The organism is Paraburkholderia antibiotica (assembly GCF_012927125.1).
GTDB classification, from domain to species: domain Bacteria; phylum Pseudomonadota; class Gammaproteobacteria; order Burkholderiales; family Burkholderiaceae; genus Paraburkholderia; species Paraburkholderia antibiotica.
Genome location: NZ_JABBFZ010000009.1, coordinates 172,379 through 228,511, shown reverse-complemented (window position 1 = coordinate 228,511; position 56,133 = coordinate 172,379). Strand labels below are relative to the sequence as shown.

Sequence of the window (56,133 nt, the reverse complement as noted above, 5' to 3'; positions counted from 1 at the left end):
CGATGGCGATTACCGCCGCGCGCCGCTTGCCGCGTCGCGTGTTTCCGTATCTGGTGCTGGTCGCGACGTTCGCCGCCGCCGCGGTGTTTCGTGTGTCGCTGGTGTGGACCGTGCTGATCGCGGGCGCGCTGAGCGTCGGTTACGAGTACGTGCGCGAGGGGCGGCAGTCGTGATTACGCGCGATCGTATTCTTGGCGCCTCGCGCACCGGGCGTTCTTAGTTCAACCTTATTCGAATTCCAGAAGCTTTCGCCGTGTCCAGAACTCTCATCGCGTTGTTTTCTGTTTTCGCGCCGTTGTCGATCGTCACCGTCGGCGGCGGCCAGGGGATCATCGCCGAAGTGCAGCGGCAGGTCGTCGACGTGCATCACTGGATGACCCATGCGCAGTTTCTCAGCGACTTCGCGATTGCGCGGCTCGCGCCCGGTCCGGGCTCGCTGCTCGCGACGCTGATCGGCTATCAGGTCGGCGGCATCGGCGGCGCGCTGGTTGCGACCCTGGCATTGTTCGGGCCGACCGCGTTCCTGATGTACGGCGTCGTGCACGTGTGGAACCGCCATGAAGGCGCGCGCTGGCTGAACGCGCTGCAAGCGGGTTTGCGGCCCGTCGCGGCGGGGCTGATTCTCGCCGCCGTGTACGTGCTGCTCAAAGAGCTGGAGGGCGGATGGGTCGCGTGGCTGACCGCCGCGGTTGCGACCGTGCTGGTGATGAAGACGCGCATCAATGCGTTGGTGTTGATCGCGGGCGGCGCGATCGTGTTCGTGCTGATGCATGGGGTGGGGCTCGTGTAGGGCGGGGCGAGATCTTCTCGCCCCGTGTTGGCCTAGCCGATCCAGGCTGATGGGCGTCGTGTCGAAGACGGCGCGCGAGTGGCCTAGAACCGGTAGTTGAGCAGCAGTTCCAGACGCCGGTCGTTGCCAAGCAGATACTGCGTTTCGTTGTAGTAGGCGCTCTGCACGTAGTGCCGGTTGAGGACGTTGTAGGCGCGCGCGGTGAGCGTGGTGTCCTTGCGCGGCTTCCATGCGAGCGCGAGATCGAGGGTCGTGTAGGCGGGCATGTCGAGCCGGTTGGCCGTGTCCGCGAAACGCTTGCCCACATATTTCAGACCGGCAATCCCCGTCCACGACGGCGCGAAGTGCCAGCTCACCCACAGATTCGCGAGCCGCTGCGGCACCGAGGTGGGTACATTGCCCGCGCGCGAAACCATGCCGTTGCCGCTGTTCTCGACGAAGTCGTCGTATCGGGCTCGCAGGATCGAGACGTTGGCATCCACCCGCCAGTCCCGCGCGATGTCCGCGCCGATCGTCGCTTCGAGCCCACGCGACGATTGCTGGCCGACCTGGATCGATTGATTGGGGTTGAGCGGGTCGGCGCTCACGAGATTGTTCTTGACGATCCGATACGCGGCCAGCGTCCAGTCCGCCTTGCCGTCGAGAAACGATTGCTTGATACCGATCTCGATCTGCTTGCCCGTCGCGAGCGTGAACTTCGCCTTCGACGCGTTGAGCATCAGCAACGAACTCACGGGATCGGCCGCGACCGCATACTGCGCGTAGACGGCCAGATCCGGCTTGATGTCGTAGACGGTGCCGAGACGCCAGCCGGTGTTGGCGAACACCCGATTGAACGCGGCGCCGGTGACGAGGTCGTCGCGGTTCACGCTCGCGTGGTCGTAGCGAACGCCGCCCACGATCGACCAGCGCGGCGTGATCGCGAGGCGATCCTCGACGAAGAGCGCGTACTGGTTCGCCTGCGAGCGATACTTCGGATAGGTGCCTGCTACGTTGATGAACCCGCCCGGATCGAACTCATACGGATCGACATACGACGTGCCGGCATACGGCGAATTATTGTCGTGCTGGAAGGTCGTGTGATTGAGTTCGAAGCCGGCCGAAAAGGTATTGCGCATGCCCAGCAGGATCGAATCGAGCGTCGCCGCGGTCACGTTACCGTACTGCTCCTGATCGTGAAGTATCTCGGTGTAGCCGCTGCGTTCGATCAACCCCGACGACGGAATGTACGTGTAGTACTCGGCATTTTTCCAATGCCGATCGCTTTTCATCCGGTAGAACGTGCTGGTCACGTTGAGGTTGTCGCTTGCCTGCCAGTTGGCGGATACCGTGGCCCAGCTGTCGCGGTACGAAATCAGACTGTCGCCGACGTTGTAGTTCTTCGAATAGAAATCCGGCGTCATCAACGGAATGCCGAAATAGCGCATCGGATGCTGATAGCCTTGGGCGTAGGTGGCCGTTACGTAGAGATCCGAATTAACGTCGTAGCGCAGCGCGCCGGAGACGGACAGGTCGCGCGAATTGCCTGCGTCGACCCAGTTCGCGGAGCGGTTGCCGCTGATGTCGAAGCGATACGACAGGCGCTCGTTGATCGCGCCGCCGCTGCCGAACGCGGCTCGTGCGGTACGCTCCGTGCCGATCCCGAGTCGCAGTTCGTTTTCGATCGGCGTGCGGGTCGGCTTCTTCGGCACGATGTTGACCACGCCGCCGATCGCGCCTTCTCCATAGATCACCGACGCCGGCCCGCGCAGCACGTCGATATGGTCGATGGCCCACGTGTCGAACGGATAGGTAACGCCGATCGCGCCATACGGACGCACGCCGTCGAAGAGTTGCGTCACGGACGAACTGCCGATAAAGCCGCGCGCTGCGAGTGTGGAGCCGCCGTTGCCCGGCGTGGGCGCTGCGCTGATCCCGGTTGCGCGACTGATCGCATCGACGACGCTGGTGTCGCCACGCTTGACGAGGGTCGCGCGGTCGATCCGCTCGACGCTGGCCGGCGTTTCGAGCGAAGTGAGCCCGAGGCGCGAACCGATGTCCAGCGGTCGGGTGAGTTCGTTGGCTCTTTGCGCGTTGACCTGTACCGTGGGGAGGTCGGTGGCGGAGAGGTCGTGTTGAGTTTGCTGCGCGTGCGCGGCCGTTTGAAAAGTGCCGAGCGCGGCAGCGGCATAAAGGGTGAATCGACGGATCATGGTTGAGCGTGTGCAGAGGCGGGCTTCTGGCCGCGCATCGTGTTGTGGATGTGCCAGAACGCCGGCGTCGTTCGAACGGAACGCCGGTTCGTTTCAGCCGTTGCTGTCGATGGCGCGCGTCGCGAAGCGAGCGAAAACGCGGGGCGAACGAAGACAAGCGTCGCTCGTGCGGGAGCGAAACTCTGGACTGCGATCGACGGCAGGCAATCAGGGGAACGGGATGAACGGTCGCGACGCGCAAGCGTGCGTTACCGGTGCAACCCGATTCGATTCAGGCGAACCGGGGCGGACCACGAGGACTATGTGAAGTCCGGAAGAACTGCTGAAGGAAGCCGAAGCTTTGCCGCCGATAACGCGCGACAACCCGTGTAGAGAAGTGGCAAAAGAAGAGGAGGACGGCAAACGCGATCAACGCCTTCATGAAGGCCGCGCTGAATGGACAGATTTCGTTCGACGTGACGCCGCCGGAGCGTTCCGGATTGGTGCCGGTGGAGGCGGTGTGCATTTCACCGCTTAAGGCCGAGGCGCTTTCAGACGTGTCGGCAACTTCGCCGTCGATCGAGAAACCCGGTGTACTCGTGCCGATTAACGACGGAATGACGAGTGGGCCATGGCCGCTGCAGATCACCAGAGGGCCGCCCATACGCTTCCCTTCCGTGCTCATATCGAGCATCAGTCCGGTAGGTAGGAGCAGGCGCAGTGCGAGAACCAGCAGGATCAGATGTGAGATCCTGCGGCCAATCGCGTGCTGCGTCCGAGGGCGGCGAAGTACGTTCATGTGCCCGGCATTTTAACCGGGTTTACAATTATTTCATTAATGAAATGTGGTCGGTATTGCACGCGATCGGGAAACGAACGGCAAGCAGTGCCAACTTCCGTTCGGTGCATTTTTGTTTAATGGAGCGTGACGGCGATTTGCCGCAGCTACGGATCTTCGTCACTCTCCATTGCCGAAAGACGGATCACGACACCGGTACATTTGAAATGAACCGATCCAGCCGTTTTCACATTTCAACGGGGTTCGAGTACATCGGAACGCGTGCGCAGCGCGGAATCTCCGCCAGCTGCACGCCGTTTTCCTTTAGCTTCGGTAGATACGAAAGGGATGCATTCTGTTCTGCGTACGCAGTTGTTCGTTCGCCGCATCGATTCGATGCGGCGGCAGAGCTTGAGCGCAGTTCAAGTGGCATTTGATGAGCAGTGCTGTTGCCTGGATTATTGCTTAGCCCGCTTCCCGCAATCTCGATTGCAGCAATGCATATTTCTCCGGCGACGTATCCGCCAATGCCGCGTCGCGAGTCGACGGCGTATCGTCGAACGGGATTGGCTCGGCGAATTGGCTGATCGTCAGATCCCATCTTCTGCCGTCGATCAGGTTGTAGAAATGCGTGCCGCCCGAGGTGCGCGTCGTCAGAATCTCACCGTCGAAATAGTCCTGCACGATCAGCGACGTAATGCTGCAATGATTCTGCGCACGATTCGACGACGACCATGCGCCGGTGGGACTGGCCGTATCGCCGGACCATACGTGCGAAAGCGCGCGGTATAGATCGAGTGGCGTTGCAAAGATCGTCGAAACAACGGGCTTCTGTGCTTTTTCAGAGACTTCCTGTGTCATGGCGGTAATCCTTCGTTCCAAGGAAAATAAAGCGATTAAAGCGAATCGGGTCCGGAAAAACAAAAAGCCCCGTCGTTGCCGGCGGGGCTTTCTGGCGCATGCTGCTATCGATGACGTCTAGCGTATGCGTATGCCAATCCCCACAGGCAGTCCCACGCGGGTATGCGCATGATGGTGCATCGCAATCGTGTGGGACGTGAGGGTGTGCATTGTGGCCGAGTGTGCCTTCAAACGCGTAACGCGTCAACGGTTCATCAATAGCGACATGCGGTTCATCGCGACGATGCTGCTTACAATTTCGCTGCGGTCAGAATCGCGAGACTCGGGCAGTAGTGCGTCGCGCTCAGATAGGCGGCCTGCTGCGCACGCACGCCGGCGCTGCTCGAAGTCGGCGGATCGATAAAGACCTGCGCATTGTTCGAACCTGCCGGCGCGGTCAACGTCATCGTGACTTTCCACCAGTTACCCGACTTCACCGCGCTGACCGAGGTGGCCTGGCCATTGCCCCAGGTACCGCGCACGACCGCACCCGTGTTGGTGTTCAGCACCCAGCCGAATTCGGTATTGCTCGGGTCGTCGGTCTGGATCGAGCCGCCCGGGAATACCGTCGCGTTGGTGGTGGCCAGCACGTAGTCGGTGAACGTGTACGACTGACCGCCTTGCACGCGAATCACTTCGTGAATGTTCGACACCGCGGAGCCGTTGGTGCTCGTGACCGTGGCCGCGCCATGTTCGACGCCGGAAATGTCGGTGGCGGTTACCGCGGTGCCGCCGTTCGACTGCAACCATGCATCCGGCGACGACAGACTCAGCGGCGAGTCGATCAGGTTGTTCGCGTAGCAGGCCGATGCTGCTTCGTTGGCCGGCGGCCCGTAGAAGCTGGCGATGCTCGCCTGGATCGCGTTGTCGGTCGTGTCGGACGTGGCCTTGGTGACGATCGCGCCTTCGAAGAACTGGATCGGCGCGGCGCTGGCGTCGCCGCCTTCACCGAGCGACAGACCGCCCTGCCATTGGCCATTGAATGCGTGGCCGGCGTCGTTGAAGAAGTTCAGCGCTTCCGGCGGTGCCTGGTTATAGAGCGAAGTCAGCACGCCTTGCGAAGCCGAACCGCCCTTGACCACGAAGATGTTCTCCTGGCCGACCGGCGAGTACTTCGACAATACCGTGACGAACTTTTCCTTCGCCGGTTGCTGCGGACCGTACAGATACACGCCCGCTTCCGCGTCGACGCCCGGCCAATTGGTATCTGAAGCGGCGCAGATCGGATCTTTGACTTTCGGATTCTGGCTCGAATTGCCGTCGCAATAGCCGAACACCGCTGCATTGCCATTCGAGAACGCGAGTCCGAACATCTCGCCTTCCACTTCTCCGTGCGCATAGGTTCCCGGATCGGCGCTGCTTTCCATGTTGCCGTACGTGCCGCAGCAGGTCGACGATTGGCTGTAGTGCGCGCCGGCCACCATGTATGCGGCGATTTCGGTGTCGCCGATCGACTGGTTGACCGTGCCGAAGCGCTTGCGATACGCCTGTCCGGCGAGCGTGCCGAGCGCCGGGATCTGTACGCCGTTGGTCGTCACGTACGACAGTTGGGCCGCCGTGCTGCCCACCGCGGGCAGGTCGTTGCCGATCGTCAGTTGCTGCGTCGGCGCCTGCGCGGTCAAAGCGGTCGGCGGCTGCAGCAGTTGCACGGTCAGTGTGCCGGACGTGCCGGGCAGCGTGATCGTCGCGAAGCCGTTGAGCACCGGCACGGTGGTCGTCTTCGACGAGCCCGAGCTACCGTTCGGTACCGTCAGCGACTCCGAGCCGTCCGCATTGAGCGTGAGCGTTGCCGCGACGTTGCCGAATGCGCCACCCTTGAGCGGCGCAACCAGGTCGATCTGATCGTAGATGTACGTGACGGAGCAGGTCGTGTTGTTGCAGAACGCATTCATGCTGTCGACGTTGGTCGAGCCGACCAGCGAGCGATTGCCGCCCTTCAACGTGCTATTCGTGTACGGGTAGACGTCCAGCGTCTTCTGATCGGACTTGCGCTGGATCTGGAATAGCGGACCGCTGTAGTGCTTCGTCAGCAGACGGGTCACGCTGTGCGCGGCCGAGCAGGGCGTGTTGGCGGTTGCGGCGGCGTCGCAGGGTAGTGCTGCCGTGTTCTTGTCCGCCGCATTGTTTTCCGCCGACGCATTCGCATTCGACGCGCTACTGGCCGACGACGAATTCGAGCTCGCGGTATTCGCCACTGGCGATGCCGACACGCCGCTGTTGTCGCCATTGCAGGCGGCGAGTCCCACGGACATCGCCAGCCAGACAGCTATCAAGCCAATTCTTCCGGACATCGTGACCTCCTCCTATGAAACCTCTGATCGGGTTGGAATGCTTAGTTATGCAGATCGAGATGCAGAATCGTTGCGGTCGAACAGGTGTCTGCTGGCGCGCTCGCTTGCGGATGACGGGTTGGCGACGCGACCGGCTGCACGGCTGCCAAACGTTTGGCAAGTAATAATATTAATCAATAATATTGACTTTGACGGCTTGGGGTAATCCCGCAGTGCTGCCCAAGCGAATTGAAAGAATCAAGCCGCAAGCGCTCGCCAGATGATACGCATAAGCGCATCGCCCGTGAGATTTATTACTAATGGCGGGATTTATTAACGGGTGCCGTGATCGAGTACGGCCGAAGGGAAGGGCGCGAGATTGAGCAGGCGCGTGTGGGTTCGTCGACCACCGCTGCGTGACTCAATTACCGGTGAGAAGCTTGTCCTCGATTTCGTACCGCTCATGGCTCACTGAAATCCGATTTACGCCGGCATTCTTCTGGGTCAGCGTATTGCCCGACGTCGGCCGATCGCTTGCCGTAGCGGCTGTGCCGATCACCCGGCCATTAGCGCTAAAGAATATCGCGCGCGTCTCGTCGTCAGGCCAGTAGACGACCACCGTCGTCGAACGATCGTCATGATGCACGATACCGAACTTGCACATCGTCCGGGTTCGGGTGGGACCGTCGCCGCGCTCGCAGGGCAGCGTGCCGGTCGTCGCGAAAGGCGACGCCTTGGTAGGCGTGTGATGCTTCCGATCGTTCTGATGGCTAGCTGGAGTACTTTCGGTCGCAATCGAAATCAGCGTGACGCCATCCGTCTCACCCACTACGCGCGCGTGTCGCCGCTGAAGGATCTGATGCGCGGCCGCGCTATTGCCGGGACCCGGACAACCGACCAGCATTGCGGTATGGTCGAGATAGTTCGCGGTGGCGGCCGACTCGCCGAGCCGTCGACAGACATCGCCCGAATGAGGATATCCGTCGCCGAGTACCACGAACGACGACGGCCATGCAAACGGATCGGCCGGGCTCGCGGCTCGAGCCGGAGAGCTCGCGGAACCCCACGTGACAGCGACTGCGGCAAGCGTTGCAAATAACGTCGAAGAAACGGCTCGGCTCGTCTGTCTCATCGAAGCTCTCCTCGTTGTACCTAGCTCCGCCCCACACCCGACGCCAACGCCGCCTGCGAGCGCTCCAGCCACTCGCGATTATGTTCGCGGGCATGACGCGGCCAATGTTTGGCATCCTGAACGATTTCCGCATATAGGCTGCCGGCGCGCTGGTGGTCGGCGCTGTCTGGTTGCGTGGCGAGCCAGTCGGCGAACAGGCAGCGCGGCGCGACGTCGCCCGCGCAGGTCAGCGCCTGCTCGAAGGCCGCGCGCGTTCCCGGCGCATTCAACGCGGCAAGCGTGCGCGCGTACAGCAGCGCGGGCTCGCCCTGATTGCGCGCCTGCGGATTGACGGAGAACAGATTCGACAACGTGGCGTCGGCAGACGGGTAGTCGCCGAGCGCGAACTGCGAGCGCGCGAGGCCGAGCAGCAGAGCCGGGTCGGTTGCGAACGGGCCATTGGCCGCCGCCTGGAAATGTTCGAGCGCTTCGCGTGGATTGCCGGCAGCGAGCAATGCATCGCCGAGACGCATCCGGTGCTGCACGGTGGGCGCGCGATCGAAATCGGCGCGGGCTTCGCGCAGCGCGCGATTCGGATCGACGAATTGGCTAATGGCCTGAGTGGCGACGCGTGCGCCGTGCGAATGGCGCAGGCTGGGCAGATAGATCGCAAATAGATAGACAACGCTGCCGAGCAGCGGAAACACAAACAGAATGAACAGCCAATACATGCCCTGATTAGTGCGCACCGCGTGGATTGCGAAATAGATTGCGACAAGGACGTGCAGACCAATTCCAAAATAGGACATATCGATTCAACCTTCGAGCTTGAGGACACGCATGCCGGATTAACGGCTGCGCCAGATTCGGAGCCAGTGTATTACAGCGTGCGCTATGTCTGCTCTCGACGGCTAATGCCACCTAATGCAATGCATCGACTCGCAAGTACGCGAATAGCAGCGAGAGCGCGACGACGATGACGCCGGTCGCCACTACGAGTCGATTGGCCAGTAGTCGACGCATCGCAAGTCTCCTGAAGTAAATGAACTCAGACGAAGCTGTAGCGTTCGGAATGGTAGCGGATACGTGGCACTTTCAGGTCGGCGAGCGCGGTTTCGATCGCATCCATCATCGGGTCCGGTCCGCAAATGAAGTATTCGTGACGCGCGTATTCGGGCGGCAGATGACGCCGGAAAATGTCCGCATCGATGCGTCCGCTCTCGCCGGTCCAGCCCGGTGGCGGATCGGACAACACATAGACGATTTTGAGCGGCAAGCGCGTTTGCAGGACTTCGAGTTCCTCGCGAAACGTCAGCGAATCCCAGCTTTTTCCGCCGTACAGCAGCACCAGCGGGCGCTGATCGCCGCGATCGGCGAGCGTGCGGATCATGCTCATCATCGGCGTAATACCGATGCCGCCGGCGATCAGCACATGCATATCGGTCGGGTGGCCGATCGTGAACGCGCCGTACGGGCCGTCGAGATAAACACGCTGGCCGGCCTCGATCGTTTTGACCTTGCTGGTGAAGTCGCCGAGGTTACGGATCGTCATTTCGACGCGGCCATTCGCCGCATCCGCGCTCGACGAAAACGAGAACGGATGTCCGGTGATCCTGAACGGACTGCCCCACACGGTGAGCCAACCGAACTGGCCGGGCGTGAAGCGAAAACCCGCATGGCCATCGGGCTGCATCACGAGAGTCGTGGTATCGCCGCGTTCGGCGCGTACTTCGGCAATCCGGTATGGACGTCGGAGCATGAACAGTGGCTTGAACAGACGCACATAAAGCAGCAGCGCGATCCAGAACAGCGTCATGCAGATCCACAGCGTGCGCTTGAGCGGATCGGTCAGATAGAAGCCCCAGCCGATCATATGCAGCACGCCGCCGAAGATCGCGGCCAGAGCAAGCCCGATATGCGATAGGTGCCAGAGCTCGTACGGGATCTTCAGCTGCTTGCGCCATAGCGCGGTAATCACCAGCACGATCAGCGAGCCGATCGACAGGAATGCGAACCACGCGCCCCACGGCACGTCGAGCAGCGAGTCGGGCATCGCGACCTTATCGGAGCGGATCGCGAACAGAATCAGCGGATGCACGATGACGAGGCTCACCGCGAGCAGCGAGATACGTCGATGGAAGTGGTAGATCACGTCCTCGCCCCACGGCTCGGTGACGTGGCGGAACCGGGCGGTAAGGCCAAATTGCAGGCCCATCATCGCGAGGCCGGAATAGCCCAGCGCGACCGAGAACTCGGTGCCGAAATTGCGCGCTGGAGGCAACGTACCGGTGAGCAGCGCGAACAGCGGCGCGAGAATGAACAGCAGATAGATCGCGGACCAGATGGCCTTGCGCGCCAGATCGTGAGGCTGCATCGATGCTTCTCCGTATCGGATTGTGGAGCCGACAGGCGGGCGGACTACGGCTGCGTGGAACCGTCAGCGGTGGTTCGGCTCACGCGCGGATATCTACACGCAGGTGGTGAGCAGCAGCGCGGGGCCGAACGTGAGGACGGTCGCGACCAGGGCCGCGATCAGGGTCCAGACGACGACGGTGTGCATGAACGAACTGATGCGCTCGGGTCCGGGGTCGCGCGTGGCCGCACGATGGCGCCACAGCCAGCCGATCGCGAGCAGATGCAGCAGCAGGATAATCGCCAGACTCGCGCGCAGCGGTCCGCTCGGCCACGCGAACGCGCAGCCGATCGCGTGCAGCGCGTAGAGCACCACGAACGCGACGCACCAGATCGTGAAGCCGACGGCGAGCCACCACAACCGTCGCGGCGAAAGCGGCCGGGCGTTCATGGCCTTGCTCCGAGCATCGCGACGAGGCCGGGCAGTGCGAGCACGAGGCCGAGCGCGATGATGCCGGTCGCCAGCGTGTAGTCGGCCCACAGACGCGTGAGGCGCAGGTCGGTCAGGCGTCGCGCGGAAATGAAGCCGGCGTTCAGACGCAGCACGTTGCTGATGACGAACAGTAGCCCGGCGCCCGCATGAATCGCGATGTAGGTCAGCAACGCGGCGGCGGTCGCGCCGAGCGCGTGCTCGCGCGGATTCGGCGTGACGCCGGCGATCAACATCACGGCGGCAGCGAGTGCGGCGATCAGTGCGAGCGCGGTGAGCCCGAGCGTGCCATACGGTTTGCGTTCGGTCGCCGCGGCTCGCAGTGACGCGCGCGTGCTTACCGCAGCCACCGCCAGCGCGATCACGGCGACGAGCGCGAGCAGCTTGCTCGGCTGCGGCGTCGTTGCGGCCGGCCAGTTCGGCGCGGCGATCCACAGATAGAAGGTGCCGAAGATCAGCGACGTGAACAGCGTGCCGTTCGCGACCAGCGCGCAGATCAACGATAGCCACGACGGCGAGCCGGCCACTTCGGTATGCGGCGGCACGCTGACTCCGCGGCCGACCGGCAGCGCGCCGTAGTCGCGCGAGAGTCCCGCATTCTGTCCCGCATAAATGAACAGGGCGAACGTCACGGCCGCAAACCCGGCCGATAGCAGATAGAACTTGAACAGCATCGACAGCACCGCCGCGCAGGTCACGATAGCGGTGACGAGCGGCAGATAGGTGGGCTTGGGCAGTACGATCAGCTGATCCGGCTCGCCGGAGGTCATATGCACGCCGAGCGCTTCCTGCCAGCCGTTGCGGGTGAAGCCGAGGTAGCCTTCCCCGCGTGCGAGTTGCGGAGCAAGCTGGCCGGGCGAGATTGCTTCGGTATCCGTATCGATGCGCGGAATCGACGCGAACGCGTAGGGCATCGGCGGAATCGGCATGGCCCATTCGAGCGTGGTGGAGTCCCACGGATTGCGCCGCACGCGCTGACCGAAACGCACCTGCACGATGATGTCGATCACGACCAGCGCGAAGCCAATCGTCATCACGAAACTGCCGACGGACGACAACAGATTGAGCCAGTTCCAGCCTTCGTCGCCGCTATACGTGAACACCCGGCGCGGCATGCCGAGCAGGCCGGTCAGGTGCATCATGAAGAACGTCATGTTGAAGCCGATGAATATCAGCCAGAACGCCGGCACCGACAACTTGTGCACGGCGCTGCGCCCGGTCAGCAACGGTAGCCAGTAATAGAACGCCGCGAGCATCGGAAACGCGAGCGCGCCGGCTACCACGTAGTGCAGGTGCGCGACGACGAAGTAGGTGTCGTGCGCTTGCCAGTCGAATGGCATCATCGCCAGCATCACGCCGGTCAGGCCGCCGCAGGTGAATACGAAGAAGAAGCCGAAGATGTACAGCATCGGCACGTCCCAGCGCGGCCGGCCGTGCGAGAGCGTGGCCAGCCATGCGAAGAACTGGATCGCGGTGGGTACCGAGACGATCGCCGATGCGGTTGAGAAGAACGCGAGTGCGAGGTGCGGAATGCCCGCCGTGAACATGTGATGCACCCAGATGCCGAAGCTCAGGAACGCGAGCGCGATGATTGCAACGACGATCGCGCGATAGCCGATCAGGCGACGGCGCGCGAACACCGGAATCATCGTGGACAGCACGCCGGCCATCGGCAGGAAGATGATGTACACGTCCGGGTGGCCGAACAGCCAGAACAGGTGTTGCCATAGCAATGGGTCGCCGCCGCGCGTCGGATCGAAGAACGGCAGGTTGAACGCGCGCTCTACTTCGAGCAGGATCGAGCCGAGAATCAGCGGCGGGAACGCGACGATCATCATCATCGCGGTCACGAGGATGTACCACGCGAAGATCGGCATGCGGTCGAGCGACATGCCCGGCGCACGCATCTTCAGGATCGACACGACGATTTCCATCGCGAGCGACAGCGCCGAAATCTCGACGAAGGTGATGCCGAGCAGCCACACGTCGGCGTTCAGCCCCGGCGAGTAGACGTTCGAACTCAGCGGCGTGTACATGAACCAGCCGCCGTCGGGCGCGCTGCGCAGAATCAGCGACACGGTCAGAATCGTGCCGCCGAACAGATAGCACCAGTAGCCGTATGCGGTGAGACGCGGAAATGCGAAGTCGCGGGTGCCGAGAATTTTCGGCGTGAGATAGACCGCGAAACTTTCGACCATCGGGATCGCGAACAGAAACAGCATCATCGATCCATGCATCGTGAAGACCTGGTTGTAGGTCTCGACGTCCATGAAGGCGGCGTGCGGCGTGGCGAGTTGCACGCGGGTGAGCATGCCGAGAATCCCGGCGATCGCGAAGAACACGAACGACGTGATCATCATCCGCATGCCGAGTACCGTGTGATTGACCGACGCGAGTTTTTGCACGCCGGGCCCGGTAGCCCAGATCGCGGCGAGCTGACGATGCAGCCGCAGTGCATTGAGGCCCTGCGATTGCGGCTCGACGGGCACACTCATTTGTTCACCTCCCCGGTGGCGGCGGCGTTTCTGACGGCGGCGTCAAAGTCTTCCGGACGATCGACGATCACCGTGAAGCGCATCTGCGCGTGACCGATGCCGCAAAACTCGTTGCATTGTCCGAAGTACTGACCCGGCTGATTGGCCTGAATGCGCAGCAGGGTATGATGGCCGGGCACCGCATCGATCTTGCCTGCGAAGCGCGGAATCCAGAATGCGTGCACGACGTCCTTGCTGGTGACCACGACGTCGACCGGCATGCCCGCCGGTAGATGCAGCACGTTCCCGGTTTCGACGCCGCCCTGGTCCGGGTAGCGGAAAGTCCAGTGCCATTGCTGCGCGATCGCTTCGACACGCGCTGGCGCATGCGCGCGCAGCGGCATCAGTAACTCGCCCGCATACAGTGCGTAACAGATTAGCGGGATCAGGATCACGGCGGGCAGGACGAGGCCGCCGAGCACGATCCAGCGCGCGGGAGAAACGCGCGAGCCCCAACCGGGACGAAACACCGTCAGCAGGAACAGCACGAGCACCAGCGCGAACAGGATCGCGGAGCCGGCCAGCATGACCCACCAGAGCCCGGCAATCGACGCCGCCGCGGGGCCCGACGGCTCGAGCGTCGACAGCGGCCCCGCGCAACCGGACAACGCCGCGAGCGATCCCGCTTGGAGCGCCACGCGCCAGCCACTATGATATTTGGCAGGCCTACACACTCGACGCGGAGGCAATCGATCATGGCAAAGCAGGGTAACTCCGAGACCGGTTCGACGGAGAAAAGCGAAGTGTTGCTGGAGCTGTTGCGGCTCGACAAGGGCTCGGCGGTCGCGCTGGTCGGCCACCCGATTCACGTGATGATGGTGCATTTCCCGATCGCGTTCGTGGTCGCCACGCTCGGCGTCGACGTGCTCTATTGGTGGACGGGCGATCCGTTCTGGGTGCGTGTCGGCGTATGGGCCGCCGGTTTCGCGTTCTGGAGCGGAGTCGGCGCGAGCGTGGTCGGCACCGCCGAATTGCTGCTGGTGCGTGGGATTCGGCTGAAGGAAGCCAGCTGGTCGCATGCGGTCGCGGCGATGACGCTCGTCGCGCTCGCGGGCGCGAACTGGGGCGTGCGAATTCTGTACCCCGAACAGATTTTGCCGCACGGGCTCGTGCTGTCGCTGCTCGCCTCGGTGATGACGGGCTTCGCCGGCTGGCATGGGGGCAAGCTCGTGTTCGATCATGGCGTGGGGATTCTGGTTTCGCCGAAGGAGTGATGCAGCCAGCGGCCGAGTCCGCCGGGTTCGAACAGATGCGGCGCGAACAGGTTCGAATCGATATGCGGCTTGGCCAGCACAATCCAGATGATCGCGACTATCACGACCAGATAGGCCATCGTCAACGCGATCGCCGAGCCGCGGTTGAAGCGGCCGCCGGGCAGATACAGATCGTGCAGCACGAGGCCGGCGAGCACATGGAGCATCGCCATGATGCCGACGAACACCATCTTCGCGGTGAACCATTCGACGAACGTCGCTTGCAGGAAGATCAGCACGGTGCCGCTGGCGATCGCGACGAACGCCGCCGGAGAAGTCAGCTCCACGAACACGAGTCGCGTGATGCGATGCAGCCGGTCGAGTTCGCTGCCGGCCGTGAGTCCGCGACGCTGCCAGAACAGATACGGCAATACGAGCAGGCCGCCCGACCAGATCGCAATCGCGGCTAGATGGATGAATTTCAGCAGTGTCGTCACAGCGCGGGCTCTCTGACGCGCAGGCTCGACCAGACCAGCGAGAGTCCGGCGGCGAGATAAGGGATCATTGCGAGTACCCACATCAACAGGCCGGCGAGCTGCTGGTCGGCGAGCGGCGTGAGCCCCCACGCGGCGGTGGTCGCGAAATGCGCCACATAGAGCGGCACCGGCGCGAATACGATCAACGCGCCGAGCAGACCCATATGGCCGATCGTCGCGACGAGCGCGATGAGCGCGGGTCCGGTCGGCAGCACCGGCGAGAAGATGTTGCGCCACATCAGCCATGCGCTGCCCAGCAATGACAGTTGCATCAACCAGTAGCCGGGCACGCTCGACAGTCCCCATGCATACGGCCCCGGCGCGTGCCAGAGCCAGATGATGACCGCGTGCGCGGCGACCACCGGGACCAGTGGCGGATAGGGCAGACGCGGCAGAGGAAGCGCGAGTGCGAGAAGCGGCGCGACCGCCGCGATCAGAATGATGTGATGAGTGACGCGCGCGGAAAACAGCGCCGACGACAGCGCGCACAGCGGCGACACGAACACGATCGCCATCAGCGCGAGGGCCGCCCAGCCGGCTCTCGGGTTGGCGGCGCGGCCGCTCGCCAGCACGAAGGCGAAGGCCGCCAGCGCCGCGAGCAACCACGGGTCCATGTTCCAGCGTAACCACACGCTGTCCGGGACAGCAGCGGGACCGCAATAGGCGACGGCAAAAGATGGCATGGCGCGATATCTTTAGCTTTACCCAGGCTTTCTTCAGGACTGGCGATAAAGACGCGGGAAGGGGCGCCTGGGAAATTGTCGGGATGGCTTACGATTTAATCGAACGCTCACGTACTGTAGCGCAAATAAACTACCTGGGAACAGCTATCTGGGTTGAATGGCCGTCGATTTGAAAAATGAAGAGAGAATTATCGCGGGCGATCTTCAATCTTGAAAGCCTGATCGAGCTGATTTGAGCGCATAAGTAGGATGATGCGGCGCAATACTTAGAATTAATCGGCCCGGAGTAAGATGGACAAATTCCCTGACGGAGGTCCTCGATGTTTCACGATCCAATTCAGATTCCGGCAATGATCGAGTTGACGTTGCTGGCGATCGTGCTGATCGTCGTCTGCATCGTCCGGGTGCGCCGGCAAAGGGAGCGGGCGCGCAACCGGGCCAATCTCAATGGTGGGAACGGCAAGGGGAAATAACAGGTGGATGCAGTGCCGGTTTTTTTAGGCGCTCCTTTCACCGCTTCGCCATTGCGTCCATAAAGTCACTTACGTCGCTTAAAGAGGCGGGCGCGCGAGTTCCAGCCACTTTTGCACGGTGGGCCGCTGCCATTGGTGAGCGGCATAGTCTTTCAGCCTTTGCGGCACGGCATCGCCATTCAGCACGAGGCGATTCAACATCAATGCCAGATCGGTATCGGCAATGCACCATGCGCCGAAAAGATTCGGCGAATCGGCGGACAACAATGCGTCGGCGGCGGCGAAGAGTTTTTGCGCGGCGGCCTGGGCGGTGGCGGACAGCGGCGCGTGGCGCGAGCCGTAAAACACGACTTCGGTGGAGCGCTCCTGGCGGATCGGCAGCAGGTCGCTGCGCAGCCACGCCTGGATCTGGCGCGCTCGCGCGCGAAGGCGCCGGTCTCGCGGATAGACCGGGGTGTCGGGAAACGTCTCGTCGAGGTACTCGGTAATCGCCGACGACTCGGATAACGCGAAGTCGTCATGGATCAGCGTCGGTACGCGACGGGTCAGCGAGGTGGCCGCGTAGTCGGGGGCATGGTTCGCATTGTTTGCGAGGTCGACGGTCGACAGATCGAAGGGCAACTGCTTTTCGTGCAGCGTGACGAATACCGACATCGCGTACGGGCTCGCGAATTGGGCGTCGGTGTAGAGGTGGAGAGACGGACAGGGCAAAAGAGGCTCCTTGGGTGGTGAGATTGGTCGATTGTGCCGTCTGGCTGGCAACCCGGGCGGAAGGCAATCGGATTGATTCCAGGAGCACGCGGTCGAATGGCGAACCCGTCAGCTGACTGAAGGCGTGCGATAGCGATACCCATCGCCCGGTATCCCCTCCGGCGACTCCACCGAACCTCGCCAGAAAAATCGCGTAGGGGCTTCAAAAAAATAATTTAGCTGCTAGAATAGCGCCCCTCTGCCCCAGTGGCGAAATTGGCGCCCCCTATCTTGAGGGCGTACGCATTGACCTCCGGTGCGTATCAAAAGCCAATTTTCGTGGGCGGCGGAGCTTGATCCGCAGGCTTTAAATGAAGCGCGGGTCGCAAATCGAATTGCATCGAAGTGCAGTGCCGACGTGGTGAAATTGGTAGACACGCTATCTTGAGGGGGTAGTGGCGAAAGCTGTGCGAGTTCGAGTCTCGCCGTCGGCACCAGGATGTTCTGGAAGTACACCTCCCCTCGAAAGACCTGAACGATAGGCGGACGCCATCCGCCAGGTTCATTGCGTTCCCTCTCGCGGATATCCACATTCCGCATCTTCAAGATTTTCCGCAAAGTACCCGTCTGTCATCCACGGCTCGTTCCGGCGGGTGATGCTCGACACGCCCTCTCTGTCTGTTCCGTTTGCATGTCCGGCGTGGCATGCCCAGCCAGCCAGTCATTCTGCATCCGCCAACAGGTCGGATTCGCAGCGCGCTCCAGGCCGTCACCGACAACGGCTTACGACCCGCTTTCAAGCAACCGCTTGCCCGGTGCGTCGGTTTCGGTATAATGGAGCCAAGTTCGAGATATCGAATTTACGAAGTCATGCATCCAGAGTCGGATTATCCGACGCCAACCTGCCCTCCCGGGCAAGGTGGAAGCCTTAAGGCGATGCGGCCGATTGTCGGCAACGAAACGGGAGCGGCCTCGCCGGCACCGGTTCGATAAACACTGATCCGGAGCCCACTATGCGCGAAGCTGCCTCTGCTTTCTCCCCCTCCGTCTGTCAAGACTGGTCGAACTTCCTTCCTGGTTTCACGCTGACGCACACGGTGCATCTCGTATCGGGCGTCAATCTCGGGATCGTTTCGTCCGCGGCGACCGTACTCGAACGCGAAGCCGTCGTCGTGGACCGCTGGCTCGTCACCCGTCACGGCGACGTGCTCGAACAGAAAATCGTTCTCGGCGAAATGACCGAGGAGCAGGCGATTTGCCTACGCGAACAACTCGCCGCGCTCGACGGCGTATTGCGCACGAGGATCGAGCATCATTTCGTTCGCGCCGCGACTCGGCAATCTGTTTCGCGCGCACGAGCCGCGTGAAGCTCCGCAATGCCGGCGCCAGGATTCAGAGCATTCAGAACTCGTTGCGATAGGCAAAGAGTCCAGGAAGTCCGCCGCTCATGACAAAGAGAATCTTCTGTCCGGCGGCATATTTTCCGGCAGTCACGTTTTCCACGAGACCTGCAAACGCCTTGCCGCTGTACACCGGATCGAGCAGCAGGCCTTCCGTCGATGCCATCAGACGCACTGCCGAGCGCATGGTGTCGGTCGGGATTCCATAGCCGGGTCCAAGCTGCGCTTCGTCGATTGAGATCGCGTCTTCCTGCACGCGAAGCGCGGGATTGATCAGCTGGAGCGTCTGGTTCGCTTTGTCGAGCGTGGTGGCGTGCGCGTGAGCGCGATTGCCGTACACGGTGAAGGCGGCGACGCGCTCCGCGTCGAGACCCAGCGCGACAAAACCCGCGACCAGTCCCGCATGCATACCGCCGCTGCCGTTCGGCACCACGATGCGATCGAAAGAAAGAGCCAACGCATGCGATTGCGCGACGATTTCCGCCGCACAGTCCGCGTAACCGAGGCACCCAACCGGACTCGAACCGCCGAGCGGACACACATACACATTGCGACCCTGCGCGCGCAATTCGTTCGCCCGTTCTTCGGCGAATTGCAGCGCGTTAGCGGAACCCGGCAGATCGTGCACGCGTGCGCCGAATAGCGCATCGAGCAGTACATTGCCGTTTTCCATATAGTCGTGATCGGAGCGCGGCACGGTGCGCGTCAGCACCAGTTCGCATTGGAGTCCGACACGGGCCGCTGCGGCGGCGGTGAGCCGCGCGTGATTCGATTGCCGGGCGCCGACCGTGATGATGGTGTCCGCGCCGCGCGCGAGTGCTTCGCCGATCAGGAATTCGAGCTTGCGCAATTTGTTGCCGCCGCCGCCGAGTCCGGTCAGATCTTCCCGTTTGACGTAGATGTCCGCGCCGGCCAATCGTGCGCTCAGACGCGGCAGGTGCTGAATCGGCGTCGGGCCTTCGAGAAGGGCGTGGCGTGGGAACTTCGAAAGATCGAGATGGGGGTGGGGAGCGACGTTCATGAGCGTGTGCGGACGATGAAGGTAGAGGGCGCCGATATGAAGTACTCAATATGCCAATGTTCGGATCGCGGCCAATAGTTTATCGATCTCCGCGTCGGTAGTCAGATAGCTCACCGACGCTCGCGCGATTTGCGTGAGCCCTCTGCTCGTCATATCGAATGGCGTGTAGGGGACGCCATTGCTGCCGATCGTAATACCTTGCGCTGCCAGCGTGCGTCGCACGGAAAGCGCGTCCAGTCCGGCGACGTTGAACGACACCAGGCCGGAGCGCTCAGTGCCTTGATCGAGCACGGACACACCCGGAAGCTCGGCCAGTTGCGCGCGCAAATTGCAAGCGATCTGGTCGATTCGCGCGCGAATGTTGTCGATATCGATTTCAAGCGCCTCGTGTAGCGCATTGGCCAATCCGCACCGCAGCGCCATCGACGCCTCCGACGATTCGAAACGCGCGGCGTCGTCACGCAGCACAGGTTCGCCTTTGGCATCGAGCGGAGCGGAATACGTGTCGACGAACGCCGGCATCAGTTGCGGGAGAAAGTCGCGTCTCACGTACAGCAAGCCCGTGCCCCTCGGCCCGCGCAGTGCCTTGCGACCCGCGCCGGCTAGCACGTCGCAGCCGAGTTCGGCGACGTCGACCGGAAGTTGCCCGACGGCCTGCGCGGCGTCGATGAAGTACGGGATGCGGTGGCGGCGCGCGATCTGGCCGATCGCCGCGGCGGGATTGATCAGTCCGCCATTGGCTGGCAGCCACGTAAGCGCAATCAGGCGCACGCGCTCGTCGAGCATCGCTTCGAGTGCATCAGGATCGACCCTGCCGGTGGCGTCGGACGGAATCGCTTCGATGGTCGCGCCAGCGCGTTGCGCGATATGACGCATCGTCGCAAGATTGCCGCCCCATTCGTGCCGCGCCACGAGGATGCGCTGTCCCGCGCGCCACGGCTCCAGCGCCGCGAACGCCGCGCCCCAGCCCGGCGAATTGCCGGTCGTCAGTGCGATTTCGTCAGACTGGGCGTTGAATAGTTTCGCGGCGAGCGTACGTGCCCGTTCGGTTTGTTCGACGCTGGTCGCGCCGGCCTCCATCGGTCCCAGCGACGCCTCGCGCAACAGATGCGCGTGAATCGCCGCGAGCGTGGCGGCAGACGGCAGCGACGAACCGGCATGATTGAAGTGCGTGGTACTGCGAGCACCCGGTGTGCCGTCGCGCAATGCGTCGACAGCGGACGGCGACAACGGATAAGGCATGGCCGCTCCCATGGTATGAGGTCGAGTTCAGGCCGCGTTCAGGATTGCCACGCTTCGCCCTCCGGAAACCAATACTTGTCCAGCGATTCTGCCAGCATTTCGATGCTGTACCCGGCGCGTTGCGGCGGCATGTAATGCCCATTGCGAATCACGACCGGATCGACAAAATGCTCGTGCAGATGATCGACGTATTCGAGTACGCGATTCTCCAGCGACGCCGACACGCAGATATAGTCGAACAGCGAAATGTGCTGTACGTACTCGCACAATCCGACTCCACCGGCATGCGGACAGACCGGCACGCCGAACTTCGCCGCCATCAGCAACACGACGATCACTTCGTTGAGTCCGCCGAGCCGACAGCTATCGATCTGACAGAAGTCGATCGCTTCGGCCTGCAGCAACTGCTTGAACATCACGCGATTCTGGCAATGTTCTCCCGTGGCGACGCCGATCGAGCCGAGCCGCTTGCGGATCGCCGCGTGGCCGAGAATGTCGTCGGGGCTGGTGGGCTCTTCGATCCACCACGGGTCGAACTCCGCGAGGCGACGCATGTTCGAAATCGCTTCATCGACATCCCATACCTGATTCGCGTCCATCATCAGTTTCAGGTTCTCGCCGATCTCTTCGCGCAGAATACGCGCACGGCGCACGTCTTCGTCGAGATTGCCGCCGACTTTCTGCTTGAAATGCGTCCACCCCTGCGCGACGCCTTCGCGCGCGAGGCGACGAATCTTGTCGTCGTCGTAACCGAGCCAGCCGGCGGACGTCGTATAGGCCGGATAGCCGTGCGCGAGCATTTCCCTTTCGCGTTCGCCTTTGGTTGCAGCATGGCGATGCAGCAACGCGAGTGCTTCGTGCGGCGTGATTGCATCCGTCACATAGCGGAAATCGAGGCAACGCACGAGTTCTTCCGGACTCATGTCGACCAGCAGCTTCCACACCGGTTTGCCGACGGATTTTGCCCACAGGTCCCAGACCGCGTTGACCACCGCCGCGGTGGCCAGATGAATCGCGCCTTTGTCCGGGCCGATCCAGCGTAGTTGGCTATCCGAAGTAAATGCGCGCCAGAAAGCGCCCATGTTCGTGGCGATATCTTCGAGCTTTTTGCCGACGATGAGCGGCGCCAACGCATTGACCGCCGTCACGCAGATTTCGTTGCCGCGTCCGATCGTGAAGGTCAGTCCGTGTCCGGTGAGATCCGGCGTATCGGTTTCGAGCGTGACGTAAGTGGCGGAGTAGTCCGGCGCGGCATTCATCGCGTCGGAGCCATCCAGTGAGCGTGAAGTGGGAAACCTGATGTCGCGAACGGACAGCCTTGTGATCGTAGTCATCTGAGCACCCTCCGGGGCTATGTATGGCTAGCGGTTTGCGCCTGCGGGCGCAGGCGGACTGACTTCACGCACGCGTCGGCGCGCGCCTTTTCTCTTCGACGCGTACCGGTAAGCCAGGGAATACCAGACCCGGGTACGCGTTGACAACACGTGATTCGCTTTCTAGCATGCTAGCATGTTGTTTCGAAATCAAGGCCTCCGTGAATTCCTCAGCCGAACTGGAGAATGCCGCTGTCGACCCTTATGTCGCACTGCAAAAGATCAGGGGCGGCGAGCGCGGTAGTTTGACCGACGCGGTCGAGGCGGCGTTGCGCGAAGCGATTGTGACGCTGGCGTTGGAGCCTGGCATGATGATCGACAAGCTGGCCGTGTGCGAACGGATGGGCGTGTCGCGCTTTCCCGTTTCGTCGGCGCTCGCGAGGCTTGCGCATGCCGGTCTCGTCGAGGTTTTGCCGCAGCGCGGCACGCGTGTCAAACCCATCGCGCTCGACGATATCCGTCAGCACCTGTTTATCCGCAGCGCGCTGGAAGTCGAAACGGTGCGTGGTGTGGCGCGGATGCACGATCGGGCGACGCTCGATGCATTGGCCAGCAATATGGACAAGCAGCGCGGCCTGGCCGGAGGCGGTGACCGTATCGCGTTTCACGTACTCGATCTGGCCTTTCATGAAATTCTGCTCGACGCGGTGAAGCTGCCGCGTGTGAAGGAAATCGTCGCGGTGTCGCGCAATGCGCTGGACCGCGCGAGGCAATTGCTCGCCAGTCCCGAACGACTCGTGCACACGCTTGAAGAGCACGAGCGCATTTTTAAGGCGTTATCCGCCGGCGACGGCGATGCGGCCGCGAAAGCGATGCACGATCATCTCGACCAGGTGGTGGCCGAATTGCACCGGTCCGCGCGAGCAAGGCCGGATCTGTTCGAGTCCTGAATGGACGCGACATTGGAAGCCACATTGAAAGCCGTTTGCAGGTCACAGTAAAAAGCGCTAGTGATATAGGCAGCCGTCGGCACATCCGCACATGAACCCACTCATTTCCGTCAACAGGCTTTGCAAGAGCTTTCCGGGCGTCAGAGCGCTTCATGACGTCCACTTCGAACTCATGGCCGGCGAGGTCCATGCGCTGATGGGCGAGAACGGCGCGGGGAAATCGACGCTGATGAAGATCCTCGCCGGCGTCTATACCCGCGATTCGGGCGAAATTCTCTACGACGGCAAGCCAGTCGAGTTTCAGGGGCCGCGCGATGCGCAGGCAGTCGGCATCGGCATCATTCATCAGGAGTTGCAACTGATGAATCATCTGAGCGTCGCGCAGAACATCTTTATCGGCCGCGAGCCGCGCAAGCACTTCGGCCTGCTTCTCGACGAAGACCGGCTCAATGCGCAAGCTCGGGAGATTCTCGGCCGCATGCATGTGAATCTCGATCCACGCACGATGGTCGGCGCGCTGACGGTGGCGAGCCAGCAGATGGTCGAGATCGCGAAGGCGTTGTCGTTCGATTCGCGCGTGCTGATAATGGACGAGCCTACTTCCGCGCTCAACGATGCCGAAATTGCCGAGCTTTTTCGCATCATCCGTCAATTGAAAGAACGCGGCGTCGGCGTTGTCTATATCTCGCACAAGATGGATGAGCTCAAGCAGATCACCGATCGCGTCACCGTGATGCGCGACGGTGAATACGTGGCGACTGTTCCCACCGAGGGCACGAGTGTCGAAACGATCATCGGCATGATGGTGGGGCGCACGCTGACCGACATGACGCCGGGGCAGAATGCACCGGTGAAGGGCGCGCTTGCGCTCGAGGTGAAGAATCTCGTCGCGGGTCCGCTGGTTCGCAATGTCAGTTTCGAATTGCGTCAGGGCGAAATACTCGGCTTTGCCGGCTTGATGGGCGCCGGCCGTACCGAGGTCGCGCGCGCGGTGTTCGGTGCCGATCCGGTCGAATCCGGCGAGATCTTCGTGAAGGGCGCGAAGGCGTCGATTAAAAAGCCGAGCGATGCGGTAAAGCGCGGCATCGGCTATCTGTCCGAAGATCGCAAACGCTTTGGTCTTGCCACCGGCATGGACGTCGAATCGAACATCGTAATGTCCGATCTCGGCAAGTTCCTGTCGTTCAATATGTTCTTGCGCCGCGGTCAGATCCGTAAAAGAGCGCAGCACTTTATCAAGCTACTCGCCATTCGCACGCCGTCCGCGACGCAAACGGTGCGGCTATTGTCGGGTGGCAATCAGCAGAAGATCGTGATCGCGAAATGGCTGGAGCGCGATTGCGACGTGTTGTTCTTCGACGAACCGACCCGCGGCATCGACGTCGGCGCGAAAAGCGAAATCTACAAGTTGCTGCGTGCGCTGGCGGCGCAAGGCAAGGCGATCGTGATGATCTCGTCGGAGCTGCCTGAAATTCTGCGCATGAGCGATCGAATCGTCGTGATGTGCGAAGGCCGCATTACCGGCGAGCTGTCCGCCGGTGAGGCGACGCAGGAGCGCATCATGCATCTCGCGACGCAGCGCGAAACCCTGAAAACGGCACAAGCCTGACGAGGTTCACGACATGACATTGCAATCATCGGATACGGCGGCGCTCGATAACGAACGGCGAACTTCCGGACTGAGAGCCCGCATCTTCGCGCCTACCGCGCTGCAAAAAATGCTCGCGTTCGCGAGCCTGATTCTGCTGCTGGTGTTTTTCAGCTTCGCGTCGCCCGCGTTCATGCAGATGGACAACATCCTCGGCATTCTGCAGGCAACCGCGGTGAACGGCGTGCTGGCCATTGCCGCGACGTTCGTCATCATTACCGGCGGCATCGATCTGTCGGTCGGCACATTGATGACCTTTACGGCCGTGATTTGCGGTGTATTTCTCACCTATTGGCATTTGCCGATGTGGCTCGGCGTGCTTGCCGCGATCGCGACGGGCGCGGTATGTGGCACCGTATCGGGCACGCTGACCGCGAAGATGAAGATCCCACCGTTCATCGCGACGCTCGGCATGATGATGCTGCTAAAAGGCCTCTCGCTGGTGGTTTCGTCGGATAAGCCGATCTATTTCACCGACACCGAGAACTTCTACCGTATTTCGCAGGATTCGCTGATCGGCTATTTCCTGCCGAGCGTGCCGATTCCGAATGCAGTGCTGATCCTGTTCTTTCTCGCGATCGTCAGTTCCATTACGCTGAATCGCACTGCGCTCGGTCGCTATACGTTCGCGCTTGGTAGCAATGAAGAAGCGGTGCGGCTTTCGGGCGTCAACGTCGATCGCTGGAAGATCGCGATTTACGGCGTGGGCGGTGCGATTTGCGGCATCGCTGGTCTGTTGATCGCGTCGCGTCTGAATTCCGCGCAGCCTGCGCTCGGTCAGGGCTACGAGCTCGACGCGATTGCCGCGGTCGTGATCGGCGGCACGTCGCTGAGCGGCGGCTCGGGCACGATTCTCGGCACCATCATCGGCGCTTTCATCATGAGCGTGCTGACCAATGGACTGCGCATCATGTCGGTTGCGCAGGAGTGGCAGATCGTCGTGACCGGTCTGATCATCATTCTGGCCGTCTATGCGGACATTCTGCGGCGCAGCCGGAGAAGCTGACGCGGCACACCGAAGTGCAAGAGAGAGGGGAGCACGTGGAGGCTCCCTCAATGGCTTGATAGCCCACCCGTAGGAGGAGGCCCCATGTTGAAGAGAAGACTAATCGGTATCGTGGTCGGTGTCGGCGCGCTGGTCGGCGCGAGCGGTCTCGCGTATGCGGACCAGCCGTATATTCCGCTCATTTCGAAGGGCTTCCAGCATCAGTTCTGGCAGGCCGTCAAATCGGGCGCCGAGCAATCGGCGAAAACGAATAACGTCAGGATCACGTTCGAGGGACCGGAAACGGAAGCAATGGTCGACAAGCAGATCGACATGTTGTCGGCCGCGCTTGCGAAGAAACCGCAAGCGCTCGGTATTGCCGCACTCGATAGCAAAGCCGCGATTCCGCTACTCAAGCGCGCGCAGAACGACAAGATCCCCGTGATCGCATTCGACTCCGGCGTCGACAGCGATATTCCGCTCACCACCTGCGCAACGGACAATATCGCCGCCGCGGCGCTCGCCGCCGATAAAATGGCCGAGCTGATCGGCAATGCCGGCGAAGTCGCCGTCATCGTGCATGACCAGACGAGCCGCACCGGCGTGGATCGGCGCGACGGTTTCGTCAATCAGATCAAGTCGAAGCATCCGAACATCAAGATCGTTTCCGTTCAATACGGCGCCGGCGACCACCTGAAGTCGGCGGAAATCGCCAAGGCGATGATCCAGGCGAATCCGAATCTGAAGGGCATCTTCGGTGCGAATGAAGGTTCTGCGGAAGGCGCGGCGATCGGCGTGAAGGAGTCCGGCAAGAAACTCGTGCTGATCGGCTTCGACTCTGGCAAGGAGCAGAAGGAGAACATCATGTCGGGGCTGATGGCCGGTGCGATTACGCAGAACCCGGTCGGTATCGGCAAGTGCGTGATCGATTCGGCGGTGAAGGCGCTGCATGGCGAGAAGCTGCCGAAGAAGGTCGACACGGGCTTCTACTGGTATGACAAGACCAATATGAACGATCCGAAGATCTCGGCGGTGCTGTACGACTGAACGGAATCGGCGCCCCGATTAATCGCGGCGACGTGGTAATGGTCATCGAGGAGGAAGAGCAGCGCTCTTCCTCTTTTTTATTTGCGGGAGGTCGTGTCTGAAACGCACGACATATTTTTCCCGCTGCGTCGCATCAATATGCGCTGCGAATGCACGCTGCAGATCAGGCGGTGGAGCCCATGCGCCGATGATGCGGTGCTTTAAACATATGTGCGGCTTAGTCGTTCGCCGCCATTGCACTAATTGATCTGATATTTTACATTTGTGTAATGCGCGCATCGTAGGTCACCCCGCGCGCGATTCAAGCCCACCCACTGTTAAATGCGCAGGTCATGGCTTTTACCGAACCAAGGTCTCCATTTTTCAGGTGGCTGGTGTCCTCCGCTCAGAATCTGAGCCCGGAGAACCGGCAAATTTTGCTGGCCAATCTGTTTACGCGAACCTCGTCAATCATATTCGCGTCGATTTGCGAACTCAGCGTTTGCGCCACCGCCTATTACCTTTATCCGATCCCGCTCTACGCCGCGTGGGGTCTTGCCGTCATTACACTGCTGATCGCCCGGCTCACATTGATCTGGTTATGCCGCACGCGTGCCGCGCAAGGCCGGCCCACGCCGACCTCGGCGTTTTTATTCGCGAGTCTGCTGTGGAGCGTGTTATTCGGTATTGGCTCGTTACTCTGCAATATCAGCGGAAACCCCACACTTTTCCTGCTTGGAAACGTTTGCGCGGTCGGTGTGATCGGCGGATTGGCGGGGCGTAATGCCAGTACGCCGCGACTCGTGTTATTGCAGATCGTCTTTATTCTGAGCCTGCTCAGTGTTGGTGCAGCGATGTCGCCAGGCAACGGCAAGCTCGTGCTGTTGTTTCAGGCACCTTTTTGCGCGGCGGGTTTCTTCACGGTCGCGTTGCGCAGCAACCGTGACACCGTTGCGCTGCTGCTCGCGCGCGAAACCAGTCATCGGCTCGCTCGCCAGGACAGTCTGACGGGGCTGCCGAACCGCGCACGGATCAGCGAGCTATTGCTCGAACGCACCGGCAAGGGGGCGGCGTATCCGGATCGACCGTTCGCGGTCTTGCTGATCGATCTGGACGGCTTCAAGGCGATCAACGACAGTCTTGGTCATGCCGCCGGCGATCAGATCCTGCAGGAGGCGGCGACCCGTTTGCGCGAGTTGCTGCCGAGCGGCGATCAGGTCGGCCGTCTCGCGGGAGATGAATTCGTCGCGATCTCGGACGGCGCCGGGCAACCGCGCGACGTGCGCATGCTGGCCGATAGCATTGTCAGAGTGCTGGCACGGCCGTTCGCGCTGAGCGAAGCGCTCGTGCATATCGGTGCGAGCGTCGGCATCGCGCTCTACCCCGAACATGCGAAGACGGGTCCGCAATTGCTGATCTGCGCGGATCGCGCGTTGTATGGCGTCAAGCGCAACGGCAAGAGCGGGTTCGCGCTCTTCGATACCGAGAAGCATGTGTCGGATGAAAGCCTGAGCCTGTTGCGCAGCGATCTCGAAGGCGCGCTGAAATCGTTCAGCGGTTTGCGTATGGAGTATCAGCCGATCATCGATCTCGCGAGCGGCGCGGTGTCGGGTCGCGAAGCGCTGATTCGCTGGACGCATCCGACTCGCGGCGAGCTGTCGCCGTCCGCATTCATTCCGACCGCCGAGCGTACCGGCCTGATCCTCGCATTGGGCGAATGGGTTCTGCTGCAGTCGTGCACGGCGGCGACGACGTGGCGCGACAAGGTGACCGTCGCGGTCAACGTGTCGCCGGTGCAGTTGCGCGAAGAATCGTTTGCGTCGACGGTGACGGCAATCCTGCGGAAAACGAGGCTTCCGCCGACGCGACTCAATATCGAAGTGACGGAAACGGCGCTATTGAACGACGACGAAGTGACCCGCCGCAACATCGCGCGCTTGCGCGCGTTGGGCATCGGACTCGCACTCGACGATTTCGGCACTGGCTTTTCGACGATGTCGACGCTCGTGCGCTTCTCGTTCGACAAACTGAAGATCGACAGTTCGTTCGTCAGAGAGGCGCTGCATCGGCGCGAATCGGCGGCCGTGGTGCGCGGCATCGTTGCGCTCGCGCGCGAGATCGGCATGCCGACCACGGCCGAAGGCATCGAGACGCAGGAGCAACTCAACTTCGTACGCGTGTGCGGCTGCACGCACGCACAGGGCTATCTGCTCGGCAAGGCGATGCGCGGCGATGAAATCGAGCAGGACGAAGCGGTGCTCGATGTACCGCTTGCCGACAAGACCGTGCGCGCGAGTTCGTGATCGGCGCTATCGCCTGCAGTACCGCTACCGAGATTGCCATGTCCGCTTCGCTGCAATTCCAGCTTCGCATCACCGTCTCGACCGCGCTGTCGGATTCATTGCGCGCGGAGCCCTCGTGCGAATTTTATCCGGCGCTCCACGCACTTCTACATGCGCACCACGCGACGCTCAAATGTCAGTTCGACGCATTCGCGGACTATGTCGGCGAAGCGGAGCGAATGGGCACGGAGAATTATCCGCTGTACCAGTGGACGCGCCGGACCATCGAGCATCCGGAGAAGAAGGCGAAGTATCTGCGCTCGTTCACGATCTATGTGAACGGCGACGACGTCTACGGCAAGGACACGGCCGATGCACTGGAAGCCGGCTTGTCGAAGCTTGTCGACGGAAATGAAATTGTCAGCATTTCCCGCTACGACACGAATCCCGCGAATAATCCGCAACCGCCCACGTATTAGATTAATTCAATGATTAAATGCTCGCTCCAAAGTCGTCAGCATTAAATCGTTTAACAATTAACGACACGTTGCGAAGTTCGTGAGACGATGCCATTTCACTTATTTTTTGTGGGAGCGCGACATGGGACTTCTGGACGAAGTGGGCAAGATTGCAGGCGCGGTTGCCGCTGTTGAAGCAGCGGACAAAGTCGATCCGGAAGCGGGTCTTCTGACCAAGGGCATTGCTGCCGTCGCGGGTTTCGAAGGCGCGGGCAAGCTGGAATCGCTGGTCGAAAAGAAGGAAGAAGACAAGCAGGACGCCGCCGACAGCGCACAAGCCGCGGACGACACGAGCTCGCAGACCTGAGTGGATGCCATGTAGTCGAGCCGGTTGCATGCGCGAAATCGGACAACATCGAATCGCGTCATGCACCGGTAATTAACTGGCAGTTTTTCAAATTCCCTTCAATTAGATCGAAATAGACTTTCGTTTCGATATCCGCAGTTCCAATTCATTCATTTTCCTTTCGATTTCTGTCGTTTTTACCGCGACAGACAACGCCAATCCGCGCTTTTTATTGTTCCGAAGTTTTCATCGGGCTGTCATCGCCACCCGGCTAGGATCGTTCGTCTCCACCGTCCGCGCTCGCGCCGCGACGCGTTGTTTTGCGCTGGCATTCTTCCACCTCAACAACAACACTGGACATGTCGAACAAAAAAATCGTCAATGCAGCGCCTGCCGATGAGCAGGGCGCTTCCATCGTGTCGCGTCGCGGGTTCCTGAAATTCGCCGGCGTTTCGAGTCTCGCCACGGCGGCAGGCGCGCTGGCTTCGAGCGCGCGCGGCGCGAATAGCGGTACGCCCGATGGCACACCCGAGCAGATCCACCTGACGTGGGGCAACGATCCGACGAGCGAAGTGACCGTCTCGTGGTCGTCGCTCGCGCTCGCGGTCAATCCGCAGGTGCGTGTGAGCGGCAATGGCGCGGACCGCGCGCGGCGCGCGGTGCACGCGGTGCAAAGCACGTACACCGACGGCATCAACGGCGAGGTCGTGTTCAACTATCACGCCCGCCTGCGCGACCTGAAGCCCGACACGAACTATCAGTACGAAGTGACGGCCGACAACGACGGCAACGCATCGCAGCCTTTCACCGCGAGCTTTCGCACCGCGCCGCGCGGCCGCGTGCCGTTTCGCTGGACCAGCTACGGCGATCTCGCGACGCCGAACACGAACTGGGTGTTGTCGTCGCCGCAAAGCCGCTTCGCGGTGCAGGCGGTCGAACGCTTCCAGCCGCTGTTCCATCTGCTGAACGGCGACCTGTGTTATGCGAACCTGAACCCGATGCAGCAGCCGGAGGTGTGGCGCGACTTCGGCAACAACGCACAGACGTCGGCTTCGATGCGGCCGTGGATGCCGTGTCCCGGTAATCACGAACTCGAATTCAACAACGGCGAGCAGGGGCTCGCGTCGTATCTGTCGCGCTATACATTGCCTGACAATCACACGCGCTTTCCGGGCCGCTGGTACAGCTTCCGCGTCGGCTCGGTGCTGTTCATCTCGCTCGATGCGGACGATGTCGTCTATCAGGACGCCGCGGCATTCGTCGCGGGCCCGGCGCCGTTGACGCCGGTTGCGAGCACCGGCAATGCGCCGATTCCGGCGGGCACGTCGCTCTACGTGCGTGGCTATAGCAACGGCGAGCAGACGCGCTGGCTCGAAAAAGTACTGCAGCAAGCGGCGCACGATAACGACGTCGACTGGATCGTCGTGCAGATGCATCAGGACGCGCTCAGTTCATCGAAGACCGGCAACGGCTCGGACAAGGGCATTCGCGAAGCGTGGCTGCCGCTGTTCGATCGCTACGGCGTGGACCTCGTGGTGTGCGGTCACGATCACGACTACGAACGCAGCTATCCGGTGCGCGGCTGCAATCACAACAAGGGCAGCGACATCGCGACCGGGCGGCCGGTCGATACGCTGCAGCCGAAGCCGATCATGTCGGCGGTGTCGGCCGGCGCGTCGACATTCGATACGAGCCACGGCACGATTCACCTGATTCTCGGCGGTGGCGGCACGAGCGCGCCGCTCGACGTCTATGGGGTGGATGCCGGCACGGGTCTGCCGCAAGCGCGCATCTTCACGAAGCCGAATCGTCCGGTTCCATCGACGACCACGGCGGGAACGTTCGTGCGTGCAAGCGCCGACGCGGTCGAAGACGCGATTTGGTCGGCGCAACGCGACACCGGCACGGGCTACGGCATCGCGGTGTTCGACTACGATCCGGGCAGACACGGCGGCGAAACGACGATCACGATGAGCTATTACCATGCGCCGGGCGCGGATCAGACGCCGACGCAGGAGTACGAGCTGTTCGAGAAGATCGTACTGAAGAAGTCGCGACGCGGCTAAGGGAACAGAGAAAGATCAGTAATCCGTACTGATTCCAGAGGTACGACACAGCACGACGCGGTGCCGTACCTGCTTCTTCCAACACGTCGACATCGCCAGAAGGGCCGCTCACAACGAGCGGCCTTTGTGCTTTTCACGTGGACCACGCCGTGCAAGAGCGTGCAAAAATTACCGCACGAGCGCTTCATTTTGTTACACGTCTTACCGGGTCGCACGCTGCCGGTTACAGAAAGCTTTCTGAAGCCTCGCTATACTCGGCGCCGTCTCACTCAAAAACACAAAGACCCGTTATGTCGAAGAAAATCATTCAGATGGTTGCCGTGGTTGCGTTGACCGCCGCGTCGTCGGTGCCGGCGCTGGCTGGCGATATGAACAACATGCTCGGCGGCGCGGTGGGCGGTGTGGCCGGCGCGGCACTCGGCGGCGCGGTTGGCGGCAGCACGGGCGCGGTAATCGGCGGTGCGGTCGGTGGCGGCGCGGGTGGCGCGGTGACATCGAATCGACGCGAGCGCACCGGTGCGATCATCGGCGGCGCGCTGGGCGGCGGCGCGGGTACCGCGGCCGGCAACGCGATGGGCGGCCGTACTGGTGGCCTGCTCGGCGCGGCTGTGGGCGGCGGCGCGGGTTCGGCGCTGGGCGGCAACATCTCGCGCTCGAACTCCTACGCGGACGATTACTCGCGCGGCTACCGTTCGGGCAAGCGTCATCACAACAAGCATCGCCGCTACGACTGAGATGGCGTGACATCGGCGGCAGGGGCTCGCGTCTGAGCGGATAGCAGGCGCGGGCACGGCCCCTATAATCGGGCGTGTTCGATTCCCATCACACGCCCATCACGCCCGACATGAGACTACCCGCCTCGCTTCTTCCCGCCGCTATTCTTCTCTGCGCGTCGCCGGTTTTCGCGCAACAGCTTCCTCCCCGCGACGAGTTCTTCTGGCTCGGCGAAATCAATAAAGCCACGCTGGTCATCAATACCGACGAAGGCCTGCTCGATAAATCCATGGCGCCGCGCCTTGCCGCGGGTGTCGCCAAGGTCATCGCCGACGGCAATCAGCCCGGCGCGAAACGCCCCTCTACCGTGATTACGTTCGAGCCGCTGCTGATCAAGGCGGCGGGCGAAGACGTGACCTTGCTGCATGCGGGACGCTCGAGTCAGGACATGCACGCGACCTACCGCTCGGCGATTCTGCGCGACGATCTGCTGAACCTCGCCGATCAACTGAACAAGACCACCGCGACCCTGGTCCATCTCGCGGATCGCTATGCGTCGACGGTCGTGCCGAACTACACGAATGGCGTCGCGGCCCAGCCGAATAGTTATGGCCATTATCTGCTCGGCTTCGCGGCGGGACTCGACCGCGACGCGCAGCGCATTCGCGAGGCGTATGTGCGCGTCGATCGTTCGTCGATGGGTACGACGGTGCTCAACGGCACCAGCTGGCCGTTGAATCGCGAGCGTATGGCGCACTACCTCGGCTTCAACGCGATCGTCGACAACGCGTACGACGCGTCGCAGATTTCGTCGGTCGACGAACCGGTCGAAGCGAGCGCGATCGTGACCAGCGTCGCTCTGCACACCGGCAGCTTTATTCAGGACGTGATGACGCAATACGCCGAATCGCGGCCGTGGATTCTTTTGCAGGAAGGCGGCGCCAATACCTATGTGTCGAGCGCGATGCCGCAAAAGCGCAATCCGGGGCTACTGATCCGCACGCGCTCGGAGGCGTCGACGGCGTTGTCGTTGGCCGAGGGCGTGGTGTGGCAGGCGCACAATCTGCCGCCCGGCATGAGCGATCCGAAGGAGCAGCGGACGAACACCGAAATGATCGATAGCGGCATCGCCGCGCTGAAGGGCTGGCAAACGGTGATGAACGCGCTCGTCATCAACTCCGACCGCGCGCTCGAAGAACTCAATAGCGACTGGACTGCGTCGCAGGAAGTGGCCGATGTGCTGATGCGCAAATACAAGCTGCCGTTCCGCGTTGGCCATCACTTCGCGTCGAACATGGTCGAGTCCGCGCGGCAGAAAGATATCAAGCCGCTCGACTTTCCGTATGCCGACGCCCAGCGCATTTATCGCGAGACCGTGGCGAATACGCCTTATGCCGGTGAGTTGCCGATGAGCGAAGCCGAATTCCGCTCGACGCTCGACCCGGTCGCGATCGTCAATCACCGTGCGACGGTGGGCGGCCCGCAGCCCGCGGAAATGGCGCGCATGCTGAAAGAAGCGAATGCGCGCGTCGCGCAACAGGATCAGTGGATCAAAACGAATCGCCGGCATATCGACGATTCGCTCGCGAAGCTCGATAGCGATTTCAATAAGCAGTTGAATCGCTGACGCGCGGCGCAGAAGAATTGGCGACGGCGAGTTGCGGAAGAACGGTGGCGTCTTGGGCTCGACCGATCGGATGACACCGGAAACTAGCACGACTGATTTTCACGGGACTGAGAGGGATTCAAGCGGAGTGCCTGGCACCCTCTCGGTTAGCGTTGTGCATCTTTTGGTGACTATCACGACGGAATTACTGCTGCGAAGATCGATGCGATTGCGCCCAATGATGTAAGGAATGGCAGACCGGAAAGGCCCGGGTGCGACTTTCCTCATTCTATTGAGGCTTTGGATCAGGATTGTAGGGTTCAAGTTTCGGCGCCAGCCGTGGATCGTCGCACATCCATCGACAATCTCCGTCTTTGCATATCGGACTTAGCTCGATTTCGATTTGCCGAATATCAGGTTCGCCATCGGGGCGTGTCATCACACTACCTCTTGTCATAGTGTAAGGTTCGACGTAGATGTTTTTGCTCGAGATTCCAAGTGTCCTCAGATACGTTTTCACCACTTCGCCGCGGCGGTCCTGCAAAACATCCAGATCACGTTCATCAATATATGCACCGGCGACTACGACTGCCAGAATCTGCACATCGGGCCATTTTTTAGCTTTGCTGACCGCATCTGAAATCAAGCGACGATTTGCATTTGAAAGGGCGGTTGTGTTGAATGGCAACTGAAGTTCTACGTGGTACAAAAAGCGACATCCGGTGCTGGATGGTCTTTTTGGTTCAGGGCTATCCAACGAGCGGCCGAAACTTGCTGCGCAAAGGGCTGCGGATAACGCGAACGCGACGAGCATCAAGCGGGACCAGGGGCTTTTAGTATTTTTTGTCATGATATTACTTTGTCGAAATTTGCTATATATCCAACTATGCTATCGGCGTTCTCAATCGCCTTCTCTGGTTTCATCAGTGCATATACGCGAAGACTTGATTCCTTATCGGCGTAAGCCCAGTCGCGAGAATTAAACGTGTCAGTGAAATGGGTACATTCATGGATTATCGTCTTTATCTTGCACGTACCCCGCAGGAAGCCAAATGGACTTTCGCAATATGCTGAGTAGATGGCTATAACCCTTTTTTCCGAATCTGGTTTGCAGACTGCGGCGTGATTCGTTCCCTTATCCAGCGGGGGTACACACGACAGCATCCTGTTCGTCGCACTGTCCCATCTCACGATCTTTTCCGGCACCAGTTGCTGCATTGCTGCAAGCAGTCGCGGCAGCCCGTCGCTCAGTACTTTTTTCGTAGCGTCATCTGCGCGGCCAAAGAAATTCGATACACGTTCATGCTCCTTTTCGTCCCAGCGAGCGAGACCCTCGATACGCCTTTTGATTAACTCGACGCCAATATCCCGCGCCCGCATCGCTTCTTTTCTGAACTCCTTGTTAGTCATGTTCGGGCAGATAGGGGTTGTATTGATGGTGACGTCTCTATTCGACACGGGAGTCGTGTTTGTGAATGCTGTGTCGTCGACGGTATGCCATTCCATGTCGTCGTTCACGCTTCTAGCCCTCCACGTCGATCTTTAGAAACTTGAAACCCTGCGTCGTAACGCGGGAAGTCTGTCCCGCTGCGTTTGTCTTGCCGCTACAGATTTCCCTGTTGTCAGCGAAAATCCGGTAGTGCACATTCTCTACAGGATTGCCGTTGTAATCCCTGATGGTGAACCGTTCGTCGAACGGGCCGGCAGGGCGATTGCGACAGCGGCATCCCTGAATTTCGCCTAGGGCTTGCCTCATATCGTGGCCCGATGGAAGCGCCTTGATCGAACTGGTCGGAATCATTTCGCCGGTCTTGCGGCGCATCGTCCTGGCGTGGGGTACATCCGGGAACCCCTGGAATATCCCGAACGTTATACGGCAGCTAATACACTCGCGCTCTTCGGATCCTTCAAACGCTTCGTTAAAGTGGCTTTCCATTTCCGCAACGATCTCTGCTGCGGGCCGCATCCTCTCTGGCATATATTGTTTCCTCCGTATCGTCTGAGTATTGTTAGAACGTAGCGCGGGATTAACCTGCGCGTCTTTCAGACTGCTCTGAAAATGGAGCTGCTTTTTCTCAATAAAGCAGAGCCGACATCCAGCCAATGCCGGACGGCGTTAAAGCATTCGGAGATTGCGTTACGTGGGCTGCCCGTTATCGGGAGTAGATGAATTCGGACTACTTAAAGAGGCCTTGACCATTCAGGTGTGACCTTCGATACCGCTTACTATGTGGTTATTTCCTTCGATGTCAATCAGCACGCCTGCGTAGAATGTCGGCACTGAGCATGCTCTCGCACTACAGATCGGGCGGCGGCGCGCCCGACCTGCGAATCTAATCTATCGTCGACATACCACCCACGGCGCCGCCCATTCACCCATGCAACACCAGTTTCTGCACCCGCCAGTTCAACAATTCGGCGACGAATAGTACGTTTTCCGAAGGACAGGCCATCTGGTGAATCCAGCCGAACTCCTTCGGCTGTTTGCCCGCTTTGCCGAGTACGCCGAGCACCTTGCCGTCGAGCGAGAGCTTATAGATGCGGCCCGGAAACGCATCGGCGCTATACAGCACCTGATGCGGTCCCGGCGAAATACAGATCGCCCACGGCGAGCCCGGCGCGAACGTGCCGGCGGCGATCTCCGCCTCGCTAGGCATGTTGCCGATTGCAGGCCGCGCGTCGGGCGGCACCGGCACGTCGATCGTGAACTGGCGCAGGAATGTGCCTTCGGTATCGAACACCTGAATGCGGCGATTGCTGCGGTCGGCGACATACACATGATCGTTCGCATCGACGGCAATGCTGTGCGGCGTATGGAACTGCCCCGGTCCCGTGCCGCGATCGCCCCACGACTTCAGCCAGTTGCCGTCGCGATCCACCTTCGCGACGCGCGAATTGATGTAGCCGTCGCTGATATAGGTATTGCCGGCCTTGTCCCACGCGACATCGGTCACCTGACGGAAACGCCCAGGCTCGGAGGGCAGCGGCGGATTCGGATGCTTGAGCGGCGCGGTCTCTTCGTCCGACGCTTCCTGCTTGCGACCGAACACCATCGCCACGCGTCCTTCCGGCGTGAACTTGATCACCATGTCCGAACCCTTGTCGGTGACCCATATGTTGTCGTGCCGGTCCACCTTCACCGTATGCGCGAACGACCACGCATACAGGTTGTGGCCGATCTCGCGCACGAAGCGTCCGTCGGGCGCGAATTCGAGCAGTTGCGCGGCGGCCGCGCCATACGCGGGGCCGGTGGTGTTGCCGCGCGACAGCACGAAGATATGCCCATGCGAATTGAGCGCCACGCCCGAGCATTCGCCGAAGTAGACGTCGTTCGGCAAACGCACGGGATTGGCAATCGAGTCGTAAGCAATCGACGGCACCGCGGACGCGTCCGCCGCGAACGCAGCCGGCATCGCGAGGCTTGCCGCGCTGCCGGCGAGCAGACTCATGAAAGTTCTGCGGCTCATGGCGCGATGTTCGGCGCTGCCGCAGCATGGACAGAACATTCCGTATTGCTCGCTCATTCGCTGTCTCCCTGATGGTCGGTTACCGGAAATGTGCAAAGGCAATGCTAGTGCACAAAGCGCTTGATAGCGAAGTTCAGCGCACGTCGAACACGCAGCTTATGCGCCGTCGATGCGAACCCTGCGAAAGCCCTGCGGCTCTTTGCTACTATGTAAGGCCGCGACTGCATGGGTTCGCTTCAGTCCACTCTGGGTCCATCACACAAGGAGATTCGAATGAGCAAGGGTTATTGGGTATCGGCGTATCGCAAGACGAACGATCCGCAAAAGCTGGCTGCGTATGCGCAACTGGCGCCGGCCGCGGTGGCGGCGGCGGGCGGCAAGTTCCTGGTGCGTGGCGTGGCTGACGAGCCGCGCGAGCAGGGCCTGAAGGAACGCACCGTCGTGATCGAGTTTCCGACTTACGAGCAGGCCGTCGCCGCGTATGAAAGCGAGGAGTACAAGAAGGCGCTCGCCGCGTTGGGCGATGGCGTAGAGCGCGATCTGCGCATCGTGCGCGGGGCGGATTAACGCTCGGCCCGCATCGGGAGCATGCTGCGCGGCGAGTTCGCGCAGCATGTTCGTAAGTTATTTCACCGCGCCCAGCGCGAGTCCCTTCACCATATAGCGCTGCAGCCACGCGAACACGATCGACACCGGCAATGTCGCGCACAGTGTCGCGGCCATCACCAGGTGCCACTCCACCACATACTTGCCTGCGACCATATCGGTCACCTGCACGGTGAGCGTTTTGTTTTCGGGTGAGCGGATCAGCGTATAGACGACCGCGAACTCGTTCCATGCATTGATGAACGTGAAGATCGCGGTCACCACGATGGCCGGCACCGCGAGCGGCAGAAACACCTTGAATACCGCGCGAGTGCGGCTGCACCCTTCGAGCCACGCGGACTCTTCGAGATCCTGCGGCACGGTCTGAAAGTACGACGACAGCATCCACACCGCGAACGCGATATTGAACGCCGCATACGACACGATCACGCCGATCTTCGAGTCGACCAGGTTGCCGTCGCCCCACGGAATCATCGCGGCGAGCCGGAACAGACCGACCACCAGCAGAATCGGCGAGAGCATCTGCGTGACCAGCAGGAATTGACGATACAGGCCGCGTCCGCGAAACGGAAAGCGCGCGAGCGCGTAGGCGGCGGGCAGACTCACCGCGAGCGCGAGCGCGGTGGACAGGAAACTGATGATCGTGCTGTTGCGTAGTGCGACGCCGAAGTTGGCCGCTTCCCACATGTCGACGAAATTGCGCCACTGCCAGTGCATCGGCAGCCAGCGCGCCGGATAAACGAAGATCTCGGACGCCGGCTTGACCGCGGTGAAAAACATCACCGCGAACGGGAACAGGATGACGAGCACGAGCGGCGCCAGCGCGAGCCAGCACCACAGCGAGCGTTTGGTTTTCGCGCTCAGACTCATGACGGTGCTCCTTCCTTCGTGCGTTGCAGACGCAGATAGGCAATCGAGAACGCGAACAGCATCACCAGCATGATCAGCGATACGGCCGCCGCTTCGCCCGGACGTCCGAGCCGGAAACCGAGTTCGTACAGGTAGGTGACGAGAATGTGCGTGCTGTTGTCGGGGCCACCTTGCGTCATCACCCAGATGATCGGAAACGAGTTGAACACATAGATCACGTTCAGCAGGATCGCCATGTTGATGAACGGGCGCAGCAACGGCATTGTCAGTTGCCGGAATTGTTGCCACGCGCTCGCGCCGTCGATGCGCGCCGCTTCGTAGATATCGCCCGGCACCGACGAGAGTCCGCCGAGGAAAATCGTCACCGTGAACGGAATCGACACCAGAATGCCGACGGCGATCTCGACCGGGAACGCGAACTCCGGCGTCGCCAGCCAATGGATCGGACCGCCGATCAGGCCGAGCCGCTGCAGTGTGACGTTGACCATCCCGTAGTCGTCGTTGAAGGCCCAACGCCAGACGACGGCGGTCATCGTCAGCGATACGGACCACGGCAGCATCACGATCGTGCGCGCGATGCCGCGGCCATGAAAGTCCTGATTCAGAATCAGCGCGACAGGAACCGAGATTGCCACCGTGCCGCCCACCACGCACACGGTCCAGATGATCGTGCGGCGCACGGAGGCGAGAAACACCGGGTCCTGAAACACGTTGATGAAGTTCTGCGCGCCGGTGAAATCGCGGATCGCGCCGAAACGCGACACCTCGTGCAGCGATTGCCACACGATGTTGAAAATCGGGTAGCTGATGATGAAGAGCGCGAGCACGAGGCTCGGCATGATCAGCAGCCAGGGCGCGTGGGTGCGCGGGGAAACGGAACGGCTCATGCGTGCTCGATCGTAACGCGCGCTCGCCTCGAGGGGCGGGCGCGACGGAATGGGCCGGAGAGTGCGTCAGGGTGAAACGGGTACGGGGGGTACGGCCAGGTGCAGTGCGAACGGTGCGGCAAGGTACGCGGTAAAGCCTGCGGTGAAGCCTATTCTGAAGTGCAACGCGCACCGCCATGACGACGGCGGCGCGCGTACCTGCTTCAGCCTGCTCGACTCAGCGTGGCGTTACCGTGTCCCGCCGCGCGTGTCATTTTCCGAGCGACTTGTTCGCCTGCGTCGCCGCCGCATTCAACGCGTCGGCCGGTTGCGCCTTGCCGAGGTAGATCGCTTGCATCGAGTCGGTCACGGCCTTCGCGGTGTCTTCCCAGCCGGTCACCGTCGGCGCGAAGTGAGCGGTCGGCAGCAGCGCGATGAATGCCTTGACGTCCGGATCGTTGAAGGCCGGGTCCGCTGCTTCCGCCTTGGTGGTCGGCAGGAAGCCTTCGGTCGTCGTGAACTCGACGCGCGGTTCCTTCGTGAACAGATAGTCGAGGAACTTCCACGCGGTCTTCTTCACTTTCGAGTTCTTGAACATCACGATCGAGTCGGTGACCGCGTAGGTGGCGTGCGTCGTACCCATCGGCACCGGATCGATACCGTACTTCAGATTCGGCGCTTCCTTCTTGATCTGCTTGGCGAGGAACGGTGCCGAGATCACCATCGCGACACGGCCCTGCTTGAACAGGTTCTGCACGTCTTCACGGCTATAGCCGGTGACGCCCGGTTGCGTCAGACCCTGGTCGATCATCTGCTTGTACATCGTCGCGGCCTTCACACCGGCCGGCGAATTGAACACGGCCTTGCCGTCCTTGCCGACCACGTCGCCGCCCATCGTCCACAGCGCGTAGTAATAGTAGACGTCGGTTTCGATTTCCTTGCCCTGCAGACCGAAGCCGGCAACGCCTTGCGCCTTCAGTTTCTTCGACGCGTCCATCACTTCGTTCCAGGTCTTTGGGCCGTCGGGGTAGCCGACCTTCGCGAGCAGATCCTTGTTGTAGTAGAGCGCGCGTGCGGACGCGGCGATCGGCAGACCGTAGGTCTTGCCGTTGATCTGGCCAGGTGCGAGGAACGGGCCGATGAAGCGGTTCTTGAAGCTCGCGTCCATATAGCCGTCGAGCGGTTCGGCGACGTCGTCCTTCACGAAGTCGAGCAGCCAGCGCGTGCCGACGATCGCGAGGTCGGCGTTGGCGCCGCCGGAAATATCCGTTTGCAGCTTCTGTTGCAGCGTGTCCCAGTTCACGTCTTCGATCTTGATGGTCGTGCCGGGGTTGGCCTTCTCGAAGTTGCGGGCCATTTTCTCGAAGTACGGCGCGGTGGCGTCGCTGTAATGCGCGACGGTGACGCGGACCGTGTCGGCATGAGCCGAGACGGCGATACCAGCAAACGCGAGCGCCACGGCGACTTTGCCTAGCGCGAGGGAAGCACGGGCATGCAACGACATTTTTCTCTCTCCTGTGGGTGGTTTGCCGCCGTCGCCGGCCGCCTTGGTGAATTGTTTGAAAAAATCCTACATGACGCAAAATTGCTTGTCACGTAGGGTCTGCGATATTTTTTATCCAGCGGTTTTGTGCATAAGATGCTGTAAAGCATGGGTTATTCTGCACTGCGCGATGACATGAAAACCCACTCTTCGGGATTGCGCGGAGTGTGTCGATTGTCAGTTTTGTAGGAAATTTACAGGCGCTCGGCATGGCGCTTCGGACGGCCGAAGTCGATGGCAAGAAGTCCGAAGCGAGCGGGAAACTGGCGAACGCGGCCGGCACGAAGCGCTGGTAAAACCCGGCAGCCGAAAGCAGCCGGACGGACGAACGAGGCTCACATGAATCGTGTGGTGTTGGTAACGGGCGCGTGCGGTGGTATCGGCAGCGTGTTGTGCAAACGTTTCGTCGACGAGGGCGACACGGTGCTCGCGCTCGACATCGACGCGACCGCGCTGCATTCGCTCGGTGCGCGGCTCGGCGCGGATAAAGTCACGCCGATCGCGGTCGATCTCGGCGATGCCGCCGCGGTGCAGCAAGCGGTGGCAGAGGCAGTCGCGCAACGGGGTCCGGTGGATGTGCTGGTCGCGAACGCGGGCGCGGCCTTCGGCACGACGCTCGCGAATACCGACGCCGCCAGCTGGCAGCGCGACATTCATCTGAATCTGAACGGCACGTATCACACGGTCGAGGCCGTGCGTGCGTCGATGATCGAACGGCAACGCGGCGCGCTGGTGCTGATCGGCTCGGTGAACGGGATGGCCGCGCTCGGGCATCCGGCGTATAGCGCGGCGAAGGCCGGCCTGATCAGCTATACGAAGGCGCTCGCGGTCGAGCTGGGGCGCTACGGCATCCGCGCGAACATCGTGTGTCCGGGTACCGTGAAGACCCAGGCCTGGCACGCGCGGGTCGAGAAGAATCCACAGGTATTCGAGGATCTGAAGAAGTGGTACCCGTTGCGCGACTTCGCGACGCCCGACGATATCGCCGACGCGGTGTTGTTTCTCGCCTCGCCGATGGCGCGCGTGATCACCGGCGTCGCGTTGCCGGTGGACGGCGGCCTGATGGCCGGCAACCGTCTGATGGCGCAGGAGCTGACGCTCGAATCGCTATAGGACCTACCAATACAACACGCACCCACCCAACACGCGGCGAGACAATGAGGACAGCATGGCAGCAGTGCAACTGAGCGGCATCTTCAAGCGCTATGGCGACACCCAGGTCGTGCACGGTATCGATCTCGACATCGATGATGGCGAGTTCGTCGTGCTGGTCGGTCCGTCGGGCTGCGGCAAGAGCACGCTGATGCGGATGGTGGCCGGGCTCGAAGAGATCAGCGGCGGCGATCTGCTGATCGGCGGCACGCGCGCGAATACGCTCGCACCGCAGCAGCGCAACATCTCGATGGTGTTCCAGAGCTATGCGCTGTATCCGCATCTGTCGGTCTACGACAACATCGCGTTCGGTCCGCGCATTCGTAAGGAATCCTCGACGACCTTCAAGCCGCGCATCGATGCGGCCGCGAAGATGCTGAACCTCAGCGGCTATCTGGACCGCCTGCCGCGCGCGCTGTCGGGCGGTCAGCGGCAACGCGTGGCGATGGGCCGCGCGGTGGTGCGCGAGCCGTCGCTGTTCCTGTTCGACGAGCCGCTGTCGAATCTCGACGCGAAGCTGCGCGTGCAGATGCGCACCGAAATCAAGGCGCTGCACCAGCGGCTGAAGAATACGGTGATCTACGTGACGCACGATCAGATCGAGGCGATGACGATGGCCGATCGCATCGTCGTGATGAACGCGGGGCGCATCGAGCAGATCGGCCGGCCGCTGGAGCTGTACGACCGGCCGGCGAATCTGTTCGTCGCGAGCTTCCTCGGTTCGCCGTCGATGAATTTCGCCGAGGGCGTGATCGCGAATCGCACGCAGGGTGCGGGCGTCGCGCTGAAACTCGCCGACGGCAGCGAGGTCGCGCTCGAACGCGCGCCAGCGTCGGCGGCGCCCGGTGCGAAGGTCACGCTCGGCGTGCGGCCCGAGCACATCGAGATCACCGTGCAGATACCGGACGCCGCGCTCGACGTCGAAGTGATCGAGCCGACCGGCGCGGAGACGCACCTGTACGGGAAAATAGGCGGCAATTCGTGGTGCGTGACGACGCGCGAACGCTCGAAGATCGAGCCCGGTCAGCGTGTCGCGCTGCGACTGCCGGCCGAACACATTCATCTGTTCGACACGGAGAGTGGACGCAGGCTGGTCTGAACCGCGTGTCGTCCGACACTCCCGCTCGAGCCGATCAACGTGCGAGAAGCTGCGAGCCACGCGGATTCCATATGTAAACAGACCCTAAGGAACACCGGGTGTCCGCACCGAACTTGATTCCCCACATTCGCAGCGCACTCGCGAGTCTGCGGCCCGCCGAGCGCAAGGTTGCCGACATGGTGCTGGCCGACGTCGACTTCGCGATGCGCGCGAGCATCACCGAACTCGCGCAGCGCGCCAACGTGTCCGAGCCTTCCGTCACGCGCTTCTGTCGCGCGATCGGCGCGCATGGTCTGCGTGACTTCAAGATGCAGCTGGCGCAGAGCGTGGCGGGCGGTCTGCCGTACGCATCGACCGCGGTTGCGCGCGATGACGACGTGCAGACGCTGATGGACAAGGTCGGCGAAGCGGCGATCGACGGCATCACGCATGCGCGTGGCGCGCTTGACCCGGCGGTGGTCGAAAGCGCGCTGGCGGCGCTCTCCAGTGCGCGGCGGGTGTTTTTCTTCGGCGTCGGTTCGGGTTCGGGGCTCGTCGCGCAGGACGCGGCGCTGCGGTTTCTACGCATCGACATCGCGGCGGCCGCGTTTACCGACGGTCATTTGCAGCGGCTTTACGCGGGCATGATGGAACCCGGCGATGTCGCGTTTGCGATTTCCCATTCGGGGCGCAGCGTCGAAGTCAACGAGAGCATCCAGATCGCCAAGGAGCGCGGCGCGACCACGATCGCGCTGACCAATGTCGGCTCGCGGCTCGCGTGGCTCGTCGATATTCCGTTGCTGCTGCGCGTGGCGAGTCCGATCGATCCGCATACGCCGGGCGTATCGCGGCTCGTGCAGTTGTGCATCATGGACGCGCTCGCCATTGGCGTTGCGTTGAAGGCGGGGCCGCGCACGCTCGAGAAAATGCGCCACGCAAAGGCGCGGCTTGGGTCGCATGAGCCGGAAGGGGCGGGGGAGTAGTGGGCGCCTGATGTTCGGATTGAGATTCGGATTGAGAAATAGCGTGTGAAATAGCAGGTAAAAAAGGCCGTTGCCCGTGAGGGCAACGGCCTTGCTGTTTGTACTTATGTACAGCCGCTTGTCATCTTTAGCGACTACTGATGGGTGACGACTAATGGTTGGCCGCCGGCGACACGACGCTCGGAGTGGCCAGCGTATTGTTGCTCTTGGGCGCGCTATTGTCGGACGTCGAGTTGTTGCTCGGCAGGCCCGAATTCGGCGCGCGAGGCGCCATGCCGCTGTCGGAGTTGGTATTGCCCGGCATGCCGTAGCCGCCCGTCGTAGCGCCGGTGCTACCGCTCATCTGGTTCGACGGGCTCGCGGTGCTGCCGGTCGAACCGCTGCTGTTCTGGCCTCCAGCCGTCTGCGCATAAGCGCCGCCCGACAGTGCGAGTGCGGCGACGGCCGCGACTAATGCAATGCTTGTCCTGCTCATGATCCGCCCCTCCTTAACTGGACTGATGGAGATAGAGACGCAGACAGTTGTTGCCTGCGCTATCGACAGTGTCGCAATCACCGTGCCGCGTGCATTTTCGACGCTGCTGTGATGCCGGCAACACACGCGAATAGCATCGCGTGTGCGCGAACCACGTCACGCAACTACACTTGAATCAGGCCGGAAATCAGGCGAAAAGCATGCGAAACGGCACCAGTCTGCATAGTTCTAAAATTTGTTAATGGCGAGGGTTATCGCCATTGACGAATAAAAAGACGCAGCCGTACTATGCCCTTACCCCGGCACATCGGCGCAACGATTGAATAAAAACGGGGCGAGACAATCTTCCCCTTCCGCGAGCGCCCAGGTTCCCGAACCGGAACCTGCCCGCCCGGCCAGTCGTCTCGCTTCGCATCCCATCCAGACGGAGACAGACATGGCAAAGGCATTTGCATCGCAGGCCGACCTCGAACAGAAGAAGATCACGTGGACGCAGTTGTCCGAGAACGCGTACGCGTACACCGCCGAGGGTGATCCGAACTCGGGCGTGATCGTCGGCGACGATGGCGTGCTGATCGTCGACACCACCGCGACGCCCGCGATGGCGCAGGACCTGATCGCGAAGATCCGCAGCGTGACCGACAAGCCGATCAAATACGTGGTGCTGTCGCACTACCACGCGGTGCGCGTGCTCGGCGCGTCCGCGTATTTCGCGGAGGGTGCGCAGCAGATCATCGCGAGTCGTGGCACCTACGAGATGATCGTCGAGCGCGGCGAGCAGGATATGAAGTCGGAAATCGAGCGCTTTCCTCGCCTCTTTGCCGGCGTCGAGACGGTGCCGGGGCTGACGTGGCCGACGCTCGTGTTCGAGAAGGAAATCACGCTGTGGCTCGGCAAGCTCGAAGTGAAGATCGCGCATCTGGGCTCGGGCCATACGAAGGGCGATACGGTCGTGTGGCTGCCGTCGCAGAAGGTGCTGTTCTCCGGCGATCTGGTCGAATACGACGCGGCCTGCTATTGCGGCGACGCGCAGCTCGAACAGTGGCCCGCGACTCTTGACGCACTGCGAGCATTGGGCGCCGAGAAGCTGGTACCGGGGCGCGGCCCGGCATTGACCACGCCGCAAGATGTCGACAAAGGTCTCGACTACACGAGGGATTTCGTCACCACGCTATTGCAGAAGGGCCGCGAAGCGGTCGCGCAGAAGCTCGATCTGAAGGCGGCGATGGCGCACACGCGCGAAGCGATGGACCCGAAGTTCGGCCACGTGTTTATCTACGAGCATTGCTTGCCGTTCGACGTGTCGCGTGCGTTCGACGAAGCGAGTGGCCTCACGCATCCGCGTATCTGGACCGCGCAGCGCGACAAGGAGATGTGGGACGCGCTGCAGGCGTGAGCGCGCATAACGACTGAAGCAGGACTGAGGCAGGACCAAAGCAGACATGGACGCGCCCGCAGAGGCGCACGCCGCGACGCAGAACGCGGCGGGATGGAGGCACCACAATGAGCATCGATTATCAGGCGCTGTCGTTCGAGTACCGGCCGTGTCGCGAGCAGGAATCGGCGCGCGATACGCGGCAAACGAACTCGACGGAAGAGGCGTGCTACCCGGTGATCGTGGTCGGCGCGGGGCCGGTGGGTCTCGCCACCGCGATCGATCTCGCGCAGCAGGGCGTGCCGGTGGTGCTGGTCGACGACGATTGTTCGTTATCCAGAGGATCGCGTGCGATCTGCTTCTCGAAGCGCTCGCTCGATATTTTCGATCGCCTCGGCTGCGGGCAACGGATGGTCGACAAGGGCATCAGCTGGAACGTCGGCAAGGTATTTCTGAAGCGCGACCTCGTCTATACGTTCAATCTGCAGCCGGAGGCAGGCCATCATCGGCCCGCGTTCATCAACCTGCAGCAGTACTACGTCGAAGGGTTTCTGCTCGAACGCGCGCAGGAGCTGCCGAATCTGGAGATCCGCTGGAAGAGCAAGGTGGTCGGCGTACAGCAGCACGGCACGCCCGGCACCCGCGATGCGCACGTCACGCTGAACGTCGACACACCGGACGGTACCTACGCGCTGCGCGGCCGCTACGTGGTCGCCGCCGACGGCTCGCGCAGCCCGCTGCGCAACATGATGGGGCTCGACAGCAAAGGCGTCACGTTCCGCGACCGCTTCCTGATCGCCGACGTGAAGATGGACGTGGAAGCGGATTTTCCGATCGAGCGTTGGTTCTGGTTCGATCCGCCGTTCCATCCGAATCAGTCGGTGTTGCTACATCGGCAGCCGGACAACGTGTGGCGCATCGATTTCCAGCTCGGCTGGGACGCCGACCCCGTGCTCGAAAAGACGCCCGAGCGCGTGATGCCGCGCGTGCGCGCATTGCTCGGCGCGGACGCGAAGTTCGAACTCGAATGGGTCAGCGTGTACACGTTCTCGTGCACGCGGATGGAGCGCTTCCGTCACGGCAACGTGCTGTTCGCCGGCGATGCCGCGCACGGCGTGTCGCCATTCGGCGCGCGCGGCGCGAATAGCGGCGTGCAGGACGCGGAAAACCTCGCGTGGAAACTGGCGATGGTGCTCGACGGCAGCGCGTCCGATGCCTTGCTCGACAGCTATGCGAGCGAACGCGAATTCGCCGCCGACGAAAACATCCGCCACTCGACCCGCTCCACCGATTTCATCACGCCGAAGACGCCGGTGAGCCGCGTGTTTCGCGACGCCGTGCTGAAGCTGTCGCGACACTATCCGTTCGCGCGTCAACTGACTAATAGCGGCCGGCTGTCGGTACCCGCGGTGCTGCGCGACTCGCCACTCAACACGCCGGATGGCGAGTGCTTCGAGGGTGCGATGGTGCCGGGCGCGTCGTGCATCGATGCGCCGGTGCAGATGGACGGCGAGCCGGGCTGGTTGCTGCGCCAGCTCGGCGAGCAGTTCACCGGCCTACTGTTCTGCGACAAACGAGGCGTCGATCAAACCACCCGCACCGCGCTGAACGCACTGCGCGCAGGGCCGATTCCGCTGAAATTGATTGTCGTGCTGCAAGGCACAGCGCGCGCCGATACGTTTATCAACATGCGGGTGATGCGCGATACCGACGGTCTCGCGAGCGCGCGTTATGATGCGAAGCCCGGCACGTTCTATCTGATCCGGCCGGACCAGCATGTCTGCGCGCGCTGGCGGCAACTCGATGCGGCGGCGGTCGAGCATGCGTTAAAGCGTGCGTTGTGCGTTGAAGGGGCTGGTGCGCAGCCGGGTGAACGGTTGAATAAGCAGCCGAATGCACAGCCAAATGAGCAACCAGCAGCGAGCGCAAACGCGCTGCCCCTCACGCATTGACGCATTGACGAATCGTGCAGGAGACGGACATGACTACAACCACACTGAACACGCAATCGAATCTCGCGCGTCCCGACGATTTCTACGAGGCGCTGATCGACATGCATCGCGGCCTCGACGATGCGCAAAGCCAGTCGGCCAACGCGCAGCTGATTCTGCTGTTGGCGAATCACATCGGCGATCATGAGACGTTGCTCGAAGCGATGCGCTGTGCGCGCGACGGCGCGCTCGAAGGCTAGCGCGCCGCACACGATACGCAATCAGCGATCCGCTTATTCGTAAGCCGCGTCTATTGCAGCGCCTTCTTCGGCCAGCCGATCAGCCGCACCTCGGTCAGCGGCTGCGCAGTCGCGACGGCCGCGTGTACCTTGCCGTTCATCGGCAGATCGAGCAGGTGCCATGCGCCGTGCTGCGCGAGATCGAGCGCGAAGCAGACGGGCTCGACCGCGCGCAACGCTTCGTGATCGAAGTCCACAGGCGCGTCGCGCAACGCGCTGCGCAGGCTGTCGTGACGCGCGCGCCGACGCAGTCCTTCTGGCGTTTCGTTCAGCGCGATGCCCGGCGCGGGCACGACGACGCTCACGCCGAGCGCGGTCGTCGCGATACCGATCACGATCCAGATGCCGCCGTAGACGATATCGATCGCGATGCCGCCGCCGTCGCGAGGATGATGCGCGCGCAGCTTGTCGCTGCCGTCGTCGAGTAACTCGACTGCGCGCGGCGTGCAGCCGAACAGATGCGCGACGATCCAGCGCACGACCACGCGCGCGCTGATGAAGCGTCGGCGCAGCGCGGCATTCGGATGCAGTCGCGCGCGCTCGCGCTCCGATTTCGACAACCACGTTTCGCCTTCCGGTACGGCCACCGGCAACCATTCGCAGCGAAAGCGCCAGAGCTGCAATTCGCCCGCGCGCGGCACCGTCGCTTCGCGCGGAAAGTGGCGGCTCAGCGGATGGAGCGTGAACGCGGGTGAGTCGGCGATCGAGAGAGCGGTGTGAGCGGCGGCGTGCGGGTGCTGTTGCGGGAGCGAGGCGGCGAGGCTATCCGCGCATGCCTCCTCACGGCCGCGCGCAGGCTCGATCACGCACGACGCCGTCTCCAGGTCCGGTTCCAGTGACATAGACAGACACCCTCAGTGCATGTAGCTGACGCGGCGCGCCTGCACGTCGAGTTCGACGCCGGCGTCGAGCAGGTCGATCGCGAACCAGCGCAGCAGTTTCAGCACGCCGCTGACGGCCGGCGCGGGCAGCCACTCGGCGAGCATGCGCAGCGCGGCGCCGCTATGCGTCTTCTGCAGCAACGCGATCGTTTGCAGGATCACGGCCTCGTCCTTGCCGAGTTCGGTCGCGCAGCGGCAGCGCATGTCGAGCGGTCGATACGACACGTGCATCAGCGAGCGCATCAGCAGATCGAAATGTTCGATGCCGTCCTGGCGCAGCCCCGCTTCGCTGAGGATGTCGCGCCAATGCTGACTGCCGCGGGCGCTTTCGCAGGCCGGCCGCAGCCACGTGCGGACCGCGCTGAGCACGGTGTGATCGGGCGCGCAGGCGGCGTCGAGCGGATGATCGTCGACCAGTTCGGGGCGGCTGCCGTGTTGAGAGCGGAAGTTCATCGAAGCTCCTGTGCGGACACAGTCCGGAAAGTCGCGCCGGCCGGGCTGAACGGCGCCGCGTCGCAGGCCAGCGCATCACGCAGGCGACGGATCGGCGACGACGCAGCGGGTGCGTCGGGGTTCGGAATGAAAATCGGGTGAGCTGCCATGCGCTGAATCATGGAGCAAATTCATAGTTAATGCAAATCATTCTCATTTAAATTTTGTTCGCGACCTAAAAGGAAGGGGCATGCCGCGTTCGCGGTCCAGCGTGATCGCCTGCGCGCGAATGGCCCGGATCGCATCGTCGCACTCGCGAAGGTGGCACCCGCAATCGATGACGTTTCAGGCTACAGAATGGGGAGCAGGCTTGGCGTTATGAAGCATTCAGCCAACTGGCTAGCCGTGCCAGGTTTCCCGCGTCGCGCGACGAAACACGCGAGCGCCGAACCAGACCAACAGCAGTGCGATAACGAAACTGACGCCGAGCATGATGATGATGAGCATGCTGCCTTCACCGTGAATCCCGAGTGCTTCGAGCGCATTAAACACCGGCTCCAGCGCTCGCCAGCCGGCCCCATGTTGGAACCAGACATCGAGTGGTGAATTCGCGAGGCCGAGATAGACCGGGATCGTCAAGGCGATCGCCACGAGCAGATGGGCGAGCACTTTCATTTGAACGCGCTGCCTGCGCCGAAGCCCGCGCAATACAGGACGGATGAGCATTGACAATTTAACGAATAAGTACATTCAGTAGGCATTCGGCCTTTCCAGATCATTCTCAGAAGAAAAATGCCACAACATTGCGACCGTCTGAGTAAGAGTAATCCTATGTTGCAAGCCGAAGCCGTCGTGAAAGCTTTCCCTGCGACGGACTTTTGGGCATCGACGGAACTCCGGAAATGTTCTGATCGCTGATAGCTGGCGCGATTACGTACTGAACAACGGTCATCCATTAATACGCAACTAACGGTCAATTCCGTCCCGCGACTCCCAGCTATGATGGCGATCAGCGCACACACCGACATCAAACCAAACCAGCCAGCAGCGCTCTCGCCCACGTCCGTTCGCCCATGTCTTCCAACCCGCTCGAGACTTCCGCTCATCCCCCATCCACCAACTCGGCGCAGCGCCTGCCAACGCTACGACTCGCCGCCGCGCTATCGCTCGGCAGCGCCATCGCACTCGGTTTCGCGCGCTTTGCCTACGCGCTGCTATTGCCGTCGATGAAACTCGACCTCGGCTGGAGCTTCGCGCAGGCCGGCGCGATGAACACCGCGAACGCGCTCGGCTACCTGCTCGGCGCGCTGGTGTTTCCGCGTGCCGCGCGTCGCTGGCCGGCGGGCGCGCTGTTCGCCGGCGGCTGCGTGCTCACCGCGTTGTTGATGGCCGGCAGCGGACTGCTCGCCGACACGCATGCGCTGCTGACGCTGCGCGTCCTCACCGGCGCGAGCAGCGCGGCGATCTTCATCAGCGGCGGCGTGCTGGCCGCGCGGCTCGCGTCGGCGCGGCCGCGCGACGCGGGGCTGATCCTCGGTCTGTATTACGGCGGCACGGGGTGGGGGATCGTCGCGTCGTCGGTACTGGTGCCGATGACGATTCTCGATGTCGCGCACGGCTGGCAATGCGCGTGGTTCGCGCTGGCGGTGGCCTGCGCGCTGTTCGCCACGGTCGCGATCGGCGCGGCGCGCCGCATCGAACGCGCGCATGCCGGCGTTGCGTCGGCGTCGCATGCAAGCGATAACGCCGTCGCGCCGCGCTGGCCGGCGTTCGTCGCGATGCTCGCGGGTTACGGCCTGTTCGGCGTCGGCTATATAGGCTACATGACGTTCATCGTCGCGCTGCTGCGCAACGCGGGCATGAGCGCGGCGGTCGTGACCGGCTTCTATCTGCTGCTCGGCGCGGCGACCGTCGTGTCGGCGCGGATCTGGTCGACGCTGCTCGACCGCATGCGCGGCGGCCAGGCGCTCGCGGTGCTCAACGCGCTGCTCGCGGTCGCGACGCTGCTGCCCGCGCTGTTCACGCAGCCGTGGGTCGCGTTCGTGTCGGGCACGCTGTTCGGCGCGACCTTCCTGTCGGCGGTGGCCTCGACGACCGCGTTCGTGCGCCACAACCTGCCCGCGAGTCATTGGGCGAAGGGCATCAGCGCGTTCACGATCGTGTTCGCGTTCGGGCAGATCGTCGGGCCGGTGGTGATCGGCTGGGTATCGGACGGCGCGGGGCTCGCACGCGGGCTCGTCTATTCGGCGTTGCTGCTCGCGGCCGGCGCGGTGCTGGCCGCGTGTCAGAAGGCGTTGCGCGGCGCCTGACGCTTGCGCAGGATCGCGAACAGCGACACGCCATAGGGCAGCGGCGCGCGCGCGAGCCAGTGACGCTCGGCGCTGAAGATGCGATACAGCGCGGCGTTCAGCGGCGCGGGCGGAATCGCATCGCCGGTCGAGCGCTGGCGTTGCAGCAGCCGGTCGGCCCAACGCGCGGCGAGCGCGAGCGGATACAGCAGCGTGTTGAAGTAGCTGATGCGTTCGACCTCGTAGCCGGCCGCGCTCGCGCAACGCAGCAGCGAGTCGCGGCTGTAGCGGCGGTAGTGATGCAGAAACACATCGTGCGCACTCCATAGCTTTTTGCCGGCGGGCACCGTCACGACGATGCGGCCGCGCGGCGTCAGCAGGTCCTGCATGCGCGCGAGCGAAGCGGTGTCGTCGGCGATATGTTCGAGGCAATCGAAGAAGCAGATCAGGTCGAAGCGCTCGCCGTGAAACGGCACGTCGTCCGGGCAATGGCCCGCGCGGATGTCGAAGTGGCCGCCGGTCTTGCGTGCGCTCAGCGCGCGAGCGGTCGGGTCCATTTCGAGGCCGCAGACAGTGCCGAAGCCGGCCAGCATGTCGAGGTTGCCGCCGGTGCCGGACCCGACTTCGAGCACGCACGCATCGTGCGGCAACGCGAGTTGTTCGAGCAGCGTGTGCAGCACGTCGCGGCGGGCGCGAAACCACCAGTGTTCGGCTTCGGTCGCGGCCATTTCGAGGTAAGCGTCGGGCGACATGATGGACTCCTGAGGTTCAGTGACCGACCACGCGCACGCGCGGCGCGGCGCGCCGGCGAGTCGGATCGACGCGTGCGATGTGCGGCGCGCGCGCATCGTTGCGCACACCCGGCAGCGTGCTGACCTTGCTTCTCGCCTGATAGCGGCGGCGCACCAGATAAACCGGTCGCTCTTTCGACTCGTAGTAGATGCGGCCGATATATTCGCCGATCACACCGATCCCGATCAGCTCGATGCCGCCCATGAATAGCATCGCCGAAATCGTCGATGCATAGCCGGGCACCGGATTGCCGGACCACAGCGTGCTGCCGATGATGTACCCGCCATAGACGAACGCGAGCGTCGCGATCAGCAAACCGATATAGGTCCAGCTGCGCAGCGGCACCGTGCTGAAGCTCGTGATGCCTTCGAGCGCGAAATTCCACAGCCGCCAGCCGGAGAATTTGGAGTGGCCGGCGCTGCGCGCTTCGCGTTCGTATTCGACGATCACGGTGCGATAGCCGACCCACGCGAACAGGCCCTTCATGAAGCGGCGGCGCTCGGGCAAACTGCGCAGCGCGTTGACGACCTGGCGATCGATCAGGCGAAAATCGCCGACGTTCTCCGGCAGCTTCACTTCGGAGAGCGCGTTGTGCACGCGGTAGTAGAGCCCCGCGGCCGTGCGCTTGGCGAAGCTGTCGCACGCACGGTTGGTGCGTTTCGCGGCCACCACTTCGGCGCCCGCGCGCCAATGTTCGACCATCACCGGGATCAGGCCTGGCGGGTCCTGCAGGTCCGCGTCGATCGGAATTACGGCGTCGCCGGTCGCTTCGTCGATGCCGGCGGTCAGTGCCGCTTCCTTGCCGAAGTTACGCGTCAGGTCGATCACGCGAATGCGCCGGTCGCGACTGCTTGCCGCGATCAGATGATCGAGCGTCGCGTCGCTGCTGCCGTCGTTGATGCAGACGATCTCGAAGCGCGTGCCCTCGATCGATTCGAGCACCGGCACGACCGCCGCGAAGAAGCGCTCGACGGCATCCTGTTCGTTGTAGAACGGCGCGACCAGCGAGATGAGTGGTTTGTTTGCGTGGGCTGACATGACGCTTCCCCGTTTATCTGATTGTCTGGATGGCGTGCGAGTAGGCGAGGGCGGCACGCTCGTCGCGTCCCTCGCCGTCGATGCGCGTGCGGCGCACGATGATCAGCAGCGTCAGCAGCAGAACGATCGCGCCGATCTGCGGCAACTCGGCCGTACGGTTGAACAATTCGTAGATCGGCAGCAGCCACGCGAGCGCGATCACGCTCTGCTCGCCGCGCAGCCATCCCTTGTCGAGGCCGATCGCAATCAGGCAAGCGAGTGCGATGCCGAGCCATGCGAGTTCGTAGTGCCAGACGTACGGATTCGCGAGCAGCGTGGCGACGGTGAAGCTTGCCGCGCGTAGACGCGTGTCGCGCGTGTGTCGCCATACATGCCAGACCGCTGCCGCGGCGACGAGCGCAACGGCGGCGCCTGCCGCATAGGCCAGCGCGAGCGGCGCGCCGCTTTCGCGCAGCGTCGCGAAGGTGGTCGGCGACGCGAGCCAGTAGCTCCGGCCATGTTCGATCAGCGTTTCGCGCGCGATCGTCGTGTTGACGAGAAAGAGCCGCACCGATTGCGTACCGCAGACGATCACGCTTAGCGCGCCGAACAGCGCCGCGCTGATTGCGGCGGCGGCCAGCGTGCGCCACGCGCGTGCCGCGATCAGCACGAGCGGAAACAGGATGGCCATTTGCGGTTTGATCGCGAGCAGGCCGATGCAGATGCCGGCACGTACCGGATGACGGCGCATGAAGTAAAGCGCGAACGCCGCGAAACCGGCGGTGAGCAGCGCGTTCTGCCCAAAGATGACCGGCACGAACACGCAGGGCGCCCCGGCGACCACGAGCCATGCGAAGCGTGAGCCTCTGAAACTCCCGACAAGTCCCGACACCCGCAGTGTGCCCACCGTGCACAACAGCATGCCGGTGCCGACGAACAGGAAATACATGACGAGCGGCGGCAGCAGCGCGAGCGGCGAGATGAGTACGAGGAAGGTCGGCGGATAGAGCCAGGGCATCAGGCTGCCGTGACTGAGATCCGCGAACAGCGCCTGCTGGATTCTGTCGAACGCGGCGTGGTCGTAGACCTGTGCGGCCGAGCCGTTCAGCAACCCATACGAGGCCGACCAGAAGATCGAAAAATCGAAGCCGGGGTGCGTGAAATCGCTTTGGGTAAAGCCGTGGCTTCCGTAGAACCAGAACCCCATGAAAACCACGTACAGCGCCAGCATGCCGCCGCAATAGAAGACGATGCGCGCGGGCGTGAGCCAGCTATGAACCTGGTTCTCGGTGCCGCGCATGCGCAGTTGAGAAACGTACATGATCCCCGCCCCCTGTGTACGCCGGATCGGGTCCCGTTGACCCGCCGGTTCTTTTTGCCTGTCGTTCCGGTTATTGATTCGGATTCTTAAGTTTCTACGCGCGACATCGGATGAAAAAACGTGTCGTTCGCGTCGAACCGGTCAGCTCATTGTTGGCGGAAAACAATTCGACTTTCAAGTCCATGCTTTCCTGCGTGTGCGCCTCCCGATGCCGATTCGGGCGAATCATCGGCAAATCGGCCTGGCTTATGTGCGCCAGCCCACGAAGCGGTCTCGCCGATGAGACGCTTCGGACCAACGGCCTCGCCGAAAAGGCCGATTTACGAGGGCCATTTCATTTTTGCCGAATCAGGGAATGTCCTGGGAAAAAATTGCCGAGCCTTGTCTGACGGGCTTCTACGCGCTTTGCGAAATATCCGCTTAAAAACGCGAAGCGTTGCGGATTCAGCACATTCACGGCGCGAATACGGCAGTGCGCGAGGGGCCTCTCGACCGGAACCCTTGTGATTGCTGGATTTCCGCATAGCTGGCCTCGTCCTTGCGATAGGGAGTGCGCGGAAGTCGACGACATGACCGGACGATTCAACGCTTCACCGAGAACGAGCGAAGTCGCCAACGGACATGACAGGAGAGAGTGCTTCACCTGCACGAGGCTGCGTACGAGACCAACGTCACGCAAGCGGATGAAGCACGAAAAGCACGAAACGCCGACTGACTAGCTGGCGCCGG

Annotated in this window: 54 protein-coding genes, 1 tRNA gene and 1 riboswitch (1 of these 56 running past the window's edge); of the genes, 25 read left to right on the top strand and 30 right to left on the bottom strand. The window is 62.0% G+C overall.

Going from position 1 to position 56,133, the window contains the following annotated elements:
• Together HHL14_RS17275 and HHL14_RS17270 are read left to right on the top strand one after the other, a co-directional pair.
• Positions 1–173 carry the final stretch of a chromate transporter gene (locus HHL14_RS17275; protein ID WP_169498831.1) on the top strand. It extends 472 nt beyond the left edge of the window, so 173 of the gene's 645 nt are visible here — the last part of the coding sequence; the start codon falls outside the window, past its left edge; the stop codon is at positions 171–173.
• 80 nt (positions 174–253) lie between these two features.
• Complete coding sequence (locus HHL14_RS17270) at positions 254–790, top strand: chromate transporter (RefSeq protein WP_169498830.1); 537 nt, start codon at positions 254–256, stop codon at positions 788–790.
• An 83-nt stretch (positions 791–873) separates the two neighbouring features.
• On the opposite strand, the gene HHL14_RS17265 is transcribed toward HHL14_RS17270, so the two are convergent.
• The 10 genes from HHL14_RS17265 to coxB all read right to left on the bottom strand — a co-directional run bounded on the left by HHL14_RS17265 (position 874) and on the right by coxB (position 14,034).
• Positions 874–2,982: a TonB-dependent receptor gene (locus tag HHL14_RS17265; RefSeq protein ID WP_169498829.1), complete on the bottom strand. Its 2,109-nt coding sequence runs from the start codon at positions 2,980–2,982 to the stop codon at positions 874–876.
• A gap of 271 nt (positions 2,983–3,253) precedes the next feature.
• Positions 3,254–3,760 carry a hypothetical protein gene (locus tag HHL14_RS17260; RefSeq protein WP_169498828.1) on the bottom strand — a complete coding sequence of 169 codons (507 nt, stop codon included), beginning with the start codon at positions 3,758–3,760 and terminating at the stop codon, positions 3,254–3,256.
• A 444-nt stretch (positions 3,761–4,204) separates the two neighbouring features.
• Positions 4,205–4,600 (bottom strand): YunG family protein, encoded by a 396-nt coding sequence (locus HHL14_RS17250; RefSeq protein ID WP_169498827.1) that lies wholly within the window; start codon positions 4,598–4,600, stop codon positions 4,205–4,207.
• A 290-nt stretch (positions 4,601–4,890) separates the two neighbouring features.
• A complete protein-coding gene (locus HHL14_RS17245; protein WP_169498826.1) occupies positions 4,891–6,930 on the bottom strand; it encodes an arabinofuranosidase catalytic domain-containing protein in 2,040 nt (679 codons plus the stop codon).
• A gap of 400 nt (positions 6,931–7,330) precedes the next feature.
• Positions 7,331–8,041: a hypothetical protein gene (locus HHL14_RS17240; RefSeq protein ID WP_169498825.1), complete on the bottom strand. Its 711-nt coding sequence runs from the start codon at positions 8,039–8,041 to the stop codon at positions 7,331–7,333.
• Between the two features lie 20 nt (positions 8,042–8,061).
• A complete protein-coding gene (locus HHL14_RS17235) occupies positions 8,062–8,829 on the bottom strand; it encodes a tetratricopeptide repeat protein (RefSeq protein ID WP_169498824.1) in 768 nt (255 codons plus the stop codon).
• Between the two features lie 239 nt (positions 8,830–9,068).
• Complete coding sequence (locus tag HHL14_RS17230; protein ID WP_169498823.1) at positions 9,069–10,394, bottom strand: ferredoxin reductase family protein; 1,326 nt, start codon at positions 10,392–10,394, stop codon at positions 9,069–9,071.
• Positions 10,395–10,487: 93 nt separating this feature from the next.
• Positions 10,488–10,823 (bottom strand): hypothetical protein, encoded by a 336-nt coding sequence (locus HHL14_RS17225; protein ID WP_169498822.1) that lies wholly within the window; start codon positions 10,821–10,823, stop codon positions 10,488–10,490.
• Positions 10,820–13,357: a cytochrome c oxidase subunit I gene (gene ctaD / locus HHL14_RS17220; RefSeq protein WP_169498821.1), complete on the bottom strand. Its 2,538-nt coding sequence runs from the start codon at positions 13,355–13,357 to the stop codon at positions 10,820–10,822. The genes HHL14_RS17225 and ctaD overlap by 4 nt, the downstream gene beginning before the upstream one ends.
• Complete coding sequence (coxB, locus tag HHL14_RS17215; RefSeq protein WP_329601677.1) at positions 13,354–14,034, bottom strand: cytochrome c oxidase subunit II; 681 nt, start codon at positions 14,032–14,034, stop codon at positions 13,354–13,356. Before coxB ends, ctaD begins: the two co-directional genes overlap by 4 nt.
• A gap of 57 nt (positions 14,035–14,091) precedes the next feature.
• On the opposite strand from coxB, the gene HHL14_RS17210 reads away from it, so the two are divergent.
• Entirely contained in the window at positions 14,092–14,610 is a 519-nt protein-coding gene (locus HHL14_RS17210) for a DUF2231 domain-containing protein (protein ID WP_169498819.1), read from the top strand.
• Here HHL14_RS17210 and HHL14_RS17205 read toward each other — a convergent pair.
• Positions 14,574–15,086, bottom strand: coding sequence for a CopD family protein (locus HHL14_RS17205; protein ID WP_169498818.1), 513 nt, complete (start codon positions 15,084–15,086; stop codon positions 14,574–14,576). The two genes, HHL14_RS17210 and HHL14_RS17205, sit on opposite strands and share 37 nt — an antisense overlap.
• A complete protein-coding gene (locus HHL14_RS17200) occupies positions 15,083–15,808 on the bottom strand; it encodes a cytochrome c oxidase assembly protein (protein ID WP_206002368.1) in 726 nt (241 codons plus the stop codon). The genes HHL14_RS17205 and HHL14_RS17200 overlap by 4 nt, the downstream gene beginning before the upstream one ends.
• Before the next feature lie 320 nt (positions 15,809–16,128).
• On the opposite strand from HHL14_RS17200, the gene HHL14_RS17195 reads away from it, so the two are divergent.
• The gene (locus HHL14_RS17195) at positions 16,129–16,281 is read left to right on the top strand and encodes a hypothetical protein (protein ID WP_169498817.1); all 153 of its coding nucleotides are present in this window, start codon (positions 16,129–16,131) and stop codon (positions 16,279–16,281) included.
• A 78-nt stretch (positions 16,282–16,359) separates the two neighbouring features.
• Here HHL14_RS17195 and yfcF read toward each other — a convergent pair whose 3' ends face one another.
• A complete protein-coding gene (gene yfcF, locus HHL14_RS17190; protein WP_169498816.1) occupies positions 16,360–16,992 on the bottom strand; it encodes a glutathione transferase in 633 nt (210 codons plus the stop codon).
• Between the two features lie 391 nt (positions 16,993–17,383).
• Between yfcF and HHL14_RS17185 the strand changes: the two genes are divergently transcribed.
• Together HHL14_RS17185 and HHL14_RS17180 are read left to right on the top strand one after the other, a co-directional pair.
• Positions 17,384–17,468 (top strand) — tRNA-Leu (locus HHL14_RS17185).
• Positions 17,469–17,838: 370 nt separating this feature from the next.
• A riboswitch (SAM-I-IV-variant riboswitch) is annotated at positions 17,839–17,941 on the top strand.
• Between the two features lie 43 nt (positions 17,942–17,984).
• The gene (locus HHL14_RS17180) at positions 17,985–18,338 is read left to right on the top strand and encodes a hypothetical protein (RefSeq protein ID WP_169498815.1); all 354 of its coding nucleotides are present in this window, start codon (positions 17,985–17,987) and stop codon (positions 18,336–18,338) included.
• 34 nt (positions 18,339–18,372) lie between these two features.
• On the opposite strand, the gene HHL14_RS17175 is transcribed toward HHL14_RS17180, so the two are convergent.
• The 3 genes from HHL14_RS17175 to HHL14_RS17165 are packed head-to-tail and all read right to left on the bottom strand — an operon-like array spanning position 18,373 to position 21,968.
• The gene (locus tag HHL14_RS17175; protein ID WP_169498814.1) at positions 18,373–19,392 is read right to left on the bottom strand and encodes a D-cysteine desulfhydrase family protein; all 1,020 of its coding nucleotides are present in this window, start codon (positions 19,390–19,392) and stop codon (positions 18,373–18,375) included.
• Positions 19,393–19,437: 45 nt separating this feature from the next.
• Positions 19,438–20,634, bottom strand: a complete 1,197-nt coding sequence (locus tag HHL14_RS17170; protein ID WP_169498813.1) for an aminotransferase class V-fold PLP-dependent enzyme — start codon at positions 20,632–20,634, stop codon at positions 19,438–19,440.
• Between the two features lie 38 nt (positions 20,635–20,672).
• Positions 20,673–21,968, bottom strand: coding sequence for an L-fuconate dehydratase (locus tag HHL14_RS17165; RefSeq protein WP_169498812.1), 1,296 nt, complete (start codon positions 21,966–21,968; stop codon positions 20,673–20,675).
• A gap of 167 nt (positions 21,969–22,135) precedes the next feature.
• Here HHL14_RS17165 and HHL14_RS17160 point away from each other — a divergent pair, with 167 nt between their 5' ends.
• From HHL14_RS17160 to HHL14_RS17115, 10 genes are all read left to right on the top strand, one after another.
• Complete coding sequence (locus HHL14_RS17160) at positions 22,136–22,897, top strand: GntR family transcriptional regulator (RefSeq protein ID WP_169498811.1); 762 nt, start codon at positions 22,136–22,138, stop codon at positions 22,895–22,897.
• Positions 22,898–22,988: 91 nt separating this feature from the next.
• Positions 22,989–24,506 (top strand): sugar ABC transporter ATP-binding protein, encoded by a 1,518-nt coding sequence (locus tag HHL14_RS17155; protein ID WP_169498810.1) that lies wholly within the window; start codon positions 22,989–22,991, stop codon positions 24,504–24,506.
• A gap of 13 nt (positions 24,507–24,519) precedes the next feature.
• Positions 24,520–25,551, top strand: coding sequence for an ABC transporter permease (locus HHL14_RS17150; protein WP_169498809.1), 1,032 nt, complete (start codon positions 24,520–24,522; stop codon positions 25,549–25,551).
• An 84-nt stretch (positions 25,552–25,635) separates the two neighbouring features.
• Positions 25,636–26,577, top strand: coding sequence for an ABC transporter substrate-binding protein (locus tag HHL14_RS17145; protein ID WP_169498808.1), 942 nt, complete (start codon positions 25,636–25,638; stop codon positions 26,575–26,577).
• Between the two features lie 332 nt (positions 26,578–26,909).
• Positions 26,910–28,859 (top strand): putative bifunctional diguanylate cyclase/phosphodiesterase, encoded by a 1,950-nt coding sequence (locus HHL14_RS17140; RefSeq protein ID WP_169498807.1) that lies wholly within the window; start codon positions 26,910–26,912, stop codon positions 28,857–28,859.
• Positions 28,860–28,897: 38 nt separating this feature from the next.
• Entirely contained in the window at positions 28,898–29,317 is a 420-nt protein-coding gene (locus HHL14_RS17135) for a hypothetical protein (protein ID WP_169498806.1), read from the top strand.
• 121 nt (positions 29,318–29,438) lie between these two features.
• The gene (locus tag HHL14_RS17130) at positions 29,439–29,663 is read left to right on the top strand and encodes a hypothetical protein (protein ID WP_169498805.1); all 225 of its coding nucleotides are present in this window, start codon (positions 29,439–29,441) and stop codon (positions 29,661–29,663) included.
• Positions 29,664–30,001: 338 nt separating this feature from the next.
• On the top strand, positions 30,002–31,708 hold the full coding sequence (locus HHL14_RS17125) for a fibronectin type III domain-containing protein (protein WP_169498804.1): 1,707 nt from the start codon (positions 30,002–30,004) through the stop codon (positions 31,706–31,708).
• Between the two features lie 290 nt (positions 31,709–31,998).
• Positions 31,999–32,442, top strand: a complete 444-nt coding sequence (locus HHL14_RS17120) for a hypothetical protein (RefSeq protein WP_169498803.1) — start codon at positions 31,999–32,001, stop codon at positions 32,440–32,442.
• A 110-nt stretch (positions 32,443–32,552) separates the two neighbouring features.
• Positions 32,553–34,049, top strand: coding sequence for a lyase family protein (locus HHL14_RS17115; protein WP_169498802.1), 1,497 nt, complete (start codon positions 32,553–32,555; stop codon positions 34,047–34,049).
• A gap of 268 nt (positions 34,050–34,317) precedes the next feature.
• Here the strand turns inward: HHL14_RS17115 and HHL14_RS17110 are convergent, their stop codons facing one another.
• The 4 genes from HHL14_RS17110 to HHL14_RS17095 form a co-directional block, all read right to left on the bottom strand.
• Positions 34,318–34,878: an OmpA family protein gene (locus HHL14_RS17110; protein WP_230413081.1), complete on the bottom strand. Its 561-nt coding sequence runs from the start codon at positions 34,876–34,878 to the stop codon at positions 34,318–34,320.
• On the bottom strand, positions 34,875–35,546 hold the full coding sequence (locus tag HHL14_RS17105; RefSeq protein WP_169498801.1) for a M35 family metallo-endopeptidase: 672 nt from the start codon (positions 35,544–35,546) through the stop codon (positions 34,875–34,877). Before HHL14_RS17105 ends, HHL14_RS17110 begins: the two co-directional genes overlap by 4 nt.
• Positions 35,547–35,550: 4 nt before the next feature.
• Positions 35,551–36,006: a hypothetical protein gene (locus HHL14_RS17100; RefSeq protein WP_169498800.1), complete on the bottom strand. Its 456-nt coding sequence runs from the start codon at positions 36,004–36,006 to the stop codon at positions 35,551–35,553.
• Positions 36,007–36,400: 394 nt separating this feature from the next.
• Positions 36,401–37,552 (bottom strand): peptidyl-alpha-hydroxyglycine alpha-amidating lyase family protein, encoded by a 1,152-nt coding sequence (locus HHL14_RS17095; protein WP_169498799.1) that lies wholly within the window; start codon positions 37,550–37,552, stop codon positions 36,401–36,403.
• Positions 37,553–37,768: 216 nt separating this feature from the next.
• On the opposite strand from HHL14_RS17095, the gene HHL14_RS17090 reads away from it, so the two are divergent.
• The gene (locus HHL14_RS17090; protein WP_169498798.1) at positions 37,769–38,062 is read left to right on the top strand and encodes a DUF1330 domain-containing protein; all 294 of its coding nucleotides are present in this window, start codon (positions 37,769–37,771) and stop codon (positions 38,060–38,062) included.
• 57 nt (positions 38,063–38,119) lie between these two features.
• Here the strand turns inward: HHL14_RS17090 and HHL14_RS17085 are convergent, their stop codons facing one another.
• The 3 genes from HHL14_RS17085 to HHL14_RS17075 all read right to left on the bottom strand — a co-directional run bounded on the left by HHL14_RS17085 (position 38,120) and on the right by HHL14_RS17075 (position 41,341).
• The gene (locus HHL14_RS17085; RefSeq protein ID WP_169498797.1) at positions 38,120–38,971 is read right to left on the bottom strand and encodes a carbohydrate ABC transporter permease; all 852 of its coding nucleotides are present in this window, start codon (positions 38,969–38,971) and stop codon (positions 38,120–38,122) included.
• Entirely contained in the window at positions 38,968–39,858 is an 891-nt protein-coding gene (locus tag HHL14_RS17080; RefSeq protein ID WP_169498796.1) for a carbohydrate ABC transporter permease, read from the bottom strand. Before HHL14_RS17080 ends, HHL14_RS17085 begins: the two co-directional genes overlap by 4 nt.
• Positions 39,859–40,108: 250 nt before the next feature.
• Entirely contained in the window at positions 40,109–41,341 is a 1,233-nt protein-coding gene (locus tag HHL14_RS17075; RefSeq protein ID WP_169498795.1) for an ABC transporter substrate-binding protein, read from the bottom strand.
• Positions 41,342–41,547: 206 nt separating this feature from the next.
• Between HHL14_RS17075 and HHL14_RS33600 the strand changes: the two genes are divergently transcribed.
• The 4 genes from HHL14_RS33600 to HHL14_RS17060 all read left to right on the top strand — a co-directional run bounded on the left by HHL14_RS33600 (position 41,548) and on the right by HHL14_RS17060 (position 44,593).
• A complete protein-coding gene (locus tag HHL14_RS33600) occupies positions 41,548–41,676 on the top strand; it encodes a hypothetical protein (RefSeq protein ID WP_268966629.1) in 129 nt (42 codons plus the stop codon).
• 43 nt (positions 41,677–41,719) lie between these two features.
• Complete coding sequence (locus HHL14_RS17070) at positions 41,720–42,493, top strand: SDR family oxidoreductase (protein ID WP_169498794.1); 774 nt, start codon at positions 41,720–41,722, stop codon at positions 42,491–42,493.
• Between the two features lie 55 nt (positions 42,494–42,548).
• On the top strand, positions 42,549–43,631 hold the full coding sequence (locus HHL14_RS17065) for an ABC transporter ATP-binding protein (protein ID WP_169498793.1): 1,083 nt from the start codon (positions 42,549–42,551) through the stop codon (positions 43,629–43,631).
• A gap of 98 nt (positions 43,632–43,729) precedes the next feature.
• Positions 43,730–44,593, top strand: coding sequence for a MurR/RpiR family transcriptional regulator (locus HHL14_RS17060; RefSeq protein WP_169498792.1), 864 nt, complete (start codon positions 43,730–43,732; stop codon positions 44,591–44,593).
• A 151-nt stretch (positions 44,594–44,744) separates the two neighbouring features.
• On the opposite strand, the gene HHL14_RS17055 is transcribed toward HHL14_RS17060, so the two are convergent.
• On the bottom strand, positions 44,745–45,068 hold the full coding sequence (locus tag HHL14_RS17055; RefSeq protein ID WP_169498791.1) for a hypothetical protein: 324 nt from the start codon (positions 45,066–45,068) through the stop codon (positions 44,745–44,747).
• 436 nt (positions 45,069–45,504) lie between these two features.
• On the opposite strand from HHL14_RS17055, the gene HHL14_RS17050 reads away from it, so the two are divergent.
• The 3 genes from HHL14_RS17050 (at position 45,505) to HHL14_RS17040 (ending at position 48,634) form a co-directional block, all read left to right on the top strand.
• Positions 45,505–46,464, top strand: a complete 960-nt coding sequence (locus HHL14_RS17050; protein WP_169498790.1) for an MBL fold metallo-hydrolase — start codon at positions 45,505–45,507, stop codon at positions 46,462–46,464.
• A gap of 107 nt (positions 46,465–46,571) precedes the next feature.
• Positions 46,572–48,395, top strand: coding sequence for an FAD-dependent oxidoreductase (locus HHL14_RS17045; protein WP_169498789.1), 1,824 nt, complete (start codon positions 46,572–46,574; stop codon positions 48,393–48,395).
• A 29-nt stretch (positions 48,396–48,424) separates the two neighbouring features.
• Positions 48,425–48,634 carry a DUF2783 domain-containing protein gene (locus tag HHL14_RS17040; RefSeq protein ID WP_169498788.1) on the top strand — a complete coding sequence of 70 codons (210 nt, stop codon included), beginning with the start codon at positions 48,425–48,427 and terminating at the stop codon, positions 48,632–48,634.
• A 50-nt stretch (positions 48,635–48,684) separates the two neighbouring features.
• Here the strand turns inward: HHL14_RS17040 and HHL14_RS17035 are convergent, their stop codons facing one another.
• From HHL14_RS17035 to HHL14_RS17025, 3 genes are all read right to left on the bottom strand, one after another.
• Positions 48,685–49,515 (bottom strand): 4'-phosphopantetheinyl transferase family protein, encoded by an 831-nt coding sequence (locus HHL14_RS17035; RefSeq protein WP_169498787.1) that lies wholly within the window; start codon positions 49,513–49,515, stop codon positions 48,685–48,687.
• 12 nt (positions 49,516–49,527) lie between these two features.
• Positions 49,528–50,007, bottom strand: coding sequence for a hypothetical protein (locus tag HHL14_RS17030; RefSeq protein WP_169498786.1), 480 nt, complete (start codon positions 50,005–50,007; stop codon positions 49,528–49,530).
• 378 nt (positions 50,008–50,385) lie between these two features.
• Positions 50,386–50,661: a hypothetical protein gene (locus HHL14_RS17025; RefSeq protein WP_169498785.1), complete on the bottom strand. Its 276-nt coding sequence runs from the start codon at positions 50,659–50,661 to the stop codon at positions 50,386–50,388.
• Positions 50,662–51,059: 398 nt separating this feature from the next.
• Here HHL14_RS17025 and HHL14_RS17020 point away from each other — a divergent pair, with 398 nt between their 5' ends.
• Positions 51,060–52,295: a YbfB/YjiJ family MFS transporter gene (locus HHL14_RS17020; RefSeq protein ID WP_169498784.1), complete on the top strand. Its 1,236-nt coding sequence runs from the start codon at positions 51,060–51,062 to the stop codon at positions 52,293–52,295.
• On the opposite strand, the gene HHL14_RS17015 is transcribed toward HHL14_RS17020, so the two are convergent.
• The 3 genes from HHL14_RS17015 to HHL14_RS17005 are packed head-to-tail and all read right to left on the bottom strand — an operon-like array spanning position 52,271 to position 55,404.
• A complete protein-coding gene (locus tag HHL14_RS17015) occupies positions 52,271–53,026 on the bottom strand; it encodes a class I SAM-dependent methyltransferase (protein ID WP_169498783.1) in 756 nt (251 codons plus the stop codon). The genes HHL14_RS17020 and HHL14_RS17015 overlap by 25 nt on opposite strands.
• Before the next feature lie 16 nt (positions 53,027–53,042).
• On the bottom strand, positions 53,043–54,104 hold the full coding sequence (locus HHL14_RS17010) for a glycosyltransferase family 2 protein (protein WP_169498782.1): 1,062 nt from the start codon (positions 54,102–54,104) through the stop codon (positions 53,043–53,045).
• A gap of 13 nt (positions 54,105–54,117) precedes the next feature.
• Positions 54,118–55,404: a glycosyltransferase family 87 protein gene (locus tag HHL14_RS17005; RefSeq protein ID WP_230413079.1), complete on the bottom strand. Its 1,287-nt coding sequence runs from the start codon at positions 55,402–55,404 to the stop codon at positions 54,118–54,120.
• Positions 55,405–56,133 lie beyond the last annotated feature (729 nt).

What these genes read in the sequence shown, in the direction of transcription:
- HHL14_RS17265 (WP_169498829.1), bottom strand. Translation starts at nt 2,982, where the DNA reads ATGATCCGTCGATTCACCCTTTATGCCGCTGCCGCGCTCGGCACTTTT.
- HHL14_RS17260 (WP_169498828.1), bottom strand. Translation starts at nt 3,760, where the DNA reads ATGAACGTACTTCGCCGCCCTCGGACGCAGCACGCGATTGGCCGCAGG.
- HHL14_RS17250 (WP_169498827.1), bottom strand. Translation starts at nt 4,600, where the DNA reads ATGACACAGGAAGTCTCTGAAAAAGCACAGAAGCCCGTTGTTTCGACG.
- HHL14_RS17245 (WP_169498826.1), bottom strand. Translation starts at nt 6,930, where the DNA reads ATGTCCGGAAGAATTGGCTTGATAGCTGTCTGGCTGGCGATGTCCGTG.
- HHL14_RS17240 (WP_169498825.1), bottom strand. Translation starts at nt 8,041, where the DNA reads ATGAGACAGACGAGCCGAGCCGTTTCTTCGACGTTATTTGCAACGCTT.
- HHL14_RS17235 (WP_169498824.1), bottom strand. Translation starts at nt 8,829, where the DNA reads ATGTCCTATTTTGGAATTGGTCTGCACGTCCTTGTCGCAATCTATTTC.
- HHL14_RS17230 (WP_169498823.1), bottom strand. Translation starts at nt 10,394, where the DNA reads ATGCAGCCTCACGATCTGGCGCGCAAGGCCATCTGGTCCGCGATCTAT.
- HHL14_RS17225 (WP_169498822.1), bottom strand. Translation starts at nt 10,823, where the DNA reads ATGAACGCCCGGCCGCTTTCGCCGCGACGGTTGTGGTGGCTCGCCGTC.
- ctaD (WP_169498821.1), bottom strand. Translation starts at nt 13,357, where the DNA reads ATGAGTGTGCCCGTCGAGCCGCAATCGCAGGGCCTCAATGCACTGCGG.
- HHL14_RS17210 (WP_169498819.1), top strand. Translation starts at nt 14,092, where the DNA reads ATGGCAAAGCAGGGTAACTCCGAGACCGGTTCGACGGAGAAAAGCGAA.
- HHL14_RS17200 (WP_206002368.1), bottom strand. Translation starts at nt 15,808, where the DNA reads ATGCCATCTTTTGCCGTCGCCTATTGCGGTCCCGCTGCTGTCCCGGAC.
- HHL14_RS17195 (WP_169498817.1), top strand. Translation starts at nt 16,129, where the DNA reads ATGTTTCACGATCCAATTCAGATTCCGGCAATGATCGAGTTGACGTTG.
- HHL14_RS17180 (WP_169498815.1), top strand. Translation starts at nt 17,985, where the DNA reads ATGCGCGAAGCTGCCTCTGCTTTCTCCCCCTCCGTCTGTCAAGACTGG.
- HHL14_RS17175 (WP_169498814.1), bottom strand. Translation starts at nt 19,392, where the DNA reads ATGAACGTCGCTCCCCACCCCCATCTCGATCTTTCGAAGTTCCCACGC.
- HHL14_RS17170 (WP_169498813.1), bottom strand. Translation starts at nt 20,634, where the DNA reads ATGCCTTATCCGTTGTCGCCGTCCGCTGTCGACGCATTGCGCGACGGC.
- HHL14_RS17165 (WP_169498812.1), bottom strand. Translation starts at nt 21,968, where the DNA reads ATGACTACGATCACAAGGCTGTCCGTTCGCGACATCAGGTTTCCCACT.
- HHL14_RS17160 (WP_169498811.1), top strand. Translation starts at nt 22,136, where the DNA reads ATGCTAGCATGTTGTTTCGAAATCAAGGCCTCCGTGAATTCCTCAGCC.
- HHL14_RS17155 (WP_169498810.1), top strand. Translation starts at nt 22,989, where the DNA reads ATGAACCCACTCATTTCCGTCAACAGGCTTTGCAAGAGCTTTCCGGGC.
- HHL14_RS17150 (WP_169498809.1), top strand. Translation starts at nt 24,520, where the DNA reads ATGACATTGCAATCATCGGATACGGCGGCGCTCGATAACGAACGGCGA.
- HHL14_RS17145 (WP_169498808.1), top strand. Translation starts at nt 25,636, where the DNA reads ATGTTGAAGAGAAGACTAATCGGTATCGTGGTCGGTGTCGGCGCGCTG.
- HHL14_RS17140 (WP_169498807.1), top strand. Translation starts at nt 26,910, where the DNA reads ATGGCTTTTACCGAACCAAGGTCTCCATTTTTCAGGTGGCTGGTGTCC.
- HHL14_RS17135 (WP_169498806.1), top strand. Translation starts at nt 28,898, where the DNA reads ATGTCCGCTTCGCTGCAATTCCAGCTTCGCATCACCGTCTCGACCGCG.
- HHL14_RS17130 (WP_169498805.1), top strand. Translation starts at nt 29,439, where the DNA reads ATGGGACTTCTGGACGAAGTGGGCAAGATTGCAGGCGCGGTTGCCGCT.
- HHL14_RS17125 (WP_169498804.1), top strand. Translation starts at nt 30,002, where the DNA reads ATGTCGAACAAAAAAATCGTCAATGCAGCGCCTGCCGATGAGCAGGGC.
- HHL14_RS17120 (WP_169498803.1), top strand. Translation starts at nt 31,999, where the DNA reads ATGTCGAAGAAAATCATTCAGATGGTTGCCGTGGTTGCGTTGACCGCC.
- HHL14_RS17115 (WP_169498802.1), top strand. Translation starts at nt 32,553, where the DNA reads ATGAGACTACCCGCCTCGCTTCTTCCCGCCGCTATTCTTCTCTGCGCG.
- HHL14_RS17110 (WP_230413081.1), bottom strand. Translation starts at nt 34,878, where the DNA reads ATGACAAAAAATACTAAAAGCCCCTGGTCCCGCTTGATGCTCGTCGCG.
- HHL14_RS17100 (WP_169498800.1), bottom strand. Translation starts at nt 36,006, where the DNA reads ATGCCAGAGAGGATGCGGCCCGCAGCAGAGATCGTTGCGGAAATGGAA.
- HHL14_RS17095 (WP_169498799.1), bottom strand. Translation starts at nt 37,552, where the DNA reads ATGAGCGAGCAATACGGAATGTTCTGTCCATGCTGCGGCAGCGCCGAA.
- HHL14_RS17090 (WP_169498798.1), top strand. Translation starts at nt 37,769, where the DNA reads ATGAGCAAGGGTTATTGGGTATCGGCGTATCGCAAGACGAACGATCCG.
- HHL14_RS17085 (WP_169498797.1), bottom strand. Translation starts at nt 38,971, where the DNA reads ATGAGTCTGAGCGCGAAAACCAAACGCTCGCTGTGGTGCTGGCTCGCG.
- HHL14_RS17080 (WP_169498796.1), bottom strand. Translation starts at nt 39,858, where the DNA reads ATGAGCCGTTCCGTTTCCCCGCGCACCCACGCGCCCTGGCTGCTGATC.
- HHL14_RS17075 (WP_169498795.1), bottom strand. Translation starts at nt 41,341, where the DNA reads ATGTCGTTGCATGCCCGTGCTTCCCTCGCGCTAGGCAAAGTCGCCGTG.
- HHL14_RS17070 (WP_169498794.1), top strand. Translation starts at nt 41,720, where the DNA reads ATGAATCGTGTGGTGTTGGTAACGGGCGCGTGCGGTGGTATCGGCAGC.
- HHL14_RS17065 (WP_169498793.1), top strand. Translation starts at nt 42,549, where the DNA reads ATGGCAGCAGTGCAACTGAGCGGCATCTTCAAGCGCTATGGCGACACC.
- HHL14_RS17055 (WP_169498791.1), bottom strand. Translation starts at nt 45,068, where the DNA reads ATGAGCAGGACAAGCATTGCATTAGTCGCGGCCGTCGCCGCACTCGCA.
- HHL14_RS17050 (WP_169498790.1), top strand. Translation starts at nt 45,505, where the DNA reads ATGGCAAAGGCATTTGCATCGCAGGCCGACCTCGAACAGAAGAAGATC.
- HHL14_RS17045 (WP_169498789.1), top strand. Translation starts at nt 46,572, where the DNA reads ATGAGCATCGATTATCAGGCGCTGTCGTTCGAGTACCGGCCGTGTCGC.
- HHL14_RS17040 (WP_169498788.1), top strand. Translation starts at nt 48,425, where the DNA reads ATGACTACAACCACACTGAACACGCAATCGAATCTCGCGCGTCCCGAC.
- HHL14_RS17035 (WP_169498787.1), bottom strand. Translation starts at nt 49,515, where the DNA reads ATGTCACTGGAACCGGACCTGGAGACGGCGTCGTGCGTGATCGAGCCT.
- HHL14_RS17030 (WP_169498786.1), bottom strand. Translation starts at nt 50,007, where the DNA reads ATGAACTTCCGCTCTCAACACGGCAGCCGCCCCGAACTGGTCGACGAT.
- HHL14_RS17025 (WP_169498785.1), bottom strand. Translation starts at nt 50,661, where the DNA reads ATGAAAGTGCTCGCCCATCTGCTCGTGGCGATCGCCTTGACGATCCCG.
- HHL14_RS17020 (WP_169498784.1), top strand. Translation starts at nt 51,060, where the DNA reads ATGTCTTCCAACCCGCTCGAGACTTCCGCTCATCCCCCATCCACCAAC.
- HHL14_RS17015 (WP_169498783.1), bottom strand. Translation starts at nt 53,026, where the DNA reads ATGTCGCCCGACGCTTACCTCGAAATGGCCGCGACCGAAGCCGAACAC.
- HHL14_RS17010 (WP_169498782.1), bottom strand. Translation starts at nt 54,104, where the DNA reads ATGTCAGCCCACGCAAACAAACCACTCATCTCGCTGGTCGCGCCGTTC.
- HHL14_RS17005 (WP_230413079.1), bottom strand. Translation starts at nt 55,404, where the DNA reads ATGTACGTTTCTCAACTGCGCATGCGCGGCACCGAGAACCAGGTTCAT.